Here is a 56,691-nt window from a genome sequence, read left to right as displayed (position 1 = left end):
GGGTGCCGTTGCCTAATATTGGCCGGGACACGACATGCGGGTGGGGTGCGGCGGACGGAGGGGGGCGGTGACCGTGCGACGGGACTTCGCGGAGTCCGCCGGATGCCGCTCCGACCTGGTCATCGGGCGGGAGGAGTCGTTCGGCGCGGCGCGCGAGCAACTCGCCCGCGGGGGGAGTGTGCTGCTGCACGGCCCCGCCGGAATCGGGAAGTCGACCGTCCTGCGGAGCCTGACCGCCGAGTACGCGCACCCGGCCCACACCGTGCTGCGCTGCTCGGCCACCGAGTCCGAATCCCATCTCCCCTTCCTCGCCCTGGCCGACCTGTTCGGTCTGGTGCTGGAGGAGGTCTCGGACGCTCTGCCCACAGCGCAGCGCACGGCGCTGGAGTCGGCGCTCACCGGCCGCGGCGAGTCCACGCTCCAGCGCGACGGCCTGGCGCTGCGGCTCGCGGTGCTCTCCACGCTGCGCGCGCTCGCCGCGAAGGGCCCCGTCCTGGTCGTCGCCGACGACCTGCAGTGGCTCGACCCGGCCAGCGCCGAGCTCCTCGGCTTCGCCGCCCGCCGCCTGGGCGACACCCCGGTACGGATGCTGTGCGCGGTGCGGACCGAGGGTCCGGAGACGGAGGGCGCCGCGTACGACCGCCATCTGCGCGCCTCCCCGCCGGACACCCGCGCGGTGCGTCTCGGACCGCTGACCCGCGCCCAGGTCTCGGCCCTGCTCGACGACCGCGGCTACGGGGGCCTGCCCCGCTCCACGGTCCGTGACATCCACCGCACCAGCGGCGGGAATCCGCTGTTCGCGCTGGAGCTGGGCCGGGCGCTCGCCGAGAGCCCCACCGCGCCGCGACCGGGCGAGCCACTGCCGGTGCCGACCTCGCTGCGCGCCCTGGTCCTGTCCCGGCTGGAGATGCTGTCGGACGAGGCCCGGCGCACCCTCCTGGTGGCCAGCGCCGGCGCCCGTCCCACCCCGGCCCTGCTGCACGCGGCCGGCCGGCCCCACGCCGAGGCCGAGACCACCCAGGCGGCGCGGCTGGGACTGCTGGCGACCGACCCGGAGGGGCCCACCGTACGGTTCGCGCATCCGCTGATCTCGGCCGCGCTGTACGCCGAGGCCCCGGCGCCGGAGCGGCGGGCCGCGCACGCCGCGTTGTCCACGGCGGCCTCCGACCCGATCGAGCGGGCCCGGCACCTGGCCCTCGCCACCACGGGCACCGATCCGCGGGTGGCGGCCCGGCTGGCCGAGGCCGCCGCGCTGGCCCGGGACCGCGGGGCCCCGTCGGTGGCGGCGTCGCTGGGGCTGCTCGCGGCCCGGCACACCCCGGCGGGCGGCGTACCGGGGCCGGACGAGCGCCGGCTCCAGGCCGCCGAGGACGCGATCACCGCGGGTGAGCAGGACCTCGCCCGGGACATCGCCCGCGAGGTGCTGACCCGGGCCACCGCGCCCGGTGAGCGGGTCCGCGCCTGGATGGTGGTGATCGAGGCGGCCGGGCAGGCCATCGGCGAGGTCGACGCCGTCTTCCCGCAGGTCCTGGCCGACGCGGGGGACGACCCCCGGCTGCTCGCCCTGGTCCACTACCAGCTGGCCTGGCGCGGTCTGGTGGTCCAGGGGGACTTCGCGCAGGGCCGGGAGGAGGCCGCGCACGCGGCGCGGCTGGCGGCACGGGCCGGGGACCGGCGCACCGAGCTGCTCGCGCTGGCCTTCCAGGCGCAGGCCGAGACGCTGATGGGACATCCGGACGCCCCGGCGACCATCCGGCGGGCGTTGGACGAGCCGCAGGACGAGCGGGTGGCGTGCCATCACAACGGGGCGGGTTCCTCCCGGTTCCGCTGGCTGGTGATGAGCGACCGGCTGGCGGAGGCGCGGACCGCCGCGACGGCGCTGCTGCGCGAGGCGCGTCGGCGCGGCATGGCCGAGAGCGAGGTCCACTACCTGCGTTTCCTCGCCGAGACCGAGCTGCACTCCGGGCACTGCGGCCGGGCCCTGGAGCTGTCCCGGGAGAGCCTGACGCTGGCGCGGGACGCGGGCATCGGCGAAGGCGCGGGCGCGATGCAGGCGGCGCTCGCCGAGGCCGCCGGCGGGGACGTGGAACGGGCGCTGGTCCTGGCGCGGGAGGCGGTGCGGCGGGCCGAGGAGGACGGCGACGCGGTGTACCTGTCGCGGGCGCTGGCCGCGCTCGGTCACGCGAGTCTGGTGGCGGGCGACGCGGGGGCGGCCGTGCAGGCGCTCGGCCGGGTACGGGAGTTGGAGGCCGGTGCCGGCATCACCGACCCGGCGCGCGGCCGGTGGCAGGGAGACCTCGCCGAGGCGCTGGTGCGTACCGGGGCGCCGGCCGAGGCGCAGGAGGTCATCGACGTCACGCGGGTGCACGCGCTGCGGCTCGGGCGCGGTGGGGTGCTCGCCGTGCTGGAGCGGGCCGAGGCGCTGGTGCGGGCGGCGCGGGGTGAACACCGGGCGGCGGTCGCCGCCTTGACGTCGGCGCGGGAGCGGCTGGCCGAGCTGGGCTACGGCCTGGAGGAGGCGCGGGCGGCCTTCGCGCTGGCGGAACTGCGGGCGGGCCGGCCGGGGCGGGCGCCGGGCCCGGCCGCGTACGACGAGGCGGCCCGCCTGTTCCGGCGCTGCCGGGCGCTGCCCTGGCTGCGGCGGTTGGAGGCGTCGGTCGCGGCGCGCGCGGCGGTCCCCGCGCCCGCCCCGGCCCTCGCGGTGCCCGACGGTCTGGCGGGGCTCGCCGCGATGGAGCGCCAGGTGGCCGCGCTGGTCATGGAGGGCGCGACCAACCGGGAGATCGCCGGCCGTCTGTTCGTCAGCGTCAAGACGGTCGAGGCGACCCTGACCCGCGTCTACCGCAAGCTCGGTATCCGCTCCCGGGTGGACATCGTCCGGCTGGCGGCGGGCCGGCGGGCCGAGTGACACGTCCTCGGAGAGGCGGAGTCGGGGACGCGGAGCGGGTGACACGGCCTCGGGGAGGCGGAGTCGGGGGCGCGGAGCGGTGAGGCGGGGCGGCACCGAGGGGTGGCCGAGGGTTTTCCCTGCCCGACTCCCCTAGGGGCTTCCCTCATTGGGAGGTCCGCGCCGCCGGTCCTAGCGTGAGCACGTGCCGCTCGCCCGGGCATACGGGGGTCTGTCCCGAGACCCCCGTGTCCACCCCCCACCCCGTGCGACCCCCCACCGGCAACCCCTTGAGGAGACTCATGTTCGGGCTCACCCGCGCCAGATCGACCGCCGCCGCCCTGGCCACCGCCGGCGCCGCGGTCACCGCGTTGCTGGCCGCGCCCTCCGCCGTCGCCGCGCCGCAGCCGATCGTCGGCGGCTCGACCACCACGACGAGCGCGTACCCCTACGTCATGCAGGTCACGGACGCCTCGCAGAACCAGTTCTGCGGTGGCACCCTGGTCTCCCCCACCAAGGTCGTCACCGCCGCGCACTGCATGGTCGGCGAGAGCACCCGCAGCGTGCGCGTGGTCGGCGGACGCACCTATCTGAACGGCACCAACGGCACGGTCGCGCAGGTCAGCCGGATCTGGATCCACCCGGACTACACCGACGCCACCAACGGCGACGACGTCGCGGTCCTGACCCTGTCGCGGTCGATGCCGTACACGCCGGCGAAGTACGTGTCCGCCTCGGACACCGCCGTCTACGCGGCCGGCACCACCGCCCGCGTCCTCGGCTGGGGCACCACCCGGGAGAACGGCTCCTCCTCCAACCAACTGCGGACCGCGACCGTACCGGTCGTGTCGGACACCAGTTGCCGCGGCTCCTACGGCTCCGACTTCGTCGCGAGCGACATGGTGTGCGCCGGACTCCCCTCCGGCGGCGTGGACACCTGCCAGGGCGACAGCGGCGGTCCCCTGGTCATCGGGGGCGTCCTGGCGGGGATCACCTCCTGGGGCGAGGGCTGTGCCCGGGCGGGTTACCCGGGTGTCTACTCCCGGCTGACCACCTTCTCGGGCCTGGTGACCGCGCAGGTCACCTCCTAGCCCGATCCGGAACCTCCTGAGTACCCCTCAGGTGACAGACCGGGGGGCGTTGCGGGCCTCCACGAGCGGCCCGCAACGCCCCCTCTCCATGTCAGTCGCCGCGTACGGTGCCCTGCCGGACGTCGTACGCCGTCCCCGGGTGCAGGGTCGCCAGCATCCGCAGCCCCTCGGTCGCGACCTCGTCCCACCGGGCCTCGGTGAGGCGCTCGAAGGGCTCGACGACGAGGACGTCGTCGGCCGCCTTCCACAGCCCGGCGACGAAACCGTCGACCATCAGGACGCGGTGCGCCACGTTCTTCGACCAGGTGCGGCCCTTGTGGGCGGGCGGGACGAGGCGGGTGCGGTCGGCATGGGAGAGGAGCAGGTTGTCGAACTCGGGCAGGAAGCGGGGCGGGGCGGGGGTGTCCGGGTCGGGGCGGGGCGCGTCCGGGAGGTCGAACAGCTCGGTGCCGTCCGGCGCCCGGAAGGTGACCAGTCGGGGACGGAGCCGCTCGAAGGCGTCCCGGAGCCGGGTCAGGCCCGCCCAGGTCTGCATGTCCTTCACGGAGGCGGGTCCGAAGGCGGCGAGGTAGCGGAGCACGGTCCCGTCCGGAGCGGGAGCCGGCCGGGCGGGGCGGCCGAACCAGTGCTCGGCGGTGGTGAGCATGACCTGTCCGCTCCGTCCCCACAGGCCGCGCGGTGTCACCTGCACGAGCGGGAGCCGGCAGCGGGCGGCGACGGCCAGGGCCTGCGGGTCGGCGTCCGGCCACCGGGCGAGGAGCGCCTCGCGCAACTGACCCATGGTGCGCGGCTCGGTCTCGACCAGCTCACGGGCGAGGCCGGCGAGCCGGTCCAGGTCGACGCCCACGAGGCCCTTGCGGAAGTTCCCCAGCTCCCGGTCCCGGGCGGCCTGCACCAGCGGACGCAGGGTGAGGCAGTCGTCGGCGGTGTGGGTGTGGATGGTCGAGCGGAGGGTGACCAGGCGGGCGACCCGGCGGTCGGCCATCGCCGCCGACAGGTCGTCGGGCGTGAAGCCGTCGAGGCGGGCGGCGAGCGCGTGGTACGGGGGCTTCACGTTCTGGGCCTGGAGCCCGACGAGGTGCGCGACGGCGGCCTCGGCCGGCATCGCCGCGCGGCGCAGCAGCAACTGCCGTGCCAGGGTGGCGCGGTTGAGGGCGCGGATGTCGAGGACGGGGGCCGTCGCGGATGCCTTGGTCGTCATGGCGTGCACGGTAGCGGGCGACGCGGACGGGTCGGGCGGGTCCGGTCCGCGAGCGCGGGGCGCCGCGGCAGGCCCGCCCGCCCTGCTGCTCAGGTGTCCTGGCAGGTGGGCCGGTAGGCGAGCTGCGGGAGGATGTCCTGCCAGGTGGCGGGGGTGAGGTCGCCGCCGGTGCGGTCGCAGATGTGACGTACCGTCCGTTCCATGTCGAGCGGCCAGAGGCGGGCCGTCAGGTCGTGGCTCGCGGAGGCGACGGTGTCGCCGCCCGGGTCGAAGGCGACGGAGGTGACCGTCTCCAGGTGGCCGGTGAGCTCGCGGCCGAAGGGCTCGGCCCGGGCCGGGTCGGCGACGCTCCACAGGCGTACCGCGTGGTCCTCGCCGCCGCTCGCCAGGGTGCGGCCGTCCGGGGCGAAGGCCACGGACGTGACGCCGCCGCGGTGCCCGGCCAGCGGCTCGCCGAGGGCACGGGCCCGGCCGGGGTCGGTGACGTCCCACAGCCGTACCGTGCGGTCCCTGCCGCCGGTGGCGAGGGCAGGGCCGTCCGGGGCGAACGCCACGGAGTTGACCCAGTCCCCGTGGGCGGTGAGCGGCTCGCCCAGCGGACGGCCGCGGTTCCGGTCGCTGACGTCCCACAGCCGGGCCGTCTTGTCCTGGCTGCCGGAGGCCAGGGTCCTGCCGTCCCGGGCGAAGGCGACCGAGGTGATCCAGTCGGTGTGGGCGACCAGGGGCGCGCCCATGGGCCGTACGTCGTCCGGGCCGCGTACGTCCCACAGCCGGATCCTGCCGTCCGCGCCGCCGGTGGCGAGGGTACGGCCGTCCGGCGCGAGGCAGACGGCGAGGACGCCGCCCGGGTGCGCGTCCGGAAGGGTGGCCGCGGGGGCGGGCCGGGCCGGGTCGGAGACGTCCCACAGGCGTACGGTGCCGTCCTCGGCGCCGGCGGCGACGGTGCGGCTGTCGGGGGTGAAGGCGACGGACAGGATCGCGGCCTCGTGGCCGGTGAGGTGGCGCGGCAGCGGACGCGGGTGTCCCGGCCGGCGGACGTCCCAGAGCCGGACGAGGGCGTCGTCCGTACTGGCGGCGGCGAGCAGGTGGCCGTCCGGGGCGTACGCCACGGAGGTGAGCGGGTTGGTGAAGTCGGTGAGCACGTTCTCCGGCAGGTGCCAGACGCGGACGCTGCGGTCGGTGCCGGTGGTGGCGAGGGTGCGGCCGTCGGGGGCGAACGCCACGTCCGCCAGGCCCTCCGTGTGCCCGGTCAGCGGTTCGCCGATCTGCTGCGGGTACTCCGGGTCGGCCACGTTCCACAGGACGACGGTGTCGTCCTGCCCGGCGGTGGCCAGCGTGTGGCCGTCGGGGCTGAAGGCCACGGCCCACACGGCGGCCGAGTGCGCGGTGAGGGGGTCGCCCAGCGGGCGCGGGCCCTCCGTCACCGAGGCGTCCCACAGGCGCACCGTCTCGTCGTAGCCGACGGTGGCCAGGGTGCGCCCGTCCGGGGAGAACGCCACCGACCAGACGGCCTCGTCGTGCGCGCGCCGCGGCTCGCCGACCGGGACGGCCCCGCCGGCGCCGCCCAGTCGCCACATGCGCACGGTCCCGGTGTGCCCGGCCGTGGCGAGGGTGCGGCCGTCCGGGGAGAAGGCGACGGAGCGGACGCTGCGGGGGTCGGCGGCGACCGGTTCGCCGATCGGTGCGGGCCGGGCCGGGTCGCGTACGTCCCACAGCCGTACGGTGCCGTCGTCGCCGGAGGTGGCGAGGGTGCGGCCGTCCGGGGAGAAGTCGAGGGACACGACGGACTCCCCCCGGTGGCTGACCAGGGGCTGCCCGGCGGGCCGCGGCCGGTCGCCGTCGCGGACGTCCCACAGCCGGATGCCGCCGTCGTGGCCGGCCGCCGCCAGCAGGGCGCCGTCGGGTGAGTAGGCCACGGCGCCCACCGCACCACCGTCGACGCTGAGCGGCTCGCCGCGTTGCCGGCCCGTGCCCGCCGGGTCCCACAGCCGGACGGTTCCGTCGTGGCCGCCGCTGGCGAGCGTCCGTCCGTCGGGGGCGAACGCGACGGCGCTGCCGATGTCGTCGTGTCCGGGAAGCCGCGTGGACAGCACCCGGCCCGCGTCCGTGATGAGCCGGGTCCGCAGGTCCGGGGTGGAGCGCATGCCGAGGGCGGCGACGTCGAGCCGGGCGGTCAGTGCCGTGTTGGTGCCGCGCAACCGGTCGGCCTCCGCGGTGATCCGGCCGAGCACGGCGTCGTCCCGCTCGGCCCGGGCGGTGTCGCGCAGCCCGAGGGCGACGACGGCGGTGACGGAGGTGACGACCACCAGCAGGGCGAGCGCCGTCGACAGACCGCGCCGCAGCCACAGGGCGCGGTGGCGCCGGCGGGTCGAGGCGTCCAGGAACTCACGCTCGGCGACGGTGAGTTCCGCACTCCGGTGCTCCTGCGCGAAGGCGTCGCGGGCGGCGGCCAGACGCGAGCCGGCGTAGAGCGCGGCGCTCTCCCGGCCGAGGGCCAGCCAGGTGCGGGCCGCTTCGGAGAGCGCCCGGTGGACGCGCAGCCGGTCCCGTTCGGCGTCGATCCAGCCGCGCAGCCGGGGCCAGGCCGTGATGAGGGCCTCGTGGGCGAGTTCGACCCTGCCGTCGTCGAGGGTGAGCAGCCGGGCCCCGACCAGCCGGTCCAGCACGGCACGGGTGCCGTCGGGGTCGCCGAGGTCGAGTTCGGCGTGCTCGGCGGGCCGCCGGGTGTCGGGGGTGCCGTCTCCCGGGGCGACCAGCCGCAGCAGGACGCGGCGGGCGAGGCCGGCCTGGGTCGCGGTGAGTTCGCCGTACACCTCCTCGGCGGTGCGGACGACGGCCCCGCGCAGCCCCCCGGCCGCCTCGTAGGCGGTCTCGGTCAGGGTCCGGCCGGTGCGGTGCCGCCAGGTCTCCAGCAGCGCGTGCGACATCAGCGGCAGTCCGCCCGGGGCGCCTTCGACGTCGTCGAGCAGGCGCGCGGTCAGGGCGCGTTCGACGACCAGTCCCGCAGCGGCGGCCGGCCGGACGACGGCCTCCCTCAGCTCCTCCCGGCTCATCGGGCCGACCAGCAGGGTCGCCTCCTGCAACGCGGCCGTGAGGGCGGGGTGTTCGGCGCACCGCCCCAGGAAGTCGGCGCGGACGGCGATCACCACCCGCAGTGGGCCCTCCAGGGCGGCGGTGAGCAGCCGGTCGACGAAGGCGGCGCGCTCGGCCGGGTCGGCGCAGAGGGTGTACAGCTCCTCGAACTGGTCGACGATCAGCCAGGTGTCCGCCGCGGTGTCCGGTACGGGGTCCAGCCGCTCCGCGTGGGTGCGCAGCGGGTCGGCGCCGGGCGTGAGGACGCGCACGGCGGCGGGCGGCGCGGGGTCGGGGCCGGCCGCGGGTGTGCGCAGGCGGGGGATCAGGCCGGCCCTCAGCAGGGAGGACTTGCCGCTGCCGGAGGGGCCGAAGACGGCGGTGAAGCGGTGTCGTCGGGTCAGTTCGGTCAGGCGGTCCACCAGCCGGTCGCGTCCGAAGAACAGGGCCGCGTCGTCGGGTTCGTACCGGGTCAGGCCCCGGTAGGGCGGGCACGCGTCCTGGTCGGCCGCGGCGAGGGCGGCGGCCTGGGCGCTCGTCTCGCGCCAGCGCCGTTCCCACTCCTCGGGGTCGCCGCCGCACACGTCGACGTAGGCGAGGGTCACCGCGAGTGTGGGGAGCTGCCGTCCGGCCGCGGCCTGCGAGAGGGCGGTCACCGAGAAGGGGACCTTCTGCGCCATCGCCCGGTACGTCGGACGCCCCACCGACTCGCGCAGGGCGCGGAGTTCGGCGGCGAACCGCTGCACCGGTCCGGCCCCCGGGTCCAGCCCCCGCTCCCGGCGCCCCACTCCCCGTCCGCTCACGTGTCCCCGCCCGCCCCGTCGTCGCTCTCGGTCCCCGTCCGGGCGCCCACGGTAGGGAGCCGCCGGTGGGGCGGCAAGCGGGGGGAGGGGTATCGGCGGGTGGCGCACGGGGAGTTCACGGTGTCTTCACCGCGCTCGCGCATCCTCCGGCGCCGGTCACGTCGTTCCGCATTGTTCAGTGCCGCCCCTGAGCTGCTGAACAACGGTGTGGCGCGGTGGAATCGGTGGCCGGGGGAGTGCGGGGCGGCCGGACGCCGTGCGGGGCACGGTAGCGCCGCCCCGCACCCGCCGCGCGCGTGCCGGCGACCGTCGGCACGGTCCGGGACAGGAAGTCACCCGGGAAGGCACCCGGGAAGTCACATGAGAGAGGTGATCCGATGACCGCAGACGCGACCCGCCGGCCGCGGAGCGTGACGCTGGCGGTGGTGCTGCTGATCCTCGGCACGTTCGTGGCGGGCTCGACGGCGGTCGATCCGGACGAGGCGCCGTCCCTCGCGGTCCTGCTCGGCGCGGCCTGCCTCTGGTTCGCCGTGCGTGCGGGCCGGGGGCGGCGTATCGCCCGCACCACGGTCACCTGCCTGACCGCGCTGATGCTGGCGCTGGTGACGCCGTTCGCGCTCGACGACGAGCTGTACGGCGGGGCCACCCTGCTGTTCGCGGCCCTCCTGGCGGTCCCCGGTGTGGTCCTGCTGTACCGGCCGGCCGCCGACGCGTACGTCCGTGCCCGCAGTGGGGAGGCCGGGACGTGACCCGGACGCCGTTCCACGAACCGGAGTACCCGGGGCCCGACTGGCCGCCGCCCGCCCCGCCTCGCCCCCCACGGGAGCCCGATCCGCTCGCCGTCGCCGTCGGCAACGCCTCACTGCTGGGCGCGGGGTACCTGATACTGGGGCGCCGGGGGCTGTTCTGGGCCGCCGTGCCGGTCACCGGCTCGCTGCTGTGGCTCACGTTCTCGACGGCCGAGACCTGGTGCGAGTTGCTCCTGCTGCTGTGGTGGGCGGTGTGCGTCGAGCACGGTCGGCGGCTGGCCCGGCGGGACCCGGCGGCGGGCGCCCGGCGCGGACAGCGGGTGCTGGCAGTGGCCCTCGCCCTTCCCGTGCTGGCGAGCGCGGGGTGGCTGCGGTTCGACGCCCACGGGATCGAGGACGCCGTCGTCGAGGCCCGCGAGGACGGGGACTGCGCCGCCGTGGTGGACGCCCAGGGCCGGGTGGGGTTCGGCCACCGGCTCGCCGCCGCACCGGTGGCCGCGCGGGGCGACACGGCGGTCGGGACGTGCGAGCGACTGGACACGGCCGCCGGGTATCTCAGCGGCGGACTGACCGGTGACCTGGACATGCTGACGACCGGCTACGCGCGGCTCGGCTCGGTCCTCCGGGGCCCCGGAAACGACCGGACGGTCGAGGCGACCCTGCGGCACTTCCTCGGGCGGCTGCCCACCGACGACGGCTGCCTGACCGTACGGATCGCGGACTGGCTCCGGGAGCGCGGCAGGGAGCCGAGGTCCCTGCACGGACCGTCCATCGCCACCGCGGCCCGGATAGCGCCCGGGGCACTGATGGAGTGCGGCGACGCCCTCATGGCCGAGGAGGAGTGGGCGGACGCGCGGGACCGCTACCGGCGGCTGCTCGACGAGCACCCCGGCGACGACCGCGCTGAGGCCGCCCGCGAGGGGATCACGAAGGCCGGTCTGGCCATCGACCTGGACCGGGTCAGGCAACGGGTGACCGAAGCGGACAGCATGCGCACGGGGTACTGCCGGAAGCCGGCGAAGTACGCGCGGGCTCCCGCTCCCCGCAAGGGCGCGAACCGCGCCCTGTTCGTCGGTGACACCGAGTACACGGCCAAGCTGCCCGAGGCGTGGCGGGCCGGTGACGCGGCCGACGCCGCACTGGTGGTCTGCGCGGACGAAACGGAGGCGGGGGACGTCGTCGAGACGTGCCGGTACCGGGGCCACGAGGGAGGCGTCCACAGCGTCGCCTTCAACAAGCTGGCGGTCCGGGTGAAAGCCTACGCGCTGCGCACCGGGAAGCTGGTGGCCGACCGCACGGTGCAGATCGGCGGTTCGAGCTGTCCTGGCGTCCTCAGGTACTTCGGCAGTGTGCCCTCGCGGCAGGCCGTCACCCCGTCGGCCGCCGACGTGCGCAAGGCCTTCGGGCCGGTGGTGGGGCGCTGACCGACCGGCCTCCGGTGGTTGCCGGGCCCCGGGGCGGGCACCCGGGGGCACTGTGCACGGACGAGACAGGATCCTGGTGACCGGCTGGTTCAGCTTCCTGCACGGGGAGGCGACCGCCGGGGACGTGCTGGCGCTGCGGCGGGTGGAGGCGGTGCTGCGGGACGCGGGGCTCGCGTACGACGTCGTGTGGAGCCCCGGGTTCCGGCCCGGGGGCGTCCATTTCGCGGACGTGGACCCCGGCGCGTACACACGGCTGGTCTTCGTGTGCGGGCCCGTACACGGACGGCAGGTCGAGGAGCTGCACCGCAGGTTCGCGCACTGCGTGCGGATCGCGGTCGGCGTCTCCGTCGTCGACCCCGCATCGCCCGCCGCCTCCGGCTTCCACCAGGTGCTCGCCCGGGACGCCGCCGGCACCGCGCCGACCCTGGACCTCGCGGCCCGCGCGCCCGCGCCGACCGCCCCGCCGGTCGTGGGGGTGGTCCTCACCCACGGGCAGCACGAGTACGGCGACCGGCGGCGACATGCCGAGGCCGCCGCGGGGCTGACGCGCTGGCTGGCGGGCCAGGACTGTGCGCGGCTGGAGCTGGAGACCCGGCTCGACGCCCACGACTGGCGGCTGTGCGGCACACCCGCCCAGCTGGAGTCCGTACTCGCCCGGCTGGACCTGGTCGTGACCGACCGGCTGCACGGCCTGGTCCTGGCGCTGCGGGCGGGGACGCCCGCGCTGGCGGTGGACCCGGTCGCGGGGGGCGCGAAGGTGACGGCACAGGCCCGCGCCTGCGGCTGGCCGGCCCTGCTGCCCGCCGAGCGGCTGACGGCGGACGGACTGGAGCACTGGTGGGACTGGTGCCTGACCCGTGGCCGGGAGGAGGCCCTGCGGATCGGCGCCGGATTCCGGTCGGCGGACGCGGCCGAGGACACCGCGGACGCGCTGGTGGCGGCGCTGGGAGGGGGGCCGGTCGGCTGACCCCGCTGCCCCGCAGGGGCCGGTGGGCGCTGGAGCGGGCCGGTCAGTCGGTGCCGGTCAGCCGGTGTAGCTGCGGGCCGTCGAGTCGCGCTGGGCGGGTTCCAGGGCGCGCAGGCGGGCCTCGACCTCCGGCGGCAGCACCCGGCGTTCGCGGAGCACCCACGGCAGGGCGGCCGTCGCCTCGGCGAAGGCGCGCAGGGACGCGGTGTCGCGGGGGACGGTGCGGGCCAGGTGGAGGGTGCGGCGCAGGGCGGGGCCGGCCGGGCGGCGCAGCCAGGTGAACCACAGGGTGTTGCGGATGCCGTGCGCCCGTCGCAGCGTCGAGTCCCGCGCCGCGGAGGGGTGGTGATGGATCGTCAGATGGTCGGCGTACGTCAGCCACCAGCCGTTCGCCGCCAGGTCCGCGGCGAGCAGCTCCTCCTCGCCGCCCAGCCACAGCCGGGGATGGAAGCCGCCCGCGGCCCGGAAGGCGTCGGTGCGCAGCACGGTCGCGGCGGCCAGGAAGGACCCGAGGGCCGGTCCCGGGAGCCAGTCCGGGCGGGGCACGGGCGAGTCGCGCAGCTCCCTGACGATCGGGTCCTCGGTGCCGCCCGGCTCGACGACGATGCGGGCGGTGACCGCCCCGATCGCCGGGTGCCGGTCGAGCAGGTCGGCGGCCCCGGACAGGGAGCCGGGCGCCCACCAGGAGTCGTCGTCGCAGAAGGCCACGTAGGGCGTGCGGACCTGCCGGACCGCCAGGTTGCGGCCGACGGCGCCCAGGTTGCGGCCGGGGCGCAGGAGCGCGACGTGCGGGTGGTGGTGGGCGACGGCGGAGGCGGTGCCGTCCGTGGAGGCGTTGTCGGTGACGATCACCTGCGGTGCTTCGGGGAGTCCGGCGAGGTGGCCGAGGGTGCGCAGGAGTTCGCGGCGCCGGTTGTGGGTGATGACGACGACGGTGGTCCGGACGTCGGTCATGAGGGCGCTCCGGCGGTGCCGTCGACGCCCTCGCGTCCGTCGAGGAGGCGGGCGGCCCGCTCCACGTGCGCAGGCAGGGGTCTGCGGGCGCGCAGGGCGGCGGGCAGGCGGGTGAGCGTCTCCCGCAGGGCGCGCCGGGCGTGCGGGTCGTGGCGTGCCTCGGCCGCGAGGGCGCGGGTGCGGGCGAGGGCGTGCGGGAGGGGGCGGCGCAGCCAGGCGGTGAGCAGGGCGTTGCGGCGTACGACGGCCGGGCGGTCGGCGCGGGGAGCGGGGTCCGGGTGGTGATGGGCGGTCACGTCGGGGCAGTGCGTGACGCCCCAGCCGCGGGAGGCCAGGTCGTAGGCGAGGAGGGTCTCCTCGGCGCCGAAGAAGAGCAGGGGGTGGTAGCCGCCCGCGTCCAGGTAGGCGGTGCGCCGGGCGACGGCGGCGCAGGCGAGGAAACCGAGCACCTGCGTGCCGGGCAGGTCGGCGGCGCGGCCGAGGGGGGACCCGGCGAGCAGGTCGTTGAGGGGGTCCGCGTCCTCGGCCGGGCCCACGAGGACGCGGGCGGCGACCAGGCCCAGCCGGGGGTGCTCGTCGAAGAGGGCGGCCGCGGTGCCGAGCGCGCCGGGTGCCCACCAGGAGTCGTCGTCGCTGAACGCCACGTACGGGGTGTCGAGGGCGCGGACCCCGTGGGTGCGGGCGAGGGCGCCCCGGTTGAAGGGCAGGGAGACCACGCGCACCTGGGGGAAGTCGCGGGCCAGCATGGCGCGGGTGCCGTCGGTGGAGGCGTTGTCGACGACGAGGACCTCGGGCCGCTCGGGCAGGGCGAGCAGGTTCCGCACGGTGACGGCGAGGCTCGCGCGGCGGTTGCGGGTCGCGACGACGATGCCGACGGGGGCGACCGCGGAGGGGTCGGCGGGCTCGGCGCGGGGCCGTTCGCGGGTGGCCGGCAGTCCGTGCGGCACGGCCTGGTGCGGGGCGTGGTGCGGCGTGCCGTGGTTCATGGTGCCTCTTCCAGGACGCCCGGGGTGTCGAGTGCGGCCAGGACGTCCTCGGCGCGGATGCGCAGCAGCGCGGGGTCGGTCGCGCGGCCGTGCGGGTCGCCGTCCGGGCCGGGGTGCCACAGGGCGCGGTGACGGGGGTGGTCGGGCGGGCCCCAGCGGCTGGGCGGGACCGGGCCGAAGAGGGTGACGGAGGGGGTGGCGTGGGCGACGGCGAGGTGGGCGACGCCGGTGTCGCCGCTGACGACGACGCCGGCTCCGGCGACCAGGGCGGAGAGCCGGTCCAGGGGCAGGCCGCCGCCGAACACGTCCGTGTCGGGCAGGCGGGCGAGCTTGGCCAGCCTCGCCACCAGGTCGCCCTCCGCCGCTCCCCCGGTCACGACGACCCGGTGCCCCCGCGCGCGCAGCGCCTCGGCGACGGCCGCGTACCGCTCCACGGGCCAGCAGCGGGAGGGGGCGCCGGCGCCGGGGTGCAGGACCGCGGCGCCGGGGGCGGGGGCCGGCGTCCCGGGGCGGGGCAGGCGCAGGTCGGCCGGGTCGGCGTCGATGCCGTAGGCCCGCAGCAGACGGCACCAGCGGTCGCGTTCGTGCTCGTCGGCGTACCAGGGCGGTCCGTCCACCTCGGGCGTCCGCGGGTGCGCGAACGCCAGCAGCCTCAGCGGGCGCAGCGCCGCCAGGAGTCGGTGGCTGGGCGGTCCGTTGCCGTGCAGGTCGACGGCGACGTCCGGGGGCGGTCCGGTCCAGTCGAGGGTGCGCGGGACGGCGCGGCCGGGTGCGGCGGCGGGCAGCAGCCGGTCCACGGCTCCCGTCGCCGCGACCAGCGGCGCCAGCTCGGCGGGGGCCGCCAGCACCAGCTCGTGCCCCGGATACGCCCGACGCAGCGCGCGCAGCGCGGGCACCCCGGCGAGCAGGTCCCCGAGCCCGAGGGCCCGCAGGACGAGCAGCCGCGGACGGGCACCCCCGGCCGGGGGGTGCCGGGTCATCGGACCCCCTCCGCCGCCCGGGCCAGCAGGGCCGTGGAGGAGCGGCCGTCGAGGTAGGGCAGGAGGACCGCCTGGCCGCCCCACTCCTGGAGGAGCGCGGCCTCGGGGAGGTCCGCGCCCGCGTAGTCGCCGCCCTTGACCCAGACGTCGGGGCGCAGGTCGCCGAGGAGGCGTTCGGGGGTGTCCTCGTCGAAGACGGCGACGGCGTCGACGCAAGCCAGGGCGCGCAGCACGCGGACGCGGTCGGCGAGGGGGTTGACGGGGCGCCCGTCGCCCTTGCGGCGCCGTACGGAGGCGTCGGAGTTGACGCAGACGACGAGGCAGTCGCCGAGCCGCCGGGCGGCCTGGAGGAGACCGACGTGGCCGGCGTGCAGCAGGTCGAAGCAACCGCCCGCGGCGACCACCGTGCCGTGCTGGGCGCGGACCCGGGCGGTCAGGGCCCGCGGGTCGCCGGAGTCGGTGTCCGGGGCGGACGCCGGGCCGGCGCCGGCCGGGGGCAGGGCGCCGGCCCCGCCCGCGGCGACGAACGCCGTCGCGGCGCCCACCGCGCCCTCGACGGCCTCCCCCACCAGGGCCCCGTCGGCGAGCAGTCCGGCGGCGGTGGCGGCGAACCGGTCCCCCGCGCCGCACGCGTCGCCGTGGTGGGCGCCGGGGGCGGGGACCAACAGCGGGTGTTCGCCGTACGAGAGGAGGGCGCCGCGGGAGCCCAAAGTCACCGTCACCGCGGCCACCCGCCAGTCGCGCACCAGCGCGGCGGCGGCGAGGGCGGCGGTGCGCAGCCCTCCGCCCGCCCGGCCGTCCCGGGGCGCGAAGCCGTGCGCCTCCTTCTCGGCCGGTGTCACCAGCCGGGTGCCGGGCACCGGTGGGCCCCCGCGCGGGTGCGGGTCCCAGACCAGGGGCGGGCGCGCGGCCAGTACGTCGCGCAGGGCGTCGGCGGCGCCGCGGCCGTAGTCGGAGACGAGGACCGCGCGGGCGTCGCGCAGCGCGGCGCGGGCCTCCTCGGTGGCCTCGTGGACCCGGCCGCCGCCGCGGTCGAGGCGGACGACGGGGCTGCCCTGCGCCAGCACGCGGGTCTTCTCGGGCACCGTGCCGGTGAGCGGGAGCGGGACCAGCGTCAGCCAGGGTTCGAGGAGTTCGCGCAGGGCGAGGCCGGCCGGGTCGTCGCCCAGGCCGGTGATCAGCGTGACCTCGCGGCCGTCGCGGGCGGCGAGGTACGCGGCGAGGGCCGCTCCCCCGGGCCGTACGCGTTCCGCGCACTCGGAGACCACCGGGACCGGCGCGTCGGGGGCGAGCCGGTCGGCCGAGCCGGTGAGGTCGCGGTCGAGGAGGGCGTCGCCGACGACGACCAGGGGGGTCCGGTCGGCCATGCGCTCCGTCACCTCCCCCGTCCCGTGCCGCGCACGCCCCGTTCGAGGGCCGCGTCGAAGGCCGCGCAGATCATGTGCACGGCGACCAGGTGGATCTCCTGGACGGTGGCCGTCGAGGGGGCGGCCACGCACAGGGACTCGTCGCTGCCCGCCATGAGGGGGTTGGGTTCGCAGCCGGTCAGCGCCCACACCCGCACCCCGGCGGCGCGCCCGGCGTCCGCGGCGGAGAGCAGGTTGGCGCTGGCGCCGCTGGTGGAGAGCAGCATCAGGACGTCGCCCTCGCGTCCGTGGGCGCGGACCTGGCGGGCGAACACCTCGTCGACGCCGTAGTCGTTGGCGATGGCGGTGGTGCTGGAGGTGTCGGCGTGCAGGGCGATCGCGGAGAACGGCGGCCGGTCGTCGCGGTAGCGGCCGACGATCTCGGCGGTCAGGTGCTGGGCCTGGGCGGCGCTGCCGCCGTTGCCGGCGGCCAGCAGCCGGCCGCCGCCGGAGAGTACGGCGGCGAGCCGCCGGCCCCAGCGTTCGGTGATGTGCGCGGAGGCGCGGAACGCCCCCAGCGCTTCCTGGAGTTCGTCGCAGTGCCCGACTACGGGCGGGTGAACGGTCATCACGCCACCTCCTTCGACAGTGCGTGGTCGGCGAGGGTCAGGCGGTAGACCTGTTCCGCGCCGTCTGCGACGCGCGCCCAGGTGTAGTGCCTGAGGACGCGTTCGCGGCCGTTCCTGCCGTACTGGCGGCGCAGCCGTTCGTCGGCGAGGAGTTCCCGGGCGGCTTCCGCGACGGCGTCCGGGTCCCGCGGGGTGACCAGGCGGCCCGTGATGCCGTCGGCGACGGAGTCGCGGTGGCCGCCGACGTCGGTGGCGAGGACCGGCACGCCGCAGGCCATCGCCTCCAGCGGCACGATGCCGAACGGCTCGTAGAGGGGGGTGCAGAGCACCAGGTCGGTGCTGCGGAGCAGGGCGGGCATGTCGTCCGGGTCGACGGCGCCGAGCAGCCGGACCCGGTCGGCGACGCCGGCGCGGTGGGCTAGCGCGGTCAGGCGCCGGGCCTCCGGGTCGGCGTCGAGGGCTCCGGCGGGCGGGCCGCCGGCGATCAGGAGTTCGGTGTCGGGGATGTGGGCCAGGGCGCGGACGGCCTGGTCGTAGCCCTTGCGGGGCACCAGTCGGCCGCAGGCGAGCAGGCGGTGGCGCCGGCGTCTCTCGGGGGTGCGGCCGGTGTCGGCGGCGGGGTGGAAGTGCTCGACGTCCACGCCGCAGGGCACCACGGAGATCTGCCGGGGCCGTACGCCCATGTCGCCGAGTTCGACGACCTCGTCGGTGCAGGTGGCCAGGACCCGTTCGCAGGCGCGGCCGAGCTGCCGTTCGATGCCGACGCGCTCGTACGGGCTGGTGTCCCGCAGACCCTGGTGGCGCCGCTTGACGGTGCCGAGGGCGTGGAAGGTCTGCACGAGCGGGATGCCGTGCGGGCGGGTGCCGATCTGCGCGGCCATGCCGGACATCCAGAAGTGGGCGTGCACCACGTCGGGCCGCTCCCTCGCCCAGGCGCGGGCCAGGTGGGCGCCGAAGGCGGGCATGTGCGGGAAGAGTTCGTCCTTGGGGACGGCCGTGGGTGGTCCGGCGGGCACGTGCTCGACGACCGCGCCGCCGGGCAGGGGCACCCGGTCGGGCAGGTCGGTGGCGTCCCGGCGGGTGTAGACCGTGACGTCGTGGCCGCGCTTGGCCAACTCCTCGGTGAGGCGGGCCACGTAGACGTTCTGTCCACCGGCGTCGACGCCGCCGAGCGCGGCGAGGGGGCTCGCGTGCTCGGACACCATGGCGATCCTCATCGGGTCACCTCCTTCAGCAGCCGCTCCCAGTCGTCCAGGAAGCGGGACAGCCCGTAGTGGGCGAGGGCCGCCGCGCGGGCTTCCTCGCCGACCGTCCGCGCGTGCGCCCGGTCGGCGAGGAAGCCGCGTACGGCGTCGGTCAGTACGTCGATGCGGTGGGAGACGACCCCGGCGCCCGGGGGGACGGCCTCGGTCACCTCGGTGGTGGCGAGGGCGACCACCGGCATGCCCAGGTGCATGGCCTCCAGCAGGGACAGGCCGAGGGAGGTCCAGCGGACGGGGTGGACGTAGACGCGGCGGCGGGCCAGCTCGGTGTGCAGGTCGGCCTGGGGGACGTCCTGGGTGCGGCAGCGGTCGGGGGCGAGGCCGAGGTGCTCGGCGAGTCCTTCGGTGCGCATGCCGAACACGTCGAGCGGGGCGGCCCGGGCGAACTCGGGGAGCAGGTCCGTGCCGGTCGTGCGCCCGCGCCGGACGGGTTCGTTGACGACGACGGCGGCGCGTTCCAGTTCGCCGGTCCAGCGGTGGCCGGGGTCGATGATGCCGTGTTCGACGACGGCCGTCTCGGCGGGTCCCGCGTCCCACATCAGCCGGTTGAAGTGGGTGACGTGGACGAGGGTGGTGCCGGGGAGGTCCGCGGCGGGGTGGCGGGTGTCGGGCACGTTCCCGTCGGGGGCGTTGTGCTCCAGGTAGACGAGCGGGGGGCGGCGGCCGAGCCACCGGTCGACCAGGGCGAGTTCGTGCGGCCGCTGGAGGATCACGAGGTCGACGTGCTCGTCCCGCAGCCGCTCCGGCTCCACTTCGATCACGGAGTCGGGCCAGTCCCAGGTGCGGGCGCGGCCGAGGCCGTCGGGTCCGCGGTCCGGGGTGACGGGGACGAGGTAGGTGTGCGGGCCCTGCACGAAGGCCGTGGTCCACGACCCGTGCACGTGCCAGATGAGGATCCTCATGCCTCCCCCAGGAGTTTCTCGACGGCGGCGGCCACGTCGGTCGCCGTGACGGTGTTCAGGCAGGGGTGGCCGGGGACGGGGCAGTCCCGGGCCCTGCTGTCGGCGCAGGGCGCGTCCTGGTCGCCGAGCAGGAGGTACGGGACTCCGTACGGCCGCCAGCGCTCCGCCGGTACGACCGGCGCGAACAGGGACACGACCGGGGTGCCGACGGCGGCGGCGAGGTGGGCGGGCGCCGTGTTGCCGGTGACGACGACGCGCGCGCCCGCGAGGACGCCGGACAGCTCCGGGGCCTCGGTGCGGCCGCCGAGGTCGGTGCCGTGCCGGCCCGCGACATGGGCGGTGAGGTCGCGCTCGTCGGGGCCGCCGGTGACGAGCACCCGGTGCCCGGCGGCGGCCAGTTCGCGTACGGCCTCGGCGGCGCGGTCCGGGCTCCAGGCACGGGCGGGGACGCTGGCGCCCGGGTGGAGGACGACGTAGGGGCCGGGCCCGGTGAGGTCGTCGGTGCGGGGCGGCGCGTGCACCCGCAGCCGTCCGTCGTCGGGCCGGGGGAAGCCGGCGGCCTCGGCGAGGTCGAGCGCCGCCTCCACCTCGTGAGCGTGCGGGGCGCGCCGGTGGCGCAGGTCGAGCAGCGAGCCGGGGTAGTCGACGCTGTCCGCGGCGATGTGCCGGACGCCGGCGAGGCGCAGCACCAGGGCGGTGGGCAACGGGGACTGGTGGAAGGAGGTGAGGACCAGCGCGGTGTCGGCGTCGATGCGCTCCACGAGCGCGTCGACGTCCTCGCGGCTGACGTCGGGCGGCCGGAACCCGCCCCAGGGGGCGTCCCACACCAGGACCTCGTCCACGCCGGGCAGCAGCCGGGCGGCGGGTGCGCCGCGCGAGCCGCACAGCAGGGTGACGTGGTCGGCCCGCGCGGCCACGGCCCGTACGGCGGGCCCGGCGAGCAGCACGTCGCCGAAGCTGTCCAGCCGGGTGACGAGCGCCTTCATCGCGTCCTCCGGCGGGTGTCGGCGACGGGGCGCCGCCGGGACGCCGTGGCCCCGGCGGGGGCACCGCTCCCGGCGTCCGCCGGGGTGCGGACCGGGGGCGGGGCGTCGAGCAGTGCTCGTACGGCGGTGAGCAGGTCGGGGGCGACGTGGGGCGCGGCGGCGGTCTCCTCGGGGCGGGTCCGGCCGTTGGGGACGAGGATGCCGTGGGCGCCCGCCCGTGCGGCGGCCTCGGTGTCGGCGCCGATGTCGCCGATGACGACGCAGTCGGCGGGGGCGGCGCGGAGGCGGTCCGCCGCGTGGAGGACCAGGCCGGGCTGCGGCTTGCGGCAGCGGCAGCCGTCGTCGGGGCCGTGCGGGCAGATCGCCCAGACGTCGAAGGGGCCGACGAGGTCGTCGATCCGCCGGTTGACGTGGCGGACGTCGGTCTCGCTGATCAGGCCGCGGGCGACGCCGGACTGGTTGGTGACGACGCCGACGCGGATGCCGTGGGCGCGCAGCAGCGCGACCGCCTCGCGGGCGCCGTCGACGGGCCGGACCCGTTCGGGGTCGCCGTTGTAGGGGACGTCGTGGACGAGGGTGCCGTCGCGGTCGAAGAGCACGGCCTGGACGGGGCTCATGCGGCCACCTCCCGCCAGGCGGGGGCGGAGCGGTGCCGCCACAGTCCGCTCAGCCGGTGCCAGGTCGCGGCGGGTGGGATGAGCGCGCTGGTGACCAGCATGGTGGTGACCTCCTGGCGGGTGCGGGGGCCCGGGGAGATCCGCGCCCAGGCGAACTCGGCGGTGCCCGCGGCCCAGCCCAGGCCGGCGAACGCGGCGGCCCGGGGGCGGCCGACGGCGGCGAGGGCGACGGCGACGGCCCCGGCCGCCGTGATCGCCGCGTGGCGCCTGATCCGCCCCCTGGGCGCCACCGCCTTGGCCCACCACTCGGGGCCGTGCAGCCGCCGCATCAGGGCGTCGTCGGCGTTGCCCCGCTGCTGTTTCAGGGAGACCCAGCGGGAGGCGGGGCGCACGGGGTGGCGGGTGGTGCGGCGGCCCCGCCGGATGCGCCAGCCCGCGTCGAGGACGCGCAGCGCGAGGTCGGCGTCCTCACGGAAGGCGCGGGTGAAGCGTTCGTCGAAGCCGTGGACCTCTTTGAGCACGTCGGTGCGGTAGGCCATGTCGGCGGTGATCCACTGGGCCCGCGCGAGGCCGGCGGTGCCGCGCTCCCAGTCGGTGGGCGGGCGCTCGCCGGGCAGCGGAACGGCGATCACGCCCTGCACCGCGCCCGTGTCGGGCGGGGCCTCGGCGAGGTCCTGCATCAGCTGGTCGCGCCAGTGCGGGCCGACCTGGACGTCGTCGTCGAGGAAGGCGGTCCAGGGCGCGGTGACCGCGCGGATGCCGGTGTTGCGGGCGGCGGCGGGTCCCCGGCCCCCGCTGCGCAGCACCACCGTGCGTTCGCGCAGGTCGCCGAGGACGGTCAGCGGGTGCTCCAGGTCGGCCGGGTCGGCGTCGGGCGCGGGCCGGTCGTCGACGAGGACGATCTCGTCGGGGCCGGGCCCGTGCGCGGCGGCCAGCGCGGCCAGGCAGTCGGCCAGCGTGTGGCGTACGAGGGTGGGGACGACGACGGCGTAGCCGGTCAGGGACGCGCCGGCCGCGGGTGTGCCGGTCATGCGAACGCCCTCCCCCGGCGCACCGCGAACGGGCCGATGGCCAGCAGGTCCACGGGTGCGGAGCCGAAGCACTCCAGCGCGTCGCGCGGGTCGTCGACCATGGGCCGGCCGGCGGTGTTGAGGCTGGTGTTGACGACGACGGGCAGCCCGGTGCGCCGTTCGAAGGCGCTGAGCATCCGGGCGACGAGGGGCTCGCGGCGCTCCTCGACGGTCTGGATGCGGGCGGTTCCATCGACGTGGACGACGGCCGGGATGCGGTCGCGCCACGCGGGGGCGACCTCGTGCACGAAGAGCATGTACGGGCTGGGGATCGGGCCGGTGAAGAGGTCGGCGGCGCGGTCGGCCAGCACCATGGGCGCCACCGGCCGGAACTCCTCGCGGCCCTTGACGTGGTTGAGCCGCTCCAGGTTCTCCGCGCGGCCCGGGTGCGCCAGCAGGGAGCGGTGCCCGAGGGCGCGCGGCCCGAACTCGCTGCGGCCCTGGAACCAGGCGACGACGCCGTCGCGGGCGAGTTCCTCGGCGACCGTCTCGGCGATGTCGTCGGGTTCCTCGTACGGGATCGCGGCCGTCTCCAGCCAGGCGCGGATCTCCTCGTCGCTCCAGCCGCGGCCCAGGTCGGCGCCGGGCATGGGTTCGGGGACGGCGGTCTGGGCGGCCACGTGCAGGGCGGCGCCGAGGGCCGTGCCCGCGTCGCCGGCGGCGGGTTGCACCCACACGTGCCGGTACGGGCCGCGGGCGGCGATCTTCGCGTTGGCGACGCAGTTGAGGGCGACGCCGCCCGCCATGGTGAGGGCCTCTCCCTGGCCCTCGCGGTGCAGCCAGTGGACGAGTTCGAGGAGCAGTTCCTCCACTGCGGCCTGGGTGCTCGCGGCGAGGTCGGCGTGGTCCCGCGTCCAGTCCTCGTCCTTGGCGCGGGCCGGGGCGAGGGCCGCCCAGTCGACGCCGTGGGCGCGGAAGCCGCCGTCGCCGGTGGCGTGCACGTGCTCGCGCAGGCGGTCGAGGTGGCGGGGGGTGCCGTAGGAGGCGAGAGCCATCACCTTGTACTCGTCGCTGCTGCGCAGGAAGCCGAGGTGCTCGGTCAGTTCCTCGTAGACCAGGCCCAGCGAGTGCGGGAGGGCCTGGGCGGCGAGGGTGTCGAGCTTGCCGTCGCGGTAGCGGCCGGCCAGGTGGGAGGCGGACTCGCCGCGCCCGTCGAGGACGAGGACGTCGTTGTCGGCGTGGGGCGAGGCCGGTCCGGCGGAAGCGGCGTGCGCCACGTGGTGCGGGACGAAGACGACCTGGTCGGGGTCGAGCCCGGGCAGTGCCTCGGCGAGGAACTCGGGCGCCCGGCGGGCGTACTCCAGGCGGAGCGGGTCCCAGGGGTCGTCCAGGCCCATGTCACGGGCGGGCCGGGCCAGTTTCGGGTCGAAGGAGTAGGCGACGGCGTCCAGCTCCTCGGCCCGTACCCCGGCGTGTTCCAGGCACCACCGCGCCGACAGCTCCGGCACCTCCCACGCGGAGAAGGGCACCGGGCGCTTGCCGTGCTTGCGGCGGCTGAAGCGCTCTTCCTCGGCGGCCGCGACGGTGCGGCCGTCGACGACGAGGGCGGCGGCCGGGTCGTGGAACAGGGCGTTGATACCGAGGATGCGCATGGGGCTTGCTCCGTCCCGGGGGACTGCTGGGGTTCGTCTGGCGTCGCGGGTGCCGCCACGCACCAGGCTCAAACACTTGAAGTCAGCTCAATTCAGGAAAAGAACGGACAAATCACCGAACGTGAGCGCGGCAGTGCCCCCTCCCGCCGTTCCCGCCGCCCCGCCGGCCCGCCGCCCCGCCGGCCCACCGCCCCCGTGGGCCTAGGCGGCGACGGAGTGCGCGAACCAGCCGATGGTCCGCTCCAGCCCCTCGCTCCACCCGACCCGCGGCCGCCATCCGAGCCGCTCCCGCGCCAGGGTGGTGTCCGGTTTGCGTCGGCCCGGGTCGTCGACGGGGCGGTCGACGAAGCGGATGCGGGAGCCGGAGCCGGTGAGCTCGACGACCCGGCGGGCCAGTTCCAGCATGGTGATCTCGTCCGCGCCGCCGATGTTCATCGGCCCGGTCTCCCCGGACGCGGCGAGGGCCAGGACGCCCTCGACGGTGTCGTCGACGTAGCACAGGGAGCGGGTCTGGCCACCGTCGCCGGCGACGGTGAGCGGCATGCCGTCCAGCGCCTGAGCGATGAAGGTCGGGACGGCGCGGCCGTCACCGGTGCGCATGCGGGGGCCGTAGGTGTTGAAGATGCGGACGATGGCGGCGTCGGTGCCGTGCACCTGGCGGTGGGCGGTGACCAGGGCCTCGGCGAAGCGCTTGGACTCGTCGTAGACGCTGCGCGGGCCGATCGGGTTGACGTTGCCCCAGTACGTCTCGCGCTGCGGGTGCTCCAGCGGGTCGCCGTAGACCTCGGAGGTGGAGGCGAGCAGGAAGCGGGCGCCGTCGGCGCGGGCCCGCTCCAGGGCGTTGCGGGTGCCGGTGCTGCCGACGTCGAGCGTCTCCAGGGGCAGCCGGAGGTAGTCGGCGGGCGAGGCGGGACAGGCGAAGTGCAGGACCAGGTCGAAGCGCCCGGGCAGGCCGCGCAGGGCCGCCGGGTCGGTGGCGTCGGCGTGGACGAAGCGGAAGCCGCGGTGCCGTTCGAGGTCGGCGACATTGGTGCGCGAACCGGTGGCCAGGTTGTCGAGGCACACGACGTCGGCGCCGGTGCCGAGCAGCCGGCCGCACAGGTGGGAGCCCACGAATCCGGCACCGCCGGTCACCAGGGCCCGGCGCCAGACACGTCTGCTCACGGGGCTGCCGCCCACGGGGGTCTCGCTCACGGGTCTCTCCTCGCTCTCACCGTCACTTGCGTGTCGGCTGAGTAACCCTGCGCACGCCCCCACTACCCCGAACTGCCATTCGAGGGGGCACTATGAACCCCGTCTATACACGCTATGTATATTCCCCGCATGCCTTCGCTGACCAAGAAGCTGACCAAGAAGATGCCGAAAACGGGGACCGGGTTGCGTGCGGTCGCGGCTCTCGCGGCCGCCGCCTCCCTCGCGCTGAGCGGCTGCACGAAACTGGAGACGACCTCCCCCAGCTCCGTCCGGAGCGCGGCGGGCGCCCAGGCACGGGCCGAGTTCGGCACGGTCGACTGCGGGCGCGTCAAGTGCATCGCGCTGACCTTCGACGCCGGACCCAGCGAGCACTCCGCGCGGCTCCTCGACATCCTCAAGGAGAAACAGGTCCCGGCGACCTTCTTCCTGCTCGGCAGACGGCACATCGACACCTATCCCGAGCTGGTCAGACGCATGGCCGACGAGGGCCACGAGGTGGCCAGCCACACCTGGACGCACCAGATCCTCACGGACGCCGAACCGGACGAGATACGCGAGGAGCTGGAGCGCCCCAACAGGGAGATAGAGCGCCTGACCGGGCAGCGCCCGACCCTGATGCGCCCTCCGCAGGGCCGCACGAACAACACGGTGCACGAGATCTGCCGGGAGCTGGGGCTGGCGGAGGTGCTGTGGAGCGTGACCGCCAAGGACTACCAGACCGACGACTCCGACCTGATCACCGAACGCGTCCTCGACCAGTCGTCCCGGGACGGCATCATCCTGCTCCACGACCTCTACGACGGCACCGTCCCCGCCGTGCCCGGCATCATCGACGCGCTCAAGGCCCGGGGCTACGTCTTCGTGACGGTGCCCCAGCTGCTGGCGCCCGGGAAGGCCGAACCGGGCAAGGTGTACCGCTAGGGCCTGTTGCGAGGTGTCCTCGGGGTCGGTTCCCTACGATCGTGACGTGGTCACCTTCTCGCTCGAACGTACCGCCCCGCTCCCGCCGGCCGAGGCATGGCGCCGGCTCACCACCTGGCAGCGGCACGGCGACATCGTGCCGCTCACCCGGGTCACCGTCGCCACGCCCGGGCCCACCCGCGCGGGCACGGTGATCGTGGCCCGTACCGGCACCGGTCCGCTCGCCTTCGACGACCGCATGGAGGTGACGGTCTGGCAGCCCCCGCTGGAGGACGACACCCCCGGCCTGTGCCGACTGGAGAAGCGCGGCCGGCTGGTCCGGGGCTGGGCCGAGATCGAGGTCCGCCCGGGCCCCGGAGGCCGGGCCCGCGTCGTGTGGCGCGAGGAGCTGAGCGTCCGCCCGCTGCCCTCCCTCTTCGACGGCGTCCTCGGCAGGTCGGGCCGGTACGTCTTCGGCCGCGCCGTCAACCACCTCCTGCGCCACCCGTGAACCACCGGTTGCGGACGGGGGACGGCTCGCGGACGAGTTCGCGCCACGCGCCACGCCACCGGCCTTTCCCGCGTACCGTGCCGGCATGTCTCCCCGCTCGCACGTCCTCGTGCAACTGTCCCTCACCGGCGCCCTGTTGACGGTGGCTCTGGCGGCGCCGCCCGCCTCCGCCGTGCAGGGCCCGTCGGTCCCGCTGCGCGTCGCCACGTACAACATCCACGCCGGGATCGGATCGGACGGCGTCTTCGACCTGGACCGGCAGGTGGCCGCGCTGCGCGCGCTCGACGCGGACGTGATCGGCCTCCAGGAGGTCGACGTGCACTGGGGCGCGCGCAGCCAGGAACTCGACGTCGCGGGCGAGTTGGCGCGGCGGCTCGGGATGCGGGTGTCGTTCGCGCCGATCTACAGCCTCGACCCGGTGGAGGCCGGGGGCCCGCGGCGCGAGTACGGCGTGGCCGTCCTCTCCCGCTTCCCGGTCCGTTCGGAGGCGAACCACGAGATCACGCGCCTGTCCACGCAGGACGAGAATCCGGTACCGGCCCCCGCGCCCGGGTTCGGCGAGGTGACGCTCAAGGTGCGGGGAGTGCCGGTGCAGGTCTTCGTGACGCACCTCGACTACCGGCCGGACCCGGCGGTCCGGGAGGCACAGGTGGCCGACACCCGCCGCATCATGGCCCGGGAGCGGGCGGCGCTGCCGCGGGCACGCCAAATCCTGCTCGGCGACTTCAACGCCGAGCCCTCGGCACCCGAACTCCAGCCGCTCTGGGCGGACCTGCGCGACGCCGGTCCGCGCACCGGCGGCACGTATCCGGCCGCGGCCCCCGTGAAGCGCATCGACTACGTGGCGGTGGGCGAGGGCGTGCGGGTGCGCGGCGCGTCCGTGCCGGACGAGGCCGAGGCCTCGGACCACCGGCCGGTGGTGGCGGACGTGTCACTCACGAGGTCGAGGTGAGGGTCAGCTTCCTGCGCTCGCCCGCGGTACGAGGCGGCTCGTGAAGCCACTCGACACAAGCCGTTCGTACGCGCGGACGACTCCGTCCGGCACGTCTTGCGTGATCATGAAGCCCTGCGCGGGATAGATCAGCAGGCGCTGCAGCGAACCGACGAGCATGTCGAAGACAAGCCGTGTGTCCTGGATCCGGTCGACGTACGCGGAGAGGGTCACGGGTGCCGACGCGCTGGTGACATCCACCCCCGGCCACAGTTTCCGGGCCGTGGCGAACGCGCGACGTTCCTCGTACGGCTTGCTGACGAGGAGCACGGAGGACGTGTCGATCGCGTGCTCTTCGAGCAGCGCACGGGAGAGAGTGACGTTCTCCCCCGTGTTCCGCGCCTGCGGCTCAACGAGGATCGCACTGGCCGGAACCCCCAGCTCCACTGCCCGCTCACGGTAGTGCTCAGCCTCTCCGCGTGGCATGCGGTCGCGCGTGGTGCGGCTGGTCGCTCCGGTGAAGACGATCAGCGGCATCATGCCCCGGTGGTACAGATCGGCGGTCGTCTCCGCGACGCCGAGGTCATGACTGCCCAACCCGATCGCGACGGAGCAGGGGCGCGGCTCGTGACCCATCAGCTGGAAGTCCCACAGCCGTTGAGCATCGGCCCATGCCTGTGCTGAGATCACTTGCGCTCGTCCCCAGGTTTCGCCGAGTCGGGAACCTCGAAGTCGTACGTCCATGAGAAGCGCGTCGCCGCATGCACGCCGATCGCGTATTCCACCACGGTGCCGTCGGCCGTGTACGTCGTGCGGTGCAGCTCCACCACCCACTCACCCGGCGCGAGCTGGAGGAGGCGGACCTCCTCGGCCGTGGGGACGCGCGCCGACAGCGTCTCGCGCATGTGGTCGATCTCGTACCCGGCGTCGTACAGGACACGAAAGCCCCCGCCCGGACCGGCGGGGCCTGGCGTCGGATCGACGAGGCGGGTCCCTTCCACGTGCTCGGGGCGGTAGTAGCTGGTCAGCGCGTGCGTCGGCTGCGAGCCTTCCCTGACCACGCGGGCACGTGCGTAGACCTCGGCTCCCTCCGGCAGACCGAGCACCTCGGCGACGACAGCCGACGCCGCCATGCGAGTGACGGTCTGAGTCTGCTCGTTCCGCTTGTACGCCCGTCCTGAGGCGGTGCGGTCCGCGATGAACGCCACTTCACCGCCGTCCCGCCACTTCGCCTTGTCGTATCGCGCCATGCCGAGCCGCGTGAGCGGAACCTGCTCACGAACGACCGTGCCGTGCCCCCGCGACGACGTGACCAGCCCTTCGGCTTCCAGCGCCTTGTAGGCCGCATGGACCGTGGACTTCGAACCCTCGCCCGCTTCCACGAGCTCCCTGATCTGCGGCAACTGGTCGCCGGGCGCGTACCGGCCCGTTCGGATCTGTCCGGCCAGCCGGTCCGCGAGCTCTCGCCACTTGGGCGCCATACAGCCCTCCTCTCGACAGCAGTCAGTGAAACACAGTCTCGGGACTGTTGACAGTCCTGGGACTGTGCGCCAGTATCACGTCCGGAAGCTTGTAGTCCTGGGACTGCAAACTGCGGCGGCGAGGAGCGAGCGCACATGGTGTACACGATCGACCGATATCCCTGTGAGGACTCGCCGAGGCTCGGAGCGATGGCCTTGCATCCGGAACCCGAGTCCGTCCCCCGCGCCCGGCGCTGGTTCCGGAAGTTCATCGCCCCGTACGAGCCGCTCTGCTCGGTCGACGACTGCGTCCTGCTGATCTCCGAGCTGGTCACGAATGCCATCTGCCACGGCACGCCGGAGGATTCGTGGCGGGTGCGGGTCGAGTGGTTCCGCGACGGGACCTCGCTGCGCGTCGAGGTCCACAACCCCGGGCTCCCCGCGGGCGTACGGCTGCGACACCCGGACGCGCACGACACCCACGGGCGAGGGCTCCAGCTCGTCGACTCACTCGCGGACTCCTGGCACTCCGGCCCCGGTCACCTCGGCGGCACGGTCGTCTCGTTCGTGGTCGCCGATGCCTGGCCGACTTGAGAGTGGGCGTCCGGGCCGGCCGCAAGCGGTCGCCAGGCATGCTCCGTTGTCAGCGGCAGCCCATAAGGTGCGTCCAACATCCACAAGGGGGAACTGTCGTGGGATTCTCGGGTGACCTCGTCTTCGCTCGCAGTGATCGGCCTCTGTTGCAAGCTCCGGTGTTCGACAGCCTCGACCACGGCCGCAAGGCCACCGTGGTCACCTGGGAGGCACGGCCGGGCGGCTGGCAGACGCTCCAGTTCGACTTCGGGACATGGGACGACAGCGCCCTGCCCGGACTGGTCGAGTGGAGCGGAGCACCGGCCTGTGTCGCCCAGATCAACGACAGCGACGTCGCTCTCGTGACCGGGCTCGACGTCACCGGTCGGCGCTGGCAGGCGTGGCTGAATCCGGACGTAGCCGCCAGGCTTCGAGCCGAGGAGCCCGAAGATCTCGAGGATCAGCTCCTTTGGCTGGACACACCGGCATTCCACAAAGCGGTCGGACATCAGCGCGCGGAGATCGAGGCGGAGATTCCCGCTGATGCCGAAGGCGCGGTTGCCTGGGCCGCAACCGCCGGCCTTCCCGTGGCGCCCCCACCTCCTGTCAGGGTCGAAGAGCTGCTTCGCTCACACGAGTCGTCCGTGGAGGACCTCTTCAGCACATTGCTCGACAAGCTGGGCTTCCCCCCGGCCGCTGACCTGTCACCCGCACCATGCGAAGCGAAAGACAGGCAGACCGGCTGAGTGGTCTCTGGCGTGAACGGTCGGCGCCGGTCAGGCCACCGAGCCGATCCTTCCCGTCGGAGACGACGGGCCGTCGTGGTGGATCGGGGTGTGGGCGCCGGTCAGGGAGGCGCCGGTGCCGCCGCGGCGGGTCGCGATGATCTCGGCGGCGATGGAGAGGGCCGTCTCCTCGGGGGTGCGGGCGCCGAGGTCGAGGCCGATGGGTGACCTGAGGCGGTTCAGCTCCAGGTCGCTCACGCCGACCTCGCGCAGCCGGGCGTTGCGTTCCAGGTGGGTGCGGCGGGAGCCCATCGCGCCGACGTACGCCACCGGCTGGCGCAGGGCGAGCCGCAGCAGGGGTACGTCGAACTTGGCGTCGTGGGTCAGCACACACAGCACCGTCCGCGCGTCCACGTCGGTGCGGGCCAGGTACTCGTGCGGCCACTCGACGACGATCTCGTCCGCATCGGGGAAGCGGACGGCCGTGGCGAAGACGGGGCGCGCGTCGCACACCGTCACGTGGTAGCCGAGGAACTTGCCGGCCCGGACCAGCGCGGAGGCGAAGTCGATCGCACCGAAGACGATCATGCGGGGTGCCGGCACCGAGGACTCGATCAGCAGCGTGAGCGGTGCTCCGCAAAGCGAGCCCTGCTCTCCGATCTCCAGGGTGCCGGTGCGCCCGTTGTCCAGGAAGGCGCCGGCCTCGGCGGCCACCGTGCGGTCCAGCTCGGGGTGGGCGCCGAAACCGCCCTCGTGCGAGCCGTCGGGATGGACGAGGAGGGCGCGGCCGGTCAGTTCCGCCGGGCCGCTCACGATCCGTGCCACCGCCGCCGCCTCCCCCCGCGCGGCGGCGGCGAGCGCGGCGGCGTACACCGGGCGGGCGGGATCGGCCGCCCGTACCGGTGTGACCAGGATGTCGATGACACCGCCGCAGGTCAGCCCCACGGCGAAGGCGTCCTCGTCGCTGTAGCCGAAGCGTTCGAGCACGGTTTCGCCGTCCTCCAGCGCCTGCCGGCACAACTCGTACACGGCCCCCTCCACGCAGCCGCCGGACACCGAGCCGATCACCGTGCCGTCGGCGTCCACCGCGAGGGCGGCGCCGGGCTGGCGGGGTGCGCTGCCGCCGACGGCCACCACGGTGGCCACGGCGACGTCGCGTCCCTGCTCGACCCACCGGTCCAGCTCTTCGGCAATGTCCAGCATCTGTCGGTCTCCTAGGACGAGTGGTGGAGGACGGGTTCCCGGTGCGGCGGCTAGTGCACGCCCAGCCAGCTCTCGATCGGGTTGAGGGCGAAGTAGACGACGAAGATCACCGTCAGGGCCCACATGAAGACGCCGATCTCCCGGGCCTTGCCCTGGGCGACCTTGATGGCGACGTAGGAGATCACACCGGCCGCGACGCCCGCCGTGATGGAGTACGTGAACGGCATCAGGACGACGGTCAGGAAGACCGGGATCGCGGTGGCCCGGTCGGCCCAGTCCACGTGCCGGGCGTTCATCATCATCATCGCGCCGATGACCACCAGGGCGGCCGAGGCGACCTCCTGGGGCACGATCGCGGTGATCGGCGTGAAGAACAGGCAGGCCGCGAAGAACAGGCCGGTGACGACCGAGGCGAGGCCCGTGCGGGCGCCCTCGCCGACGCCGGTCGCGGACTCGACGAAGACGGTCTGGCCGGAGCCGCCCGCCACGCCGCCGATGGCACCGCCCGCGCCGTCGATGAACAGCGCCTTGGACAGGCCCGGCATGCGGCCCTTGTCGTCGGCGAGCTTGGCCTCGGTGCCGACGCCGATGATGGTGGCCATCGCGTCGAAGAACCCGGCCAGCACCAGGGTGAAGACGATCATGCCGACCGTCATCGCGCCGACCTCGCCCCAGCCGCCGAACTCCAGCTCGCCGAAGAGCGAGAAGTCCGGCATGGAGACCGCACTGCCGTGCAGCTCGGGGGCGCCGTTGGCCCACTGCTTGGGATCGATGACCCCGGTGGCGTTCAGCACGGAGGCGACGACGGTGCCGGCGACGATGCCGATCAGGATAGCGCCGGGGGTGTTGCGCGCCTGGAGCATGAAGATCAGGAGCAGGGTGCCCGCGAAGAGCAGGACGGGCCAGCCGGCGAGTTCACCGGCGGGGCCGAGGGTCAGCGGGGTCGCCTCGCCCGCGTGGACGAAGCCGCCCTTCACCAGGCCGATGATCGCGATGAACAGGCCGATGCCCATGGTGATGCCGTGCTTCAGGGCGAGCGGGATCGCGTTCATGATCATCTCGCGCAGCCCGGTGACCACGAGGAGCATGATCACCACGCCGTACATCACGCACATGCCCATGGCCTGCGGCCAGGTCATCTGCGGTACGACCTGCCCGGCGATCACGCCGGACACCGAGAGCCCGGCGGCCAGGGCGAGCGGCACCTTGCCGACGAAGCCCATCAGGAGCGTGGTGAGCGCCGCCGCGAACGCCGTCGCGGTGATCAGGGCCTTCTGGCCGAGGGTGTCCCCCGCGGCGTCCTTGCCGGACAGGATCACGGGGTTGAGCAGGACGATGTAGGCCATCGCCATGAAGGTGGTGATGCCGCCGCGCACCTCACGCGCGACCGTCGATCCCCGGTGGGATATGTGGAAGTACCGGTCGAGCCAGGACCTGCCGGCGGGGACGCGGGAACCCGCTCCCGCCTCCTCGGCGGTGGTCCTGGGCTCCACGGACTGCTGGGTCATGGGGCCGTCTCCCAAGGTTCAAAGGGGCACCCGCGCGAGTCCGCTGGGGCGGCCGCGGGGATTTGGGATGTGCACGACCCGGGGGACGGCCCGAGACGAACGCATGGGTGGTGGGACGCGTGCGTGGTGGTGCTGCGGGGCCCGCGAGCGGAGCGGGACCCGGGGTGTGCTCCGGGCGGCGCGGAGTGTGTGACGTTCCGTGCGCCGCCCGGAGGGTCGGCTCACGCCTTGCCGGTGAGGTGCTCCGGACGTACGGGCGTGCGGTCGAGCGTCAGCCCGGTCGCGTTCCGGATGGCCGCGAGGACCGCCGGGGTGGACGACAGGGTGGGGGCCTCGCCGATGCCGCGCAGCCCGTACGGCGCGTGGTCGTCGGCGAGTTCGAGCACGTCGACGGGGATGGTCGGCGTGTCGAGGATGGTGGGCAGCAGGTAGTCCGTGAAGGACGGGTTCCTGACCTTGGCGGTCTTGGGGTCGACGACGATCTCCTCCATCACCGCGATGCCCATGCCCTGGAGGGTGCCGCCCTGGATCTGGCCGACCACGGAGAGCGGGTTGAGCGCCTTGCCGACGTCCTGGGCGCACGCCAGCTCGACGACCTTGACCAGGCCCAGCTCGGTGTCGACCTCGACGACGGCGCGGTGTGCGGCGAAGGAGTACTGGACGTGGCCGTTGCCCTGGCCGGTGCGCAGGTCGAAGGCCTCGGTGGGCCGGTGCCGCCACTCCTCCTCGACCTCGACCGCCTCGCCCTCCAGGACGTCGACCAGGTCGCCGAGGACCTCGCCGCCGTCGGTGACGACCTTGCCGCCCTCCAGGAGCAGCTCGGCGGTGGCCCAGGCCGGGTGGTAGGAGCCGAACTTGCGCCGGCCGATCTCCAGGACCTTCTCGCGGACCAGCTCGCAGGCGTTCTTCACGGCGCCGCCGGTGACGTACGTCTGCCGGGAGGCCGAGGTCGAACCGGCCGAGCCGACCTGCGTGTCGGCCGGGTGGATGGTCACCTGCGTGACGCCCAGCTCGGTGCGGGCGATCTGCGCGTGGACGGTGACGCCGCCCTGGCCGACCTCCGCCATGGCGGTGTGGACCGTGGCGACGGGCTCGCCGCCCACGACCTCCATGCGCACCTTGGCGGTGGAGTAGTCGTCGAAGCCCTCGGAGAAGCCGACGTTCTTGATGCCGACCGCGTAGCCGACGCCCCGGACGACGCCCTCGCCGTGCGTGGTGTTGGACAGGCCGCCCGGCAGCTGGCGCACGTCGGAGCCCTCGCTGGACTCCCACTGGCGCTCGGGAGGCATCGGCATCGCCTTGACGCGGCGCAGGAGTTCGGCGACCGGGGCGGGCGAGTCGACCGGCTGGCCGGTCGGCATGATCGTGCCCTGCTCCATGGCGTTGATCCGGCGGAACTCCACCGGGTCCATGCCGAGTTCCTTGGCCACCTTGTCCATCTGCGCCTCGTAGGCGAAGCACGCCTGGACCGCGCCGAAGCCGCGCATGGCGCCGCAGGGCGGGTTGTTGCTGTAGAGGGCGATGGCCTCGATGTCCACGTCGTCGATGACGTACGGGCCGACCGACAGCGAGGAGGCGTTGCCGACGACCGCCGGGGAGGCGGACGCGTAGGCGCCGCCGTCCAGGACGATCCGGCACTTCATGTGGGTGAGCTTGCCGTCCTTGGTGGCGCCGTGCTCGTAGTACAGCCGCGCGGGGTGGCGGTGCACGTGGCCGAAGAAGGACTCGAAGCGGTTGTAGACGATCTTGACGGGCTTGCCGGTGCGCATCGCCAGCAGACAGGCGTGGATCTGCATCGACAGGTCCTCGCGGCCGCCGAACGCGCCGCCGACGCCGGACAGCGTCATGCGCACCTTGTCCTCGGGCAGGCCGAGCACCGGGGCGATCTGCTTCAGGTCGGAGTGCAGCCACTGGGTGGCGACGTACAGCTCGACGCCGCCGTCCTCGGAGGGCACGGCGAGGCCGGACTCGGGGCCGAGGAAGGCCTGGTCCTGCATGCCGAAGTAGTACTGGCCCTTGACGATCACGTCGGCCCGCTCGGCGGCCGCGTCGGCGTCGCCGCGCACGATCGGCTGGCGGTGCACGATGTTGGGGTGCGGGACGTGGCCGATGTGGTGGTCGTCGCGGTTCTCGTGGACGAGGATCGCGTCCGGGGCGGTCGCGGAGGCCTCGTCGGTGATGACGGGCAGCTCCCGGTACTCCACCTTGATCTTGGCGGCGGCGCGGCGCGCGGTCTCCGGGTGGTCGGCGGCGACGATGGCGACCGGCTCGCCGTGGTGGCGGACCTTGCCGTGCGCGAGGACCGGGGTGTCCTGGATCTCCAGGCCGTAGGTGCGGATCTCGGTGGGGAGGTCGTCGTAGGTCATGACGGCGTAGACGCCGGCCATGGCGAGGGCCTCGCCCGTGTCGATGGAGACGATCTCGGCGTGGGCGACCGGGGAGCGCAGGATCTGGCCCCAGAGCATGTCCTCGTGCCACATGTCGGACGAGTAGGCGAACTCGCCGGTGACCTTGAGGGTGCCGTCCGGGCGGAGCGTCGACTCGCCGATCCCGCCCTTGGTCTTCGAAACCTGGGTGATTTTGGTGGGTGCGCCGTTGGCAGCCATGCTCAGACCCCCTCGGACTGGCGGGCCGCGGCCAGCCGGACCGCGTCCATGATCTTCTCGTAGCCCGTGCAGCGGCACAGGTTGCCCGACAGCGCCTCGCGGATGTCCGCGTCGGTCGGGTTGGGGTTGCGCTCCAGCATCTCGTCGGCGGCGACCAGCAGGCCGGGCGTGCAGAAGCCGCACTGGACGGCGCCGGCGTCGATGAACGCCTGCTGGATGGGCGCGAGTTCGGTGCCCTCGCCGGTCTGCGAGTCGGTGCCCGCGGCCTGCCAGCGCTTGGCCTCGTCGAGCGAGGTGCCCTCGTCACCGCCGCCGCAGGCGCCGCTCGCGCAGCCCTCGGCGCGCTGCTGGGCGAAGTCGGCCAGTCCCTCGACCGTGACGATCTCACGGCCCTGCGCCTGACCGGCCGCGACCAGACAGGAACAGACCGGGACGCCGTCCAGGCGGACCGTGCAGGAGCCGCACTCGCCCTGCTCGCAGGCGTTCTTGGAACCGGGCAGGCCGAGCCGCTCGCGCAGGACGTAGAGGAGGGACTCGCCCTCCCACACGTCGTCGGCTTCCTGCGGACGTCCGTTGACAGTGAAGTTGACGCGCATTACGCGGCTCCCTCCGTGGTGTGGCGGGCGCCGCGGTACGACTCCCAGGTCCAGGTGAGCGTCCGGCGGGCCATGACGCCGACCGCGTGGCGGCGGTAGCTCGCGGTGCCCCGGACGTCGTCGATCGGGTTGCAGGCGGCCGAGCACAGGTCCGCGAACTGCTTGGCGACCGACGGGGTGATGATCTTGCCGTTGTCCCAGAAGCCGCCCTCCTCGAGCGCGGCGTTCAGGAAGTCCTCCGCGGCCTTCGCCCGTACGGGCGTGGGGGCCGCCGAGCCGATGCCGGTGCGGACCGTGCGGGTCTCGGGGTGCAGGGCCAGTCCGAAGGCGCACACGGCGATGACCATGGCGTTGCGGGTGCCGACCTTGGAGAACTGCTGCGGGCCGTCGGCCTTCTGGACGTGCACGGCGCGGATCAGCTCGTCGGGCTCCAGCGCGTTGCGCTTGACGCCCTTGTAGAACTCGTCGATCGGGATGAGGCGCTTGCCGCGCACCGACTCGACCTCGACCTCCCCCCCGGCGGCGAGCAGCGCGGGGTGCGCGTCGCCGGCCGGGGAGGCGGTGCCGAGGTTGCCGCCCACGCCGCCGCGGTTACGGATCTGCGGGGAGGCGACCGTGTGCGAGGCGAGGGCGAGTCCGGGGAGTTCGGTGCGGAGGGCGTCCATGATCCGGGTGTACGGGACGGAGGCGCCGAGCCGCACGGAGTCCTCGCCGACCTCCCACTCGCAGAGGTCGCCGATGCGGTTCAGGTCCATCAGGTACTCGGGCCTGCGGTGGTCGAAGTTGATCTCGACCATCACGTCGGTGCCACCCGCAATCGGCACAGCGGTGGGGTGCTCGGCCTTCGCGGCGAGCGCCTCCTCCCAGCTGGCGGGGCGAAGGAAGTCCATGACCGGCTCTCTTCTTCGTCTTCGTCTGGTGGTCGTGCAGATTGAGCCAATCCGTGTGCGGCGGGCCAGGCTCGTTCATGTGCTGTTCACGTGGAGTGGCCTCAGTACACCGCCCGGTGCTCCACCAGGGTCAGTCGCAGAAACCATGAAGGAGTTGGCTGGCCAGCCCAGGCATCTTGTAGATTCGTATGAAAGGAGGTCCTCACCAACCTCCCTACATTCCTCTGGTCCCTCCGGAAATCGGGCGACACAGCCGCGTGACCTGGAACACTTCGAGACAAAGAACGGCGGCGACGAGAATGCGGCTGCGCGCACTGCTGGACACCGACGCGCTGGGCCTCAGGCTGCTCGGCGGCGAGGACGAGCTGGACCGCTCCGTCCGGGGCGTGATGACCACCGACCTGCGGGACCCCAGCCGCTACCTCTCCGGCGGCGAGCTGGTCCTCACCGGCCTGGCCTGGCGCCGGGACGCCGCCGACTCCGAGCCGTTCGTCCGCCTCCTCGTGCAGTCCGGCGTGGCCGCGCTCGCCGCCGGCGAGGCGGAGCTGGGCAGCGTCCCGGAGGACCTGCTGGCGGCGTGCGTGCGGCACCGGTTGCCGCTGTTCGCGGTGAACGAGTCGGTGGCCTTCGCGACCATCACCGAGCACGTGGTCCGGCAGGTCTCCGGGGAGCGGGCCGGGGACCTCGCGGCCGTGGTCGACCGGCACCGCCGGATGATGACCTCGGGCCCCGCGGGCGGCGGCCCCGACGTCGTCCTCGACCTGCTCGGCACGGACCTGGACCTGCGGGCCTGGGTGCTCTCCCCGACCGGGCGGCCGGTCGCGGGCCCCAAGGACGCGGGTCCCGCGCTGCCCGCCGAGGTGTGCGCGAAGCTCGCGGCGGAGCATCTGGCCGCCACCCGGACGGGCCGGCGGGCACCGCACCGGGTGCCCCTGGGCCCGACGACGTACAGCCTCTTCCCGGTGCGCGCCGCGGGGCACCGCACGCCGGGCGCGGCGCGCGTACCGCAGGCCGCGCGGGACGTGCGCGAGACGGTGCTGTCCGACTGGCTGCTGGTGGTGGAGGCGGACGCCGGGGACTGGGCCGAGGAGCGGCTCGACCTGCTGTACGGCGTCACGCAGCTCATCGCCGTCGAGCGCGACCGGCGGGACGCGGCGCGCACGGTCCGCAGGCGGCTCGCGCAGGAGGTCCTGGAGCTGGTGCAGACGGGCGCCGCGCCCGCCGAGATCGCGGCCCGGCTGCGGGTCGCGGCGCCGGTGCTGCTGCCGGGCCTCGGCGCGGCCCCGCACTGGCAGGTCGTGGTCGCCCGGGTGGAGTGGGAGGACGACGGCTCCGCGACCGGGCCGGTCGCCCAGACCCTGCTGGAGGAGATCCTCGTCGACCCGCTCGCCACGGGGCCCGAGCACTCCGACCGCATCGCCGTGGCCCACACCGGCGACGAGGCCGTCGCTCTCGTGCCGCTGCCGGCGGTCTCCGCCGAGCACGACGGCTCCGAGACCGGCATCCTCGCGGACGTGCTCCTGGAGGCCGTGCGGGAACCGCTGTCGGCGGGGCTGGACGGCGACGGGCGGGTCACGCTCGGCGTCAGCGCGGCCGTGCACTCGGCGGAGGGGCTGCGCGGCGCGCTGGAGGAGGCGCGGCACGCGCGGCGGGTCGCCGCGGCGCGCCCCGGCCGGGTCTGCGCGGCCGGCCACCAGGAGCTGGCCTCGCACGTCCTGCTCCTCCCCTTCGTCCCCGACGACGTGCGCCGGGCCTTCACCGCCCGGCTGCTGGACCCGCTGCGTGACTACGACCGCCGCCACCGCGCCGAGCTGATCCCGACCCTGGAGGCCTTCCTCGCCAGCGACGGCTCCTGGACGCGCTGCGCCACCCGGCTCCACCTGCACGTCAACACGTTGCGCTACCGCGTCGGACGGATCGAGCAGTTGACGGGACGTGATCTGTCGCGCCTGGAGGACAAGCTCGATTTCTTCCTCGCGTTGCGGATGAGCTGAGCCGCGGGACACGACACCGCCCGGAACGGTCCCAAACCTCCGGGCGGTCAAGTCCCACGACTTTGTGAAAAGTTTCACCCATCCCCTTGGCCGGGCCGCCGGATCCGTGCTGAGATGCGGCCACCACTTCGAGAGCTCGATGGCGTGCCAAGGGGAGGGCAACGTGGCGCATTCCGCCATGGCTGGTTCTGGTTGGGGAACGACCGAGGGTGACGATCCGCTCCAGACCGCCGTGTGGCGGTTGCGTTCGCGCGCCTGTTGGTCCGACGCGGCGGCCCTGCTGGAGCCGGTCTCCGCGGCCACCGCGTTGCAGCGGACCGCGCTGCTGGTGGAGCGGTGCCTGTACACGGAGCAGGGCTGGGCGGACGCCGAGGACGCGCTGCGCACCGCCGAGGCGCTGGCCGACAGCGACGACGAGCGGGGGGCCGCCGCCTGTGAACGCGGGCAACTCGCCTACGCCGCCACGGTGCACGGGGTGCGCGACCGGTCCGACGAGGCGCGGGCCGCGCTGGGCCGGGCGGCGGCGCTGATCGCGCCGGGCGCCGGGGGGCGGGCGCTGCTGGACTTCCGGCGGGGGCTGCTCGCGGAGAACCTGACCCGGTCGCCGCAGGCCGCCAAGGCGGCGTACCGGCGCGCCCACGCCGGCGCCACCGCGCAGGGCGACCCGCTGTTGCAGTCCGCCACCTGGCGGCATCTGGCCGGACTCGCCCTGCGCGAGGGGGAGATGGCCGAGGCCCGGCACGGCTTCGCCGAGTCGCTGCGCATCCGCGAGGAACTGGGCTACCTGGTGGGCACGGCTCCCGCGCTGGTCTCGCTGGCGGACGCCGAGTCGGAACCGGAGGCGTCCCGGTTGCGGGAGGAGGCCCGGCGCCTGGTCCGGCTGCTCGGCGGGGTGCCGACCTGGCTGGCGCGGCACCTGGCACCGCCGGCCGCGGGCGCGGCGACCGCGTGAGCGTGCTCAGGGGGCCCTGCTACAGCGCGGTTCGGTGACGGCCCAGGCGGCGTCCCAGTGCGCGAGGTTGATCCGGTGCAGCAGCACGCCGGTGGCACCGTGGGCGGCGAGGCCGGTGAGGGCCACGCCCAGGAAGGCGAGGATCGCCCAGCCCGTCGCGCGGCTGCGGACCTGGTCCCCGGTCAGCGGCGGTCCGGTGAGCCCTCCCGCCGCGTCGACCCAGACGAGGACGGTGCTGTCCGCGGGGAGTCCCGGTTCGACGTCCGTCTCCGCGGTCCGGACGGCCCCGTCCGGGCCGGTGTAGCGCACCTCGACCGGGTACCGGGTCCTCTTCGCCTCCGCCGAGCCCGGTTCCGGATGGCGCGGGGCGTCGTGGACGAGGACGGCGGGGCGGTGGTCGCGGGTCCGGGCCTGGTGCTCGGCGAGGGCGCGGTAGTGGCGGTGGGCCGCGTCGCCGGCCGCGAACATCGCCGCGGGGGCCGCCGCCAGGACGGCCAGCAGCAGACCCAGGGCGATCCAGGCGTGCAGGCGGTCGGTACGGCGCCGCAGGGTGTTGCGCCGCCATCGCCACAGCACCAGGTGCGGGTGCCGGCCGGCAGCGGGGGCGGGATCGAGGGGCGGTGGCTGTGCCCGGGGTGTCTCACCGGCCACGGTGCGCCTCCTTCCGGGATCGGTCGGCGGGGCCGTCGGCGCCGGGCCGGCGTCGACGACGGACGACGGACGGCTCCGACTGCGGACCGGTTTCGACGACGGACGGTCTCGACGACGGACGGTTTCGACGACGGACGGTTTCGACGACGGACGGTTTCGACGGCGGACGGTTTCGACGACGGACGGCTTTCACGAGGGACGGCTTCGACGACGGGGGTCCACTCGGACGGGATCGCGCCCGGCCGAGTCACCGGCACTGGGCCGACCGCGCGTGCGGGCGCCGTAGGGGGCCGGTCCGCGGCCGTACGCATCGTGCGGGATTCGGGTCGGGTGAGGTGACGGCCCGCCGCGCCGGGTACGCGGGTGGGCCGGGTGGACCGGGCGGGCGCGGTCAGCGTGGAGGGCCGGCCGGAGGGTCCGTGCCCGTGACGGGCGGGTGGGAGTCCGCGGCCGCCAGGAGCTGGGCGGCACCGCGGACGGCGGCCGTGTGCGGGGCCGGTACGGCGCTCAGCGGGGTGTGCAGCACGTCGGCGAGACGGCAGGTGATCTCGGGACGCAGGGCGCCGCCGCCCGCCAGCAGCGGACCCCGGCCCAGGGCCTCGACGGTGAGGGAGGTGCGGTCCTGCCGCAGCATCGAGGTCGCCATGCCGGCGACCGCCTCGCCGATCGCCGCCGGCCCGGTCGCGTCGTCGAGGTCCCCCGTGCCCAGTGCGGCGCGCCGCGCGTCGAAGACGGCACCGTCGGCCAGCAGCACCACCTCGGTGAGGCGGGCGCCGATGTCCACCACGAGCAGCGGCCGGGACAGGTCCGCGCCCGCCGCGAGGGCGACCGCCCGCGCGCTCGGGACGGTCAGCCCCCCCGGGGCCGCAGCACCTGCACCGCCGTGCGGGCCTGGGTGCGGTAGGCGTACCCGTCCAGCACCGGCGCGGTCACCACGACCAGCGGGCGGGCGAAACGCGGCAGCCGGTGGGCGAGGAGCCGGCCGAGCATGCGCGCCGCGCCCTCGGTGTCGACGATGCGGCCGCGCTGGACGGGGTAGACCGCCCCGGCGCCCGCGAACGTCACCGTCGGCACGTCGAGGACCAGTCCCCGCCCGGCGACCCAGGCGCGGGTCCGGGCGCTGCCGATGTCGAGGGCGACGCCGCAGCGGTGCCGGGACAGCGGCCACGGCAGGCGCCGGGATTCGGCGGGCAGACGGACGGCGGTCATCGGCCGGCCTCCCGCACCTGCTGGCAGCGTGCGCAGTAGCGGGCCTGCGGCACGATCAGCAGGCGCGCGCGGTCGACGGGGCGCCGGCACAGGTGGCAGGAGCCGTAGCGGCCCCTCGCCATGCGGTCGAGCGCCGCTTCCACGTCGGCGAGGACCATGCGCGCCGAGGCGGCCAACTCGACCCGTACCTCGGTCTGCGCGGCGGACCGCCGCCGGTGCGCCTCCTCGGCGTGGGCCGGCACGGTCGCGATCTGCCGCAGTTGCTCCTCGCGGAACAGCCGCTGCTCGCGGAGGCTGTCCCGGAGCGCCGCCAGGTCTTCGGGCGACAGACGCGCCTCGTGGTCGTCGATGATCGGATGGTTCACCACTTCACCCCTCGGGCAGGGCGGGAGACGAGAGCCGGACGGACGGTGGTCAGGCGGCGGCGCGGCGCTGGCAGGCGACGCAGTACCGCGTGTAGGGGAGGATCTCCAGCCGCTCCCCCGGGACGGGCTTGCCGCAGCCCAGGCAGGTGCCGTAGCTGCCGCCGTCGATCCGCGCGAAGGCCGCGTCGATCTCCTTGAGCACCCGCTCGATGGCGTCCTTCTGCGCGGCCATCAGCTGGTCGTCCGCCTGGCCGCCCTCACCGAGGGCCTGGAGCTGGGTCAGCCGGGTGCTGCGCGCGTGTTCGAGGCGCTGGCGTGCCTCGTGAGCGGTCAGCCGCTCGGGGCGGGGTTCGGTGCGGGGGGCGTCGAGCGACACGGTGCGTCCTCATCTCGGAAGGGTCTGGAAGGGTCCGGAAGGGTCTGGATGGGTCCGGAAGGGTCCGGAAGGCTCTGCGGGTACGGCGGACGCCGGGCCGATCGGGCCCGGTCACCGTCCAGCCTGGCCGGGCCGGCGGGGGAAACCCATCGGGCGCGGGCCCCATTTGCGCGGGGCCCGGGCATCCACACGGCGGTGCCCGAGGGCGCCCGGATGGGTGTGCCGCGGCACGGAAATGGGGGTCGGCCCCCATCGACCCGGTGGCGTGCGGCGGGGCACGCTGGTCGCTTGCTCGGTCGCGACCTGGGCCGCGGCTGCCGCCGCCGAGGGTGCGCGATGGCCGACAGTGGAGGCGTACCAGTCGTCGCGTCGCAGAAGGAGGCGTACTCCCCGGTGTCCCTGTTCTGGCGGATCTTCGGGCTCAACGCGGTGGTGCTGGGCTTCGCCACGGCCCTGCTGCTGTGGGCTCCGGTGACCGTCTCCGTGCCGGTCCTGCTGACCGAGGCCGTCATCCTGGTGGGCGGGCTCGGCGTCATGCTGGTCGCCAACGGCGCCCTGCTGCGCTGGGGCCTGGCACCGCTGGACCGGCTGACGAGGCTGATGACCACGGTCGACCTGCTCCGCCCGGGCCAGCGGCTCCCGGTGTCCGGCGGCGGCGAGGTCCCCGAGCTGATCCGCACCTTCAACGCCATGCTGGACCGGCTGGAGCACGAGCGGGCCACGAGCAGTGCCCGCGTCCTGCTCGCCCAGGAGGCGGAGCGGCGCCGCATCGCCCAGGAGCTGCACGACGAGGTCGGGCAGAGCATGACCGCCATCCTGCTGGTCCTCGGGCGGTCCGCGGACGACGCCGACGAACCGTTGCGCTCGGAGCTCCAGCAGGCGCAGGAGATCACCAGGGAGAGCCTGGACGAGGTCCGCCGCCTGGTGCGCCGGCTGCGTCCCGGGGTGCTGGACGATCTCGGTCTGATCAGCGCGCTGTCCTCGCTCACCCACGACTTCGCGACCCACACGGGTCTGCGGGTGGTCCGCCGGTTCGACGCCGACCTGCCCGCACTGGACCACGAGACCGAGCTGGTCCTCTACCGCGTGGCGCAGGAGAGCCTGACCAACGCCGCCCGCCACGCGGACGCCCGCCGGCTGGAGGTGGGCCTCGCCCGGGCCGAGGGCGCCGTGACGCTCACCGTCGCCGACGACGGCCGCGGCATCGAGGCGCCGTGCGAGGGCGCCGGTATCCGCGGCATGCGCGAACGGGCCCTGCTCGTCGGGGCCGCCCTCGACATCACCTCGGCTCCCGGCGCCGGCACCCGCGTCCGGCTCACCGCACCCGTCCCCAGGAAGCAGCCCTGACCATGTCCGACCCGTCGTCCCTGCCCGACCGTTCCCTTCCCGAGCCGTCCGCCCGGCCCACGGCGTCCCCCGCGGCACCCGCGTCCGCGGCGTCCGCCTCCGCCGGGTCCGCGGCGCCCGCGTCCGGCCCGGCGAGGATCCGCATCCTGCTCGCCGACGACCACGCCCTGGTGCGCCGCGGTGTCCGGCTGATCCTCGACCGGGAACCGGACCTGGAGGTGGTGGCGGAGGCCGGGGACGGCGCGGAGGCCATCGAGAAGGCGCGGGCGAACGCCGTGGACCTGGCGGTCCTGGACATCGCGATGCCGCGGCTGACCGGTCTCCAGGCCGCCCGCGAGCTGGCCGCGCTGAAACCCGGGCTGCGCATCCTCATGCTGACGATGCACGACAACGAGCAGTACCTGTTCCAGGCGCTGAAGTCGGGGGCCTGCGGATACGTCCTGAAGTCCGTCGCCGACCGCGATCTGGTCGCCGCCTGCCGGGCCGCGATGCGCGACGAGCCGTTCCTCTACCCGGGGGCGGTGACCGCCCTGATCCGCAACTACCTCGACCGGGTCCGGCACGGCGAGGAGAGCGCCGACCACATCCTCACGCCCCGGGAGGAGGAGGTCCTCAAGCTCGTCGCCGAGGGCCACTCCTCCAAGGAGATCGCCGAGATCCTCTTCATCAGCGTCAAGACCGTCCAGCGGCACCGGGCGAACCTGCTGCAGAAGCTCGGCCTGCGCGACCGTCTGGAACTGACCCGGTACGCCATCCGCGCCGGCCTCATCGAACCCTGACGTCCCCGGACCGCCCGGGGCTCCGGCCACCCACTCCCGGGCCGGAGCCCCGGGCTCCTCTCCGCCCGGCCGCCCGAACGCCCGAACGCCCTGACGCCCTGACACCCTGACGAAAGGGGACGGTGCATGCGCCCCGCAGGTCGCACCGCCCCCGTGAGGGCTCCCCGGCTCGCGGTCGCGCTCGCCCCGCTGCTGGCCCTCCTGCTGGCCCTGGTCCCGGCCGGGCCCGCGACCGGCACGGGCGCCGCGGTCGCGGGGGCGCTCCCGGCCCACGCGGCGACGACCGCCGCTCTCCCTCACCCGCAGACCGACCAGCACGCCGACGACGGCGGCGCCGCGCCCTGCCTCGACCGGGCCAGGGCACGCCACGACCACCTCGGTGAGCGCCCGGCACCCCCCGACCGCCCCGCCACCGCCCCGCGCTCCGTGGGCGCCGTCCCCGCCGCCGGCGGGCGTACCCCCGCCGGGTCAGGCGCCGTGACCCTCTCCCCCGGCCGCACGCATCACGACCACGGCCGGGCACCTCCCGCCCCCTCCGGCACCTGAGCACCGTACGCACCGCGTACTCCCGTCACCTTCCCCTTCCGTCGCGGCCGCGCAGGCCGCTGCCGCGGCGTGCCCGCCGGAGGTCTCCGTTGCAGCGCTCCCGTATCCCCCTGTCCCCAGGTTCCCCGCGCCGGTCGCGGTCCCGCTCCCGGTCCGGCGGTCTGCGCATCCGTGCGCTGATCGCCCTGGCCGTGCTGGCCGCGGCCCTCGGCATCGCCCTCACCACGCCGGTCCGCCTCGGGCTCGATCTGCGCGGCGGCACCCAGATCGTGCTGGAGACCCGCTCCACCCCCACCGTCGTCGCGGACGCCGAGGCCACCGACCGCACGGTGGAGGTGCTGCGCGGCCGCATCGACGCGCTCGGCGTCGCCGAACCGACCATCGTCCGCTCCGGTGACCACCGCGTCGTCGTCGAGCTGCCGGGTGTCCAGGACCCGAAGAAGGCGGCCGACGTGCTGGGCCGCACCGCACAGCTCACCGTCCACCCGGTCCACGGCCCGGCCGAGGAAGCCGGGAAGCCCCGGTCCGACCGGCCCGGCGAGCGCGTGCTGCCCGACGAGTCCGGCCGGCCCCTCCGGCTCGAGGCGGCCGCCCTGACCGGGCGGGACGTCGAGGGCGCCGACGCCCGCTTCGACCAGCAGGGCGGCGCGGGGTGGCACGTCACCGTGGACTTCGAGGACGCGGGCGCCGACCGGTGGGCCCGGGTGACCGGCGAGGCGGCCTGCCACCCGGCCGGTGACGACCGGCGCCGGGTCGCCATCGTGCTCGACGACAAGATCATCTCCTCGCCGCAGGTCGACCCGTCGGTGGCCTGCGGGGCGGGCATCTCCGGCGGCTCCACCCTGATCACCGGGTCCTTCGACGACGCCGAGGCCCGCGAACTCGCCCTGCTCGTCGAGGGCGGTGCCCTCCCCGTGCCGGTGGAGACGGTGGAGCAGCGCACGATCGGGGCCACGCTGGGCGACGAGGCGATCTCGGCCGGCGCCTGGGCCGCCGTCATCGGCACCGCGCTGACCGCGCTGTTCATCGTCGTCGTCTACCGCCTCATGGGCGCCCTCGCGGCGCTCGCCCTGCTCTGCTACGGCCTCATCTCCTACGCCGCCCTGGCCGCGATCGGCGCGACCCTGACCCTGCCGGGGCTGGCGGGTTTCGTCCTGGCGATCGGCATGGCGGTGGACGCCAACGTCCTGGTGTTCGAACGTGCCCGCGAGGAGCAGGCCGCCAGGAGCCGGCCCAGTACGCGCTCGGCGCTGACGGCCGGGTTCCGCAGCGCGTTCAGCGCGATCGCCGACTCCAACATCACCACGCTCATCGCCGCCGCCCTGCTGTTCTTCCTGGCCTCCGGCCCGGTGAAGGGCTTCGGCGTCACCCTGGGCATCGGCGTCCTCGCCTCCATGGTCAGCGCCCTGGTGATCACCCGGGTGCTCACCGAGTTCGCCGCGAGCCGCCCGTCCGTCTCCCGCCGTCCCCGCGTCACCGGCATCGCGAGCACCGGCCCGGTCCGTGACGCCCTGCTGCGCCGCGACCCGGCCCTGATGCGCCGCCCCCGCCGCTGGCTGGCCGCCTCCGGGATCGTGCTGGTGCTGGCCGGCTCGGGCATCCTGGCCCGCGGGCTGGACTTCGGCATCGAGTTCACCGGCGGACGGCTGATCGAGTACTCCACCGCCACCGAGGTCGACCCCGAACGGGCGCGGACGGCCCTCGCCGACGCGGGCTTCCCGCGCGCGGTCGTCCAGTCCTCCGGGGACCACGGCCTCACCGTGCGCACCGAGGAGCTGACCGACGACGAGGCGGCGGCCGTCACCGGGGCCGTCGGCGCGCTCGGCGGCGAGACCGAGAAGGTCCGCGACGAGCTGATCGGGCCCAGCCTCGGCGAGGAACTGCGCCGGGACGCCCTCATCGCGCTCGGCCTCGCCCTCGGCGCCCAGCTCCTCTACCTCGCCGCCCGTTTCCGGCTGCTGTTCGGCACGGCCGCCGTCGGAGCGCTCGCGCACGACGTCGTCGTCCTGGTGGGTGTGTTCGCCTGGCTCGGCAAGCCGATCGACGGCGTGTTCCTGGCCGCGCTGCTGACGGTCATCGGCTACTCGGTCAACGACTCGGTCGTGCTCTTCGACCGCGTCCGGGAACTGCTCGGGAAGGACCGCGGGACGCCCTTCGCCCGGCTCACCGACCGGGCGATCCTCCAGACGCTGCCGCGCACGGTCAACACGGGCACGGGCGCGGTGCTGATCCTGGCCGCCCTCGCGGTGCTCGCCGAGGGCTCGCTCACCGACTTCGCCCTGGCCCTGCTGATCGGCGTGGTGGTGGGCACGTACTCGTCGGTGTTCACCGCGGCCCCGCTCGCCGTCGCGCTGCACGGCCGGGCCACCGGGACCGGCGCCCCTCGCCGGGCCGGGCGGGCGGACCGCACCGCGAAGGAACCGGGAGCCCCCCGTCCCCGGCGGCAGGAGGTCTCCTAAGCGCCGGCGAAGTGCTCCCCCACCAGGCTCCGCACCACGTCCAGGTCGCCGGCGATCAGCGCGTCCAGCAGCGCCGTGTGTTCGTGCGCGTCGGCGATCAGGTCGGCCCGCCCCCGTACCGCGGGGACGCCGGCCGGCGGCCACTGGGCGCGGCGGTGCAGGTCACCGGCGATCCGGACGAGCTGGTCGTTGCCGGCCAGCGCGAGCACCGCGCGGTGGAAGGCGCGGTCGGCCTCGGCGTAGGTCGCCGGGCAGCCGGACGACGCGGCCCGCACGGTTGCCTCGGCGAGGGGCCGCAACTCCGCCCAGCGTTCGGCGGGGACCGTGCGGGCCAGCCGCAGCATCACGGGGACCTCGATCAGCGCCCGGACCTCGGCGAGTTCGGCCAGCTCCCGGTCGCCGCGTTCGAGGACGCGAAAGCCGCGGTTGGGGACGACCTCGACGGCGCCCTCCAGGGCGAGCTGCTGCATGGCCTCGCGCACGGGCGTGGCCGAGACGCCGAACCGCTCGCCGAGCGCGGGTGCCGAGTAGACCTCGCCGGGGCGCAGCTCGCCGGCCACCAGCGCGGTGCGCAGGGCGTCGAGGACCTGGCCGCGGACGGAGGAGCGCTGCACGAGGACGCGCGGGCGCGGCGCGGGAGGTTCGCCGTGCGTGTGCTCGCCGCGTACGCCCCCGGCGGGGCCCGCGTCCCCCGGAGCCCGGTTCCCGGTCGCGGCGCCGGGCTGCGCCGGGACGCCGGCCGGTCCGGCGGCTCCGGTCGCGCCGGCCCGCTCGGCACCGCGGGCCCGCCCGGTCCCCGTCCCTGGGAGCCCCTGCGCGCTCGGCTTCACGGGTCCTCCTGCGGGACGTGTCGGTACTTGGGGTCATTACGGCGGGTTGTCGCCGGTCCGTCAAGCACCCTAAGCGCCCCGGCCCCCAGTTCAAATCCCGCGTATTTTCGATAAGGTAAGGCTTACCTCAAAGCAGCCCGTTCTCCGACGTGGATCGGTGGTCCCGCATGCCTGTCACCCGCTCGGCCACCACGGACGCCTACGCACGCCTGGCCGAGGTCCTCCCGGGACTGGGCATCACCGAGCTGGACGGGGCCGACGAGGTCCCGCGCGGGGACGGCTGGGTCCCGGCCGGCTCGCTCGCCGCGGGCGGGGCGGAGCTGGACGCGTTCCTCGCCTGGGACGACGCCCAGGTGCTGCGGGACTACGGGCAGCGGGCCCGGCCCGACGTGGTCGCGAGCTTCGGCCTGCACCGGTACGCGTGGCCGGCCTGTCTGCTGATCACCGTGCCGTGGTTCCTGCACCGCCGGGTGCCCCGCTACCCCGCGGACCGGGTCGCCTACGACCGCTCCACCGCCGGCCTGCCCCTCGGCCGCATGGCCGTGCGGTCCGCCGGCTTCGCCTGTCTGCCGGGCGATCCGGCCGCCGCGCTGCCCGGCGCCCGCGTGGTCGCGGACGAGGAGGCGCTGCGGGCCGAGGTGCGGGCCTCCGTCGCGGAGCACCTGGAGCCGGTGCTGGCGGCTTTCGGACCGCGGATGCGGCGGCGCGGACGCGCCCTGTGGGGCATGGCGACCGACGAGGTCGTGGAGGGCCTGTGGTACGTCGCCCACCTGCTCGGCGAGCAGGAGCGGGCACGGCGCGAACTGGAACTGCTGCTGCCGGGCGCGACCAAGCCGTACGTGGGCGACGCCGCGTTCCGGGAACTGACGGGGCCGGACGGCGAGTCGCTGCACACCCGGGACCGGGCGAGCTGCTGCATGTTCTACACGCTGCGCCCCGAGGACACCTGCGCCACCTGCCCGCGCACCTGCGACGCGGACCGCGTCGGCAAGCTGCTCGCCGCGGCGGTGTGAACCGCCGCCCGGCGCACCCACCCGCGGCGGTCCCTTAAGATCATCGAGGTCGCTCCACAACTCCCGGGCGCAGCGCGAGAAGTTTCCACGGAACCACTCGTACGGGTTATCTTATTCGAACTCAACTCCCGCCCCTCATGCGGCAGTTCGAGCAGATCGCCGCCCGGGGCACTCCCTCGCACCCTCTTGGCGGCCTCTTGCCCCGAAACCCCCCTGAGGGCCGCTGGGTTTGGGCCACCATGGCGGGCGTTACGCCCTATCCCAATGCAAGGGACCCCAGATGAGATTGACCGACATATCGCTGAACTGGCTGCTTCCGGGCGCCGTGCTGCTCCTGGGCATGCTGGCGGCGGTGGCGGTGCTCGCGCGCGGCAAGCGTTCCACGGGGAAGGACGCGGGCGCGGACGACTCGTGGGAGCGCATGGAGGAGCGCCGCAGGCGCAAGGAGGCCCTCTACGGCACCTTCTCCTATGTCCTGCTCTTCTGCTGCGCCGCGGTCGCCGCGGCGCTCTCCTTCCACGGTCTGGTCGGCTTCGGCGAGCAGAACCTCGGCCTGACCGGCGGCTGGCAGTACCTGGTCCCGTTCGGCCTCGACGGCGCGGCGATGTTCTGCTCCGTCCTCGCGGTGCGCGAGGCCAGCCACGGTGACGCGGCGCTCGGCTCCCGCATACTCGTGTGGACCTTCGCCTTCGCGGCCGCGTGGTTCAACTGGGTGCACGCGCCCCGCGGCCTCGGTCACGCGGGTGCCCCGCACTTCTTCGCGGGCATGTCCCTGTCGGCGGCGGTGCTCTTCGACCGGGCGCTGAAGCAGACCCGGCGGGCCGCACTGCGCGAGCAGGGCCTCGTGCCGCGTCCGCTGCCGCAGATCCGCATGGTCCGCTGGCTGCGGGCCCCCAGGGAGACGTACCGCGCCTGGTCGCTGATGCTCCTGGAGGGCGTGCGCAGCCTCGACGAGGCGGTCGACGAGGTGCGCGACGACCGGCGCCGCAAGGAGGAGGCCAAGCAGCGGCGGCGTGAGCAGGAGCGCCTGGAGCGGGCGCAGCTCAAGGCGATCAGCCGGGGGCACGGCCACCGGGGCTTCCCCGGCCGTGGCGGCCGGCAGGTCGAGGTCGAGGTGCAGCAGGTCGAGCGAGGTGCCGAACGGGCCACCGCGGAGCCTGCCATAGCGACCCCGGACTCCCTGCCCGTACGCCAGCGGCCCTCCTTGCAGCCCGTCCGCGGCGCGACTGACCCGGTGACCGTCGACCTCACCGCGGAGGACGACACCCAGGCCCTGCCGCGCCTGGACTCCCTGGAGCGCAAGCTCAAGGACCTGGAGCAGCAGTTCGGTTAGCCGTCCTGCCGCCTGGGGCGCCCGGTCTCCGGCGCCTCAGGCGGCCTCGGCGTCCAGCTCGAACCAGACCGACTTGCCCGGCTCGCCCGCCCCGCACGGCCGCACGCCCCAGTCGTCGGCCAGGGACTCCACCAGGACCAGCCCTCTGCCGTTGGTGCTCTCCTCCGGGTCGGGAGAGCGGGGCCGGGGCGGCCGGGCGACGAAGTCCCGCACCTCGACCCGCAGCGCGCGCGGCCCGACCGTGGCGGTCAGCACGGCCCCTTCGTCGGTGTGGACCAGCGCGTTGGTGACCAGTTCGGTGGTGAGCAGTTCCGCGATCTCCGACCGTCCGGGTCCGCCCCAGTGCCGCAGCAGCTCACGCAGGGCCCGCCGGCTCTCGGGCACCGCCCGCAGGTCCGCCCGCCCGAGCCGTCGGCTGAGCTGTGGCGTCGTCTCCCTCTCCATGTCCCCCGTCCGCGTACTGATGTCGCTTCCCCTCCTCTTCGAACAACCTCACGGGGGAAGCCTTGCCCGTTCGAACCCCGGCCAGTCATGTCGAATCCTCAACGACCGTTCGTTCTGTCCAGGGGCGGGACGGGCCGGGGTCAGGGCCGGGGCACGTTCCGCAGGTTCGAGCGGGCCATCTGGAGCATCCGCCCGACCCCGCCGTCCAGCACGATCTTCGACGCGGACAGGGCGAAGCCGGTGACCATGTCTGCGCTGATCTTCGGCGGGATGGACAGGGCGTTGGGGTCGGTGACGACGTCGACGAGAGCCGGTCCCTTGTGCTTGAACGCGGCCTTCAGCGCCCCGGCCAGCTCCTTCGGCTTCTCCACCCGCACCCCGAAGGCCCCGCACGCCTCGGCGACGGCGGCGAAGTCCGGGTTGGTGTTGGCGACGCCGTGCGAGGGCAGGCCCGCGACCAGCATCTCCAACTCGACCATGCCGAGCGAGGAGTTGTCGAAGAGGACCACCTTCACCGGCAGGTCGTGCTGCACGAGGGTGAGGAAGTCGCCCATCAGCATGGTGAAGCCGCCGTCGCCGGACATCGAGACGACCTGCCGCCGCCGGTCGGTGAACTGGGCGCCGATCGCCATCGGCAGCGCGTTCGCCATCGAGCCGTGCGAGAAGGAACCGATGATGCGGCGGCGGCCGTTGGGCGAGATGTAGCGGGCGGCCCAGACGTTGCACATACCGGTGTCGACGGTGAACACCGCGTCGTCGTCGGCGACCTCGTCCAGCACGGCGGCCACGTATTCGGGGTGGATCGGGACGTGCTTGTCGACCTTGCGGGTGTAGGCCTTGACCACGCCCTCCAGCGCGTCCGCGTGCTTCTTCAGCATCCGGTCGAGGAAGCGGCGGCTCTTCTTCTCCTTCACCCTCGGGATCAGACAGCGCAGGGTCTCCTTCGCGTCGCCCCACACCGCGAGGTCCAGCCGGGAACGCCGGCCCAGATGTTCCGGCCGGACGTCGATCTGGGCGATCTGGACGTCGTCGGGCAGGAAGGCGTTGTACGGGAAGTCCGTGCCGAGCAGGATCAGCAGGTCGCACTCGTGGGTGGCCTCGTAGGCCGCGCCGTAGCCCAGCAGCCCGCTCATCCCCACGTCGAACGGGTTGTCGTACTGGATCCACTCCTTGCCGCGCAGGGCGTGCCCCACCGGGGACTTGATCCTCCCGGCGAACTCCATCACCTCGGCGTGCGCGCCCGCCGTGCCGGCGCCGCAGAACAGGGTGACCTTGTCGGCGTCGTCGATCATCCGCACCAGCCGGTCGATCTCCTCGTCGCCGGGGCGGACCGTGGGCCGGGAGGTGACCAGGGCACTCTCGGCGGCCTTCTCCGGGGCGGGCTCGTCCGCGATGTCGCCGGGGAGAGAGACGACGCTGACGCCGCCCTGGCCCACCGCGTGCTGGATGGCGGTCTGGAGCAGCCTCGGCATCTGCTTCGGGCTGGAGATCAGCTCGCTGTAGTGGCTGCACTCCCGGAAGAGCTGGTCGGGGTGGGTCTCCTGGAAGAACCCGAGGCCGATCTCGCTGGACGGGATCTGCGAGGCGAGGGCGAGGACGGGCGCCATGGACCGGTGGGCGTCGTAGAGGCCGTTGATGAGGTGGAGGTTGCCGGGGCCGCAGGAGCCGGCGCACGCGGTCAGCTTCCCGGTGACCTGTGCCTCCGCCCCGGCGGCGAAGGCGGCGGTCTCCTCGTGCCGGACGTGCACCCACTCGATGCCGGGGTGGCGGCGCACGGCGTCCACGACCGGGTTGAGGCTGTCGCCGACGACTCCGTAGAGGCGTTCGACTCCGGCGCGGGTGAGGATGTCGACGAACTGTTCCGCGACGTTCTGTTTGGCCATGGCTCTACGTATGGCACAGCGAGCGGTCTCACGCCTCCCATACGGCGGCGGCCGTGCGGTCGTCGGCGTACCCCTTGACCCGGACACCGGCGTCGGCGAGGAACTCCGCGAGGCCGGGCGGGGTACGGCCCGACCACCGCCGCGCGAGGTGCCGGCCCAGCTCCGGTTCGCTCAGCAGCGGCTCGGCGAGACCGGCGGTGCTCATCAGGAGCACATCACCCGGGCGGGCTACGGAGGCGCGGAAGCGGAAGGGCCTGCGGGGTCCGGCGTACGGTTCCGGCGTCGGGCCCGGCGGTGTCGTGACGCCGAGGTCCATGGTGAGCCGGTCGCCCTCGGGCGTCTCGCTCGCCGCCCCGCCCGCCGACCCGCCCCTGGGGGAGCCGTAGCCCAGGACGGGCTCGCCCGTGACGTCGCCGCCCTGGGGCTCCACGTCCTGCCAGGCACCGCCCCGCAGCCGCAGCAGCCCGCCCGGGCCGACGCCGAAGAACACCCTGGTCCGGCACTCGGGGTCGGCGGGCAGCAGCAGGCAGCGCAGGGTGGCCGCGTACTCCTCGGGGGCCAGGCCCTGTTCGGCGGCGGAGGCGCGGAGCCGTCCGAGGCTGCGGTCGGTGAGGCGGTGCAGGCCGGACTTCAGGTCGCCGCGCCGGCCGGCCCGCAGGTCCTCGGCGAGCCGTGCGTGGCTGCGGCCCACGGCTTGGCCGATCCACCGGCACGCGTCGGCGGCCGCGAGGTGCGCCCCGGCCGTCGCACGGGCGCCGGTCGCCATCGCCACCAGGACCAGCGCCTGCTCCCCCGCGCCGAAACGGGCGACGAGCAGCGCGTCGCGGCGCGGGTCGCCCCGGTAGCGCGCGGAGTCGCCCCGCACGGAGACGGCCCGCAGCGTGCAGGTCCCGTACCGGGCGCCGTCCAGCACGGTGTCCGCCACCAGCCCGTCGAGCCCGTCGGGTTCGGCGGCCGGCAGCGCGGTGGGTTCGGCGTCGTAGGTGGGCGGCCGGGAGCCGACGTAGTCCCGCGCAAAGGACCCGGGCCCCCCGCCGTCCCCGGCGGGCGGGGCCGGCGAGGGGAGGAACGGGGGCGGGAGCGGGGGGAGGTCCGGGGTGGTCCGGGACGGAGGCGGGGGCGGGGACCCGCCGGCGGGAGGCGGGGCGGCCGGCACGTCCGCGGCGGGCTCCCTGAGATCGGCGGCGCCGCTCCCCGAGGTCGTACGCCCACGAGGGCCGGCCGGCCGCGGGGGTCCGGCGGGCGCGGGCGGTGCGGGCCGCTCCGGCGGCACGGGGGGCACCGGCGGGTCCGGGGGCGCGGGGGGTGCGGCGGGCGCGGGGGGTGCCGTCGGTGCGGGGGCGGGTGGCGGGTCGGCCGCGGGGTCCCGGCCGGCGGACTGTCCCGCCCGGGGGCCGGCACCCCCGGGCCCCGGAGATCCGGGCGGGAAGCTCACGGGACCGGCGGGTGCGGCGGGTGCGGCGGGCGGCGGTTCCCACGGGGCCCGCTGCGGGGGCGGACCGGGACGGTCCGGCGCGCCGCCGCCGCGCGGGGTGTCGCCGCCGCGCGGGGTGTCGTCGGGCTGCGGCGGGCCCGGCGTACGGGGGCCGGGGACGGCGGGAGACGCACCCGCGGCCCACCAGGGAGGCCGGTCCTCGGCCGGCCCGGGGGTGCCGGTCGCGGCCTGCCAGGGGACACCGGCCGACGGCTGACCGGGGATGCCGGCCGTGGGCGGGGCGGGCGCCGGGGGCGGAGTGCGGTCCGCCCGCGGTGGCGGCTCCGCCCCGTCCCGTATGCCGTGGTCCAGGTCCCGGCCCTGGTCCTGGTCCTGGTCCTCGTCCTGCTCCCGGTCCGGCCCGCGGGACACCGTCCCCGCCGCCGAGGCGAACCGGTCGTCCAGGGAATCGGGCGCGACCGTGGGACCGGTGTCGTCGGTGGAGTCGTCGTACAGCTGCGTCCACCAGTCGTCATGACCGGTGGGCCTTCCCCCCTGCTGACTCATGCTCCCGATTGTCCACCGAGGGAGCCGTAGGAGAACGGGGCATCCGGAAAATCCGGCGTACCCGCACGCGCCGGACGCGTTTCGGGGGACGCGTCGAACGGGGTTGCGGGCGAACGTGGCCGGGCGGTCCCACCCCCCACGGGAGAACCGCCCGACGACGTCACCTTGGCAGAGTGACCCGTCGTACGGCGATGATGTCCGGAGGCGGGTTTGCGCCGTGGCCGTTTCCCGCCACGGACGGGCTCCGCGCAGGTGGTGGTGGAGCGGTTCTCGGGGAGGGACGGCACCTGATGCTGGGAGTGTTGGGGCTCAAGGACGCACACGAGTCGGCGTACCGGGCGCTGGTGGCCCTCGGGGCGGCCGACGTGCCCGATCTGGCCCGCCGGCTGGCGCTCGGCGAGCAGGACACGGAGCGCGCGCTGCGCCGGCTGGAGCAGACCGGGCTCGCCGCCCAGTCCTCGGCCCGGCCCGGCCGCTGGGTCGCCGCGCCTCCCGGCGTGGCGCTGGGTGCGCTGCTCACCCAGCAGCGGCACGAGCTGGAGAAGGCGGAGCTGGCGGCGGCCCTGCTGGCCGAGGAGTACCGGGCGGCGGCGTCCGAGCCCGCGGTGCACGACCTGGTGGAGGTGGTGACCGGCGCCGCCGCGGTCGCCCAGCGCTTCCTCCAGCTCCAGCTGGGAGCGAACGAGGAGGTGTGCGCGCTGGTCACCGGCAATCCGGTCGCCGTCACCGGCATGGAGAACGACGCCGAGGAGCAGGCCACCGGACGCGGGGTCCGCTACCGGGTGGTGGTCGAGCGTGCGGTGCTGGACCTGCCCACCGGCATCACGGAACTGACCGCCGCGCTGGGCCGCGACGAGCAGGTCCGGGTGGTGGACCGGGTGCCGACCAAGCTGGTGGTCGCCGACCGGGCCCTCGCCCTGGTCCCGCTCACCGCCCACTCCTCGGAGCCGGCCGCGCTGGTCGTGCACGCCAGCGGCCTGCTGGAACTGCTCTCGGGCCTCTTCGAGTCGATCTGGCAGGACGCCCTCCCGCTGCGGCTGGGCGCGTCCGGCGTGACCGAGCACGGCCCGGAGGCGCCCGACGGCACCGACCTGGAGATCCTCTCCCTGCTGCTGGCCGGCCTGACCGACGCGAGCGTCGCCAAGCAGCTCGACCTGGGCCTGCGGACCGTGCAGCGCCGGGTGAAGCGCCTCATGGAGCTGACCGGGGTCACCACCCGCCTCCAGCTGGGCTGGCACGCCTACGAGCGGGACTGGGTGGCCCGCGAGCGCTGAGCCGGCCCGGCCGCCGCGCACGACATCTGCGGGCCGGGCGCGAGTCCGGCACCCTGGACAGATGGGAGCGTGGGACCTCCTGCTGTCCGGCCTGGTCATTCTGCTCGGGCTGTGCGGCGTGCTGTTCCCCGGCATGCCCGGGTCGTGGCTCGTGTGGGCCGGGGTCCTGTGGTGGGCGCTGAAGGATCCGCGGCCGCTCACGTGGGCCGTGCTGGTCGGCGCCACGGTCGTCCTGCTCCTGTCCCAGGCGGTGCGCTGGGCGCTGCCCTCCCGGCGGCTGCGCGCGGACGACGCCACCCGCCGGCTCACGGCGTACGCGGGCGCGGGCGCCTTCCTCGGCTTCGTGCTGCTGCCGGTGCTCGGCGCGATCCCCGGCTTCCTGGGCGGCATCTACCTCGCCGAGCGGATCCGGCTCGGCCGGCACGGGGAGGCGAGGGCGGCCCTGCGGACCGCGATGCGCTCGGGCGGCAGCGCGGTGCTGACGGAACTCTTCGCCTGCCTCCTAATCACCGGGGCGTGGCTGGGCGCGGTGCTGTCCGGCTAGCTGTTCTGTCCGGGGAGGTTGTGGACAGGTGAGCCAGGTCTCGGCTGAGGGATCTTGAACGGGTGAGGGCCTTCCGGGTTCGGTGTGGATTGCGAC

Annotated in this window: 48 protein-coding genes and 1 pseudogene; 20 read left to right on the top strand and 29 right to left on the bottom strand. The window is 75.0% G+C overall.

The features are described 5' to 3' along the window. Positions 1–67 precede the first annotated feature (67 nt). Entirely contained in the window at positions 68–2,908 is a 2,841-nt protein-coding gene (locus tag ACGF5T_RS18475) for an AAA family ATPase (RefSeq protein WP_366766395.1), read from the top strand. Positions 2,909–3,189: 281 nt separating this feature from the next. Beyond that, the gene (locus ACGF5T_RS18470) at positions 3,190–3,978 is read left to right on the top strand and encodes a serine protease (protein WP_356607262.1); all 789 of its coding nucleotides are present in this window, start codon (positions 3,190–3,192) and stop codon (positions 3,976–3,978) included. Positions 3,979–4,069: 91 nt separating this feature from the next. On the opposite strand, the gene ACGF5T_RS18465 is transcribed toward ACGF5T_RS18470, so the two are convergent. Then, positions 4,070–5,179, bottom strand: a complete 1,110-nt coding sequence (locus ACGF5T_RS18465) for a winged helix DNA-binding domain-containing protein (RefSeq protein WP_366766396.1) — start codon at positions 5,177–5,179, stop codon at positions 4,070–4,072. A gap of 89 nt (positions 5,180–5,268) precedes the next feature. After that, entirely contained in the window at positions 5,269–9,054 is a 3,786-nt protein-coding gene (locus ACGF5T_RS18460; RefSeq protein ID WP_366766397.1) for a WD40 repeat domain-containing protein, read from the bottom strand. A 377-nt stretch (positions 9,055–9,431) separates the two neighbouring features. Here ACGF5T_RS18460 and ACGF5T_RS18455 point away from each other — a divergent pair, with 377 nt between their 5' ends. From ACGF5T_RS18455 to ACGF5T_RS18445, 3 genes are all read left to right on the top strand, one after another. Then, complete coding sequence (locus ACGF5T_RS18455; protein WP_361009572.1) at positions 9,432–9,803, top strand: hypothetical protein; 372 nt, start codon at positions 9,432–9,434, stop codon at positions 9,801–9,803. Beyond that, entirely contained in the window at positions 9,800–11,227 is a 1,428-nt protein-coding gene (locus ACGF5T_RS18450; RefSeq protein WP_366766398.1) for a hypothetical protein, read from the top strand. The genes ACGF5T_RS18455 and ACGF5T_RS18450 overlap by 4 nt, the downstream gene beginning before the upstream one ends. Positions 11,228–11,303: 76 nt before the next feature. After that, complete coding sequence (locus ACGF5T_RS18445; protein WP_366766399.1) at positions 11,304–12,194, top strand: polysaccharide pyruvyl transferase family protein; 891 nt, start codon at positions 11,304–11,306, stop codon at positions 12,192–12,194. A 57-nt stretch (positions 12,195–12,251) separates the two neighbouring features. On the opposite strand, the gene ACGF5T_RS18440 is transcribed toward ACGF5T_RS18445, so the two are convergent. The 12 genes from ACGF5T_RS18440 to ACGF5T_RS18385 form a co-directional block, all read right to left on the bottom strand. Beyond that, positions 12,252–13,148, bottom strand: coding sequence for a glycosyltransferase (locus ACGF5T_RS18440; protein ID WP_366766400.1), 897 nt, complete (start codon positions 13,146–13,148; stop codon positions 12,252–12,254). Next, positions 13,145–14,134, bottom strand: coding sequence for a glycosyltransferase (locus tag ACGF5T_RS18435; protein WP_356607276.1), 990 nt, complete (start codon positions 14,132–14,134; stop codon positions 13,145–13,147). Before ACGF5T_RS18435 ends, ACGF5T_RS18440 begins: the two co-directional genes overlap by 4 nt. Next, positions 14,131–15,114, bottom strand: coding sequence for a glycosyltransferase family 9 protein (locus tag ACGF5T_RS18430; protein WP_366766401.1), 984 nt, complete (start codon positions 15,112–15,114; stop codon positions 14,131–14,133). Before ACGF5T_RS18430 ends, ACGF5T_RS18435 begins: the two co-directional genes overlap by 4 nt. Beyond that, entirely contained in the window at positions 15,111–16,481 is a 1,371-nt protein-coding gene (gene rfaE2 / locus ACGF5T_RS18425; protein WP_356607280.1) for a D-glycero-beta-D-manno-heptose 1-phosphate adenylyltransferase, read from the bottom strand. Before rfaE2 ends, ACGF5T_RS18430 begins: the two co-directional genes overlap by 4 nt. Before the next feature lie 8 nt (positions 16,482–16,489). Further along, entirely contained in the window at positions 16,490–17,089 is a 600-nt protein-coding gene (locus ACGF5T_RS18420) for an SIS domain-containing protein (protein ID WP_361009554.1), read from the bottom strand. Continuing rightward, positions 17,089–18,306 (bottom strand): glycosyltransferase family 1 protein, encoded by a 1,218-nt coding sequence (locus ACGF5T_RS18415; protein WP_366766402.1) that lies wholly within the window; start codon positions 18,304–18,306, stop codon positions 17,089–17,091. Before ACGF5T_RS18415 ends, ACGF5T_RS18420 begins: the two co-directional genes overlap by 1 nt. Further along, complete coding sequence (locus ACGF5T_RS18410; RefSeq protein ID WP_356607285.1) at positions 18,303–19,253, bottom strand: glycosyltransferase; 951 nt, start codon at positions 19,251–19,253, stop codon at positions 18,303–18,305. Before ACGF5T_RS18410 ends, ACGF5T_RS18415 begins: the two co-directional genes overlap by 4 nt. Continuing rightward, entirely contained in the window at positions 19,250–20,239 is a 990-nt protein-coding gene (locus tag ACGF5T_RS18405) for a glycosyltransferase family 9 protein (protein WP_356607287.1), read from the bottom strand. The genes ACGF5T_RS18410 and ACGF5T_RS18405 overlap by 4 nt, the downstream gene beginning before the upstream one ends. Continuing rightward, positions 20,236–20,856, bottom strand: a complete 621-nt coding sequence (locus ACGF5T_RS18400; protein ID WP_361009545.1) for an HAD family hydrolase — start codon at positions 20,854–20,856, stop codon at positions 20,236–20,238. The genes ACGF5T_RS18405 and ACGF5T_RS18400 overlap by 4 nt, the downstream gene beginning before the upstream one ends. Then, positions 20,853–21,887 carry a glycosyltransferase gene (locus ACGF5T_RS18395; protein ID WP_366766403.1) on the bottom strand — a complete coding sequence of 345 codons (1,035 nt, stop codon included), beginning with the start codon at positions 21,885–21,887 and terminating at the stop codon, positions 20,853–20,855. The genes ACGF5T_RS18400 and ACGF5T_RS18395 overlap by 4 nt, the downstream gene beginning before the upstream one ends. Further along, complete coding sequence (locus tag ACGF5T_RS18390; RefSeq protein WP_366766404.1) at positions 21,884–23,518, bottom strand: carbamoyltransferase C-terminal domain-containing protein; 1,635 nt, start codon at positions 23,516–23,518, stop codon at positions 21,884–21,886. Before ACGF5T_RS18390 ends, ACGF5T_RS18395 begins: the two co-directional genes overlap by 4 nt. Before the next feature lie 201 nt (positions 23,519–23,719). Further along, a complete protein-coding gene (locus tag ACGF5T_RS18385) occupies positions 23,720–24,712 on the bottom strand; it encodes a UDP-glucuronic acid decarboxylase family protein (RefSeq protein ID WP_356607295.1) in 993 nt (330 codons plus the stop codon). Between the two features lie 162 nt (positions 24,713–24,874). On the opposite strand from ACGF5T_RS18385, the gene ACGF5T_RS18380 reads away from it, so the two are divergent. The 3 genes from ACGF5T_RS18380 (at position 24,875) to ACGF5T_RS18370 (ending at position 27,075) form a co-directional block, all read left to right on the top strand. Next, complete coding sequence (locus ACGF5T_RS18380; RefSeq protein WP_366766425.1) at positions 24,875–25,633, top strand: polysaccharide deacetylase family protein; 759 nt, start codon at positions 24,875–24,877, stop codon at positions 25,631–25,633. 46 nt (positions 25,634–25,679) lie between these two features. Then, positions 25,680–26,123: an SRPBCC family protein gene (locus ACGF5T_RS18375; RefSeq protein WP_366766405.1), complete on the top strand. Its 444-nt coding sequence runs from the start codon at positions 25,680–25,682 to the stop codon at positions 26,121–26,123. An 85-nt stretch (positions 26,124–26,208) separates the two neighbouring features. Continuing rightward, positions 26,209–27,075 (top strand): endonuclease/exonuclease/phosphatase family protein, encoded by an 867-nt coding sequence (locus tag ACGF5T_RS18370; protein ID WP_366766406.1) that lies wholly within the window; start codon positions 26,209–26,211, stop codon positions 27,073–27,075. Between the two features lie 3 nt (positions 27,076–27,078). On the opposite strand, the gene ACGF5T_RS18365 is transcribed toward ACGF5T_RS18370, so the two are convergent. Continuing rightward, positions 27,079–27,744, bottom strand: coding sequence for a YdcF family protein (locus ACGF5T_RS18365; protein ID WP_361009526.1), 666 nt, complete (start codon positions 27,742–27,744; stop codon positions 27,079–27,081). Then, entirely contained in the window at positions 27,741–28,535 is a 795-nt protein-coding gene (locus ACGF5T_RS18360; protein WP_366766407.1) for a GntR family transcriptional regulator, read from the bottom strand. Before ACGF5T_RS18360 ends, ACGF5T_RS18365 begins: the two co-directional genes overlap by 4 nt. Positions 28,536–28,670: 135 nt before the next feature. Here ACGF5T_RS18360 and ACGF5T_RS18355 point away from each other — a divergent pair, with 135 nt between their 5' ends. Together ACGF5T_RS18355 and ACGF5T_RS18350 are read left to right on the top strand one after the other, a co-directional pair. Then, on the top strand, positions 28,671–29,108 hold the full coding sequence (locus ACGF5T_RS18355; RefSeq protein ID WP_366766408.1) for an ATP-binding protein: 438 nt from the start codon (positions 28,671–28,673) through the stop codon (positions 29,106–29,108). Positions 29,109–29,266: 158 nt separating this feature from the next. Further along, a complete protein-coding gene (locus ACGF5T_RS18350; protein ID WP_366766409.1) occupies positions 29,267–29,833 on the top strand; it encodes a hypothetical protein in 567 nt (188 codons plus the stop codon). Positions 29,834–29,863: 30 nt separating this feature from the next. Here ACGF5T_RS18350 and ACGF5T_RS18345 read toward each other — a convergent pair whose 3' ends face one another. The 5 genes from ACGF5T_RS18345 to ACGF5T_RS18325 all read right to left on the bottom strand — a co-directional run bounded on the left by ACGF5T_RS18345 (position 29,864) and on the right by ACGF5T_RS18325 (position 36,615). Further along, entirely contained in the window at positions 29,864–31,015 is a 1,152-nt protein-coding gene (locus tag ACGF5T_RS18345) for an XdhC/CoxI family protein (protein WP_366766410.1), read from the bottom strand. Positions 31,016–31,065: 50 nt separating this feature from the next. Further along, complete coding sequence (locus ACGF5T_RS18340; protein ID WP_361009511.1) at positions 31,066–32,523, bottom strand: NCS2 family permease; 1,458 nt, start codon at positions 32,521–32,523, stop codon at positions 31,066–31,068. A gap of 221 nt (positions 32,524–32,744) precedes the next feature. Continuing rightward, positions 32,745–35,129 carry a molybdopterin cofactor-binding domain-containing protein gene (locus tag ACGF5T_RS18335; protein WP_366766412.1) on the bottom strand — a complete coding sequence of 795 codons (2,385 nt, stop codon included), beginning with the start codon at positions 35,127–35,129 and terminating at the stop codon, positions 32,745–32,747. 2 nt (positions 35,130–35,131) lie between these two features. Then, on the bottom strand, positions 35,132–35,725 hold the full coding sequence (locus ACGF5T_RS18330; protein ID WP_366766413.1) for a (2Fe-2S)-binding protein: 594 nt from the start codon (positions 35,723–35,725) through the stop codon (positions 35,132–35,134). Then, the gene (locus ACGF5T_RS18325; protein ID WP_366766414.1) at positions 35,725–36,615 is read right to left on the bottom strand and encodes a xanthine dehydrogenase family protein subunit M; all 891 of its coding nucleotides are present in this window, start codon (positions 36,613–36,615) and stop codon (positions 35,725–35,727) included. Before ACGF5T_RS18325 ends, ACGF5T_RS18330 begins: the two co-directional genes overlap by 1 nt. Positions 36,616–36,914: 299 nt before the next feature. Here ACGF5T_RS18325 and ACGF5T_RS18320 point away from each other — a divergent pair, with 299 nt between their 5' ends. Both ACGF5T_RS18320 and ACGF5T_RS18315 read left to right on the top strand, forming a co-directional pair. Beyond that, positions 36,915–38,609 (top strand): PucR family transcriptional regulator ligand-binding domain-containing protein, encoded by a 1,695-nt coding sequence (locus ACGF5T_RS18320; RefSeq protein WP_361009505.1) that lies wholly within the window; start codon positions 36,915–36,917, stop codon positions 38,607–38,609. Positions 38,610–38,772: 163 nt separating this feature from the next. Next, positions 38,773–39,561, top strand: coding sequence for a hypothetical protein (locus ACGF5T_RS18315; protein WP_356607313.1), 789 nt, complete (start codon positions 38,773–38,775; stop codon positions 39,559–39,561). Between the two features lie 6 nt (positions 39,562–39,567). On the opposite strand, the gene ACGF5T_RS18310 is transcribed toward ACGF5T_RS18315, so the two are convergent. The 4 genes and pseudogenes from ACGF5T_RS18310 to ACGF5T_RS18295 all read right to left on the bottom strand — a co-directional run bounded on the left by ACGF5T_RS18310 (position 39,568) and on the right by ACGF5T_RS18295 (position 42,162). Beyond that, a complete protein-coding gene (locus ACGF5T_RS18310) occupies positions 39,568–40,212 on the bottom strand; it encodes a hypothetical protein (protein ID WP_366766415.1) in 645 nt (214 codons plus the stop codon). 391 nt (positions 40,213–40,603) lie between these two features. Continuing rightward, positions 40,604–41,421, bottom strand: a pseudogene (locus tag ACGF5T_RS18305) (hypothetical protein). Further along, positions 41,418–41,789, bottom strand: coding sequence for a TraR/DksA C4-type zinc finger protein (locus ACGF5T_RS18300; RefSeq protein WP_361009498.1), 372 nt, complete (start codon positions 41,787–41,789; stop codon positions 41,418–41,420). The pseudogene ACGF5T_RS18305 and the gene ACGF5T_RS18300 overlap by 4 nt, the downstream one beginning before the upstream one ends. Positions 41,790–41,835: 46 nt before the next feature. Next, entirely contained in the window at positions 41,836–42,162 is a 327-nt protein-coding gene (locus tag ACGF5T_RS18295; protein ID WP_356607321.1) for a TraR/DksA C4-type zinc finger protein, read from the bottom strand. A gap of 393 nt (positions 42,163–42,555) precedes the next feature. Between ACGF5T_RS18295 and ACGF5T_RS18290 the strand changes: the two genes are divergently transcribed. The 4 genes from ACGF5T_RS18290 (at position 42,556) to secD (ending at position 47,293) form a co-directional block, all read left to right on the top strand. After that, a complete protein-coding gene (locus ACGF5T_RS18290; protein ID WP_356607581.1) occupies positions 42,556–43,509 on the top strand; it encodes a sensor histidine kinase in 954 nt (317 codons plus the stop codon). Positions 43,510–43,511: 2 nt separating this feature from the next. Further along, positions 43,512–44,288, top strand: a complete 777-nt coding sequence (locus ACGF5T_RS18285) for a response regulator transcription factor (protein WP_366766416.1) — start codon at positions 43,512–43,514, stop codon at positions 44,286–44,288. A gap of 126 nt (positions 44,289–44,414) precedes the next feature. Continuing rightward, the gene (locus ACGF5T_RS18280) at positions 44,415–44,834 is read left to right on the top strand and encodes a hypothetical protein (protein WP_366766417.1); all 420 of its coding nucleotides are present in this window, start codon (positions 44,415–44,417) and stop codon (positions 44,832–44,834) included. A gap of 161 nt (positions 44,835–44,995) precedes the next feature. After that, positions 44,996–47,293: a protein translocase subunit SecD gene (gene secD / locus ACGF5T_RS18275; RefSeq protein WP_392888572.1), complete on the top strand. Its 2,298-nt coding sequence runs from the start codon at positions 44,996–44,998 to the stop codon at positions 47,291–47,293. Here secD and ACGF5T_RS18270 read toward each other — a convergent pair. Then, positions 47,290–48,123: a GntR family transcriptional regulator gene (locus tag ACGF5T_RS18270; protein WP_361009491.1), complete on the bottom strand. Its 834-nt coding sequence runs from the start codon at positions 48,121–48,123 to the stop codon at positions 47,290–47,292. The genes secD and ACGF5T_RS18270 overlap by 4 nt on opposite strands. A gap of 167 nt (positions 48,124–48,290) precedes the next feature. Between ACGF5T_RS18270 and ACGF5T_RS18265 the strand changes: the two genes are divergently transcribed. Both ACGF5T_RS18265 and ACGF5T_RS18260 read left to right on the top strand, forming a co-directional pair. Then, positions 48,291–49,136, top strand: coding sequence for a (2Fe-2S)-binding protein (locus tag ACGF5T_RS18265; protein WP_361009487.1), 846 nt, complete (start codon positions 48,291–48,293; stop codon positions 49,134–49,136). Between the two features lie 280 nt (positions 49,137–49,416). Further along, on the top strand, positions 49,417–50,469 hold the full coding sequence (locus ACGF5T_RS18260) for a DUF2637 domain-containing protein (RefSeq protein ID WP_356607331.1): 1,053 nt from the start codon (positions 49,417–49,419) through the stop codon (positions 50,467–50,469). 36 nt (positions 50,470–50,505) lie between these two features. Here the strand turns inward: ACGF5T_RS18260 and ACGF5T_RS18255 are convergent, their stop codons facing one another. From ACGF5T_RS18255 to ACGF5T_RS18245, 3 genes are all read right to left on the bottom strand, one after another. Continuing rightward, positions 50,506–50,913: an ATP-binding protein gene (locus ACGF5T_RS18255; RefSeq protein ID WP_356607333.1), complete on the bottom strand. Its 408-nt coding sequence runs from the start codon at positions 50,911–50,913 to the stop codon at positions 50,506–50,508. Positions 50,914–51,053: 140 nt separating this feature from the next. Next, positions 51,054–52,796, bottom strand: coding sequence for a pyruvate dehydrogenase (locus tag ACGF5T_RS18250; protein WP_356607335.1), 1,743 nt, complete (start codon positions 52,794–52,796; stop codon positions 51,054–51,056). A 28-nt stretch (positions 52,797–52,824) separates the two neighbouring features. After that, positions 52,825–54,777, bottom strand: a complete 1,953-nt coding sequence (locus ACGF5T_RS18245; protein ID WP_366766419.1) for a protein phosphatase 2C domain-containing protein — start codon at positions 54,775–54,777, stop codon at positions 52,825–52,827. Positions 54,778–55,067: 290 nt separating this feature from the next. Between ACGF5T_RS18245 and ACGF5T_RS18240 the strand changes: the two genes are divergently transcribed. Together ACGF5T_RS18240 and ACGF5T_RS18235 are read left to right on the top strand one after the other, a co-directional pair. Next, on the top strand, positions 55,068–56,051 hold the full coding sequence (locus tag ACGF5T_RS18240) for a helix-turn-helix domain-containing protein (protein WP_356607339.1): 984 nt from the start codon (positions 55,068–55,070) through the stop codon (positions 56,049–56,051). 61 nt (positions 56,052–56,112) lie between these two features. Continuing rightward, entirely contained in the window at positions 56,113–56,595 is a 483-nt protein-coding gene (locus ACGF5T_RS18235) for a DUF456 domain-containing protein (RefSeq protein WP_361009478.1), read from the top strand. The last annotated feature ends 96 nt before the right edge of the window (positions 56,596–56,691 follow it).

This window comes from Streptomyces sp. NPDC047853 (assembly GCF_043204535.1).
Taxonomy (GTDB): Bacteria; Actinomycetota; Actinomycetes; order Streptomycetales; family Streptomycetaceae; genus Streptomyces.
This window is presented reverse-complemented; position numbering and strand designations above follow the sequence as displayed.

Coding starts and splice junctions, on each gene's coding strand:
- ACGF5T_RS18470 (WP_356607262.1), top strand. CDS start 3,190: ATGTTCGGGCTCACCCGCGCCAGATCGACCGCCGCCGCCCTGGCCACC.
- ACGF5T_RS18465 (WP_366766396.1), bottom strand. CDS start 5,179: ATGACGACCAAGGCATCCGCGACGGCCCCCGTCCTCGACATCCGCGCC.
- ACGF5T_RS18455 (WP_361009572.1), top strand. CDS start 9,432: ATGACCGCAGACGCGACCCGCCGGCCGCGGAGCGTGACGCTGGCGGTG.
- ACGF5T_RS18440 (WP_366766400.1), bottom strand. CDS start 13,148: ATGACCGACGTCCGGACCACCGTCGTCGTCATCACCCACAACCGGCGC.
- ACGF5T_RS18435 (WP_356607276.1), bottom strand. CDS start 14,134: ATGAACCACGGCACGCCGCACCACGCCCCGCACCAGGCCGTGCCGCAC.
- ACGF5T_RS18430 (WP_366766401.1), bottom strand. CDS start 15,114: ATGACCCGGCACCCCCCGGCCGGGGGTGCCCGTCCGCGGCTGCTCGTC.
- rfaE2 (WP_356607280.1), bottom strand. CDS start 16,481: ATGGCCGACCGGACCCCCCTGGTCGTCGTCGGCGACGCCCTCCTCGAC.
- ACGF5T_RS18420 (WP_361009554.1), bottom strand. CDS start 17,089: ATGACCGTTCACCCGCCCGTAGTCGGGCACTGCGACGAACTCCAGGAA.
- ACGF5T_RS18415 (WP_366766402.1), bottom strand. CDS start 18,306: ATGAGGATCGCCATGGTGTCCGAGCACGCGAGCCCCCTCGCCGCGCTC.
- ACGF5T_RS18410 (WP_356607285.1), bottom strand. CDS start 19,253: ATGAGGATCCTCATCTGGCACGTGCACGGGTCGTGGACCACGGCCTTC.
- ACGF5T_RS18405 (WP_356607287.1), bottom strand. CDS start 20,239: ATGAAGGCGCTCGTCACCCGGCTGGACAGCTTCGGCGACGTGCTGCTC.
- ACGF5T_RS18400 (WP_361009545.1), bottom strand. CDS start 20,856: ATGAGCCCCGTCCAGGCCGTGCTCTTCGACCGCGACGGCACCCTCGTC.
- ACGF5T_RS18395 (WP_366766403.1), bottom strand. CDS start 21,887: ATGACCGGCACACCCGCGGCCGGCGCGTCCCTGACCGGCTACGCCGTC.
- ACGF5T_RS18390 (WP_366766404.1), bottom strand. CDS start 23,518: ATGCGCATCCTCGGTATCAACGCCCTGTTCCACGACCCGGCCGCCGCC.
- ACGF5T_RS18380 (WP_366766425.1), top strand. CDS start 24,875: ATGCCGAAAACGGGGACCGGGTTGCGTGCGGTCGCGGCTCTCGCGGCC.
- ACGF5T_RS18370 (WP_366766406.1), top strand. CDS start 26,209: ATGTCTCCCCGCTCGCACGTCCTCGTGCAACTGTCCCTCACCGGCGCC.
- ACGF5T_RS18360 (WP_366766407.1), bottom strand. CDS start 28,535: ATGGCGCCCAAGTGGCGAGAGCTCGCGGACCGGCTGGCCGGACAGATC.
- ACGF5T_RS18355 (WP_366766408.1), top strand. CDS start 28,671: ATGGTGTACACGATCGACCGATATCCCTGTGAGGACTCGCCGAGGCTC.
- ACGF5T_RS18345 (WP_366766410.1), bottom strand. CDS start 31,015: ATGCTGGACATTGCCGAAGAGCTGGACCGGTGGGTCGAGCAGGGACGC.
- ACGF5T_RS18340 (WP_361009511.1), bottom strand. CDS start 32,523: ATGACCCAGCAGTCCGTGGAGCCCAGGACCACCGCCGAGGAGGCGGGA.
- ACGF5T_RS18335 (WP_366766412.1), bottom strand. CDS start 35,129: ATGGCTGCCAACGGCGCACCCACCAAAATCACCCAGGTTTCGAAGACC.
- ACGF5T_RS18330 (WP_366766413.1), bottom strand. CDS start 35,725: ATGCGCGTCAACTTCACTGTCAACGGACGTCCGCAGGAAGCCGACGAC.
- ACGF5T_RS18325 (WP_366766414.1), bottom strand. CDS start 36,615: ATGGACTTCCTTCGCCCCGCCAGCTGGGAGGAGGCGCTCGCCGCGAAG.
- ACGF5T_RS18320 (WP_361009505.1), top strand. CDS start 36,915: ATGCGGCTGCGCGCACTGCTGGACACCGACGCGCTGGGCCTCAGGCTG.
- ACGF5T_RS18285 (WP_366766416.1), top strand. CDS start 43,512: ATGTCCGACCCGTCGTCCCTGCCCGACCGTTCCCTTCCCGAGCCGTCC.
- ACGF5T_RS18280 (WP_366766417.1), top strand. CDS start 44,415: ATGCGCCCCGCAGGTCGCACCGCCCCCGTGAGGGCTCCCCGGCTCGCG.
- ACGF5T_RS18265 (WP_361009487.1), top strand. CDS start 48,291: ATGCCTGTCACCCGCTCGGCCACCACGGACGCCTACGCACGCCTGGCC.
- ACGF5T_RS18260 (WP_356607331.1), top strand. CDS start 49,417: ATGAGATTGACCGACATATCGCTGAACTGGCTGCTTCCGGGCGCCGTG.
- ACGF5T_RS18255 (WP_356607333.1), bottom strand. CDS start 50,913: ATGGAGAGGGAGACGACGCCACAGCTCAGCCGACGGCTCGGGCGGGCG.
- ACGF5T_RS18250 (WP_356607335.1), bottom strand. CDS start 52,796: ATGGCCAAACAGAACGTCGCGGAACAGTTCGTCGACATCCTCACCCGC.
- ACGF5T_RS18245 (WP_366766419.1), bottom strand. CDS start 54,777: ATGAGTCAGCAGGGGGGAAGGCCCACCGGTCATGACGACTGGTGGACG.
- ACGF5T_RS18240 (WP_356607339.1), top strand. CDS start 55,068: ATGCTGGGAGTGTTGGGGCTCAAGGACGCACACGAGTCGGCGTACCGG.
- ACGF5T_RS18235 (WP_361009478.1), top strand. CDS start 56,113: ATGGGAGCGTGGGACCTCCTGCTGTCCGGCCTGGTCATTCTGCTCGGG.